Origin of the sequence: Acinetobacter sp., assembly GCF_045628685.1 — a bacterium.
Classification (GTDB): domain Bacteria; phylum Pseudomonadota; class Gammaproteobacteria; order Pseudomonadales; family Moraxellaceae; genus Acinetobacter.
The window spans coordinates 1-57,671 of the sequence record NZ_JAZQPV010000136.1; the positions used below are offsets into that span (position 1 = coordinate 1).

Annotated in this window: 52 protein-coding genes and 2 pseudogenes (1 of these 54 running past the window's edge); 24 read left to right on the forward strand and 30 right to left on the reverse strand. The window is 40.6% G+C overall.

The features are described from left to right. Positions 1-323 precede the first annotated feature (323 nt). The 11 genes and pseudogenes from ACKI4H_RS18005 (at position 324) to ACKI4H_RS18055 (ending at position 10,910) form a co-directional block, all read left to right on the forward strand. Positions 324-713, forward strand: coding sequence for an MCR_0457 family protein (locus ACKI4H_RS18005; protein WP_407308214.1), 390 nt, complete (start codon positions 324-326; stop codon positions 711-713). A gap of 115 nt (positions 714-828) precedes the next feature. After that, complete coding sequence (gene dacC / locus ACKI4H_RS18010; protein ID WP_407308216.1) at positions 829-1,977, forward strand: D-alanyl-D-alanine carboxypeptidase PBP5/6; 1,149 nt, start codon at positions 829-831, stop codon at positions 1,975-1,977. Between the two features lie 94 nt (positions 1,978-2,071). Continuing rightward, the gene (locus ACKI4H_RS18015) at positions 2,072-2,611 is read left to right on the forward strand and encodes a gamma carbonic anhydrase family protein (RefSeq protein ID WP_407308218.1); all 540 of its coding nucleotides are present in this window, start codon (positions 2,072-2,074) and stop codon (positions 2,609-2,611) included. Positions 2,612-2,880: 269 nt separating this feature from the next. Further along, positions 2,881-3,132: pseudogene (locus ACKI4H_RS18020) on the forward strand (transposase); the annotation flags it as partial. A gap of 251 nt (positions 3,133-3,383) precedes the next feature. Next, positions 3,384-4,589 carry an alpha/beta hydrolase family protein gene (locus ACKI4H_RS18025; RefSeq protein ID WP_407308221.1) on the forward strand — a complete coding sequence of 402 codons (1,206 nt, stop codon included), beginning with the start codon at positions 3,384-3,386 and terminating at the stop codon, positions 4,587-4,589. Positions 4,590-4,926: 337 nt separating this feature from the next. Beyond that, complete coding sequence (locus ACKI4H_RS18030; RefSeq protein WP_407308223.1) at positions 4,927-5,412, forward strand: NUDIX hydrolase; 486 nt, start codon at positions 4,927-4,929, stop codon at positions 5,410-5,412. Between the two features lie 4 nt (positions 5,413-5,416). Next, positions 5,417-6,550: a tRNA 2-thiouridine(34) synthase MnmA gene (gene mnmA / locus ACKI4H_RS18035; protein WP_407308225.1), complete on the forward strand. Its 1,134-nt coding sequence runs from the start codon at positions 5,417-5,419 to the stop codon at positions 6,548-6,550. 15 nt (positions 6,551-6,565) lie between these two features. Further along, on the forward strand, positions 6,566-7,297 hold the full coding sequence (gene hflD, locus ACKI4H_RS18040) for a high frequency lysogenization protein HflD (protein ID WP_407308227.1): 732 nt from the start codon (positions 6,566-6,568) through the stop codon (positions 7,295-7,297). A 317-nt stretch (positions 7,298-7,614) separates the two neighbouring features. Continuing rightward, complete coding sequence (gene purB / locus ACKI4H_RS18045; protein ID WP_407308229.1) at positions 7,615-9,003, forward strand: adenylosuccinate lyase; 1,389 nt, start codon at positions 7,615-7,617, stop codon at positions 9,001-9,003. 81 nt (positions 9,004-9,084) lie between these two features. Further along, positions 9,085-9,723, forward strand: coding sequence for a DUF2238 domain-containing protein (locus ACKI4H_RS18050; RefSeq protein WP_407308231.1), 639 nt, complete (start codon positions 9,085-9,087; stop codon positions 9,721-9,723). Positions 9,724-10,313: 590 nt separating this feature from the next. After that, a complete protein-coding gene (locus tag ACKI4H_RS18055) occupies positions 10,314-10,910 on the forward strand; it encodes a hypothetical protein (protein WP_407308234.1) in 597 nt (198 codons plus the stop codon). Positions 10,911-11,012: 102 nt separating this feature from the next. On the opposite strand, the gene sohB is transcribed toward ACKI4H_RS18055, so the two are convergent. The 5 genes from sohB to ACKI4H_RS18080 all read right to left on the reverse strand — a co-directional run bounded on the left by sohB (position 11,013) and on the right by ACKI4H_RS18080 (position 17,116). Next, the gene (sohB, locus tag ACKI4H_RS18060; protein WP_407308236.1) at positions 11,013-11,975 is read right to left on the reverse strand and encodes a protease SohB; all 963 of its coding nucleotides are present in this window, start codon (positions 11,973-11,975) and stop codon (positions 11,013-11,015) included. A 307-nt stretch (positions 11,976-12,282) separates the two neighbouring features. Next, complete coding sequence (pstB, locus tag ACKI4H_RS18065) at positions 12,283-13,209, reverse strand: phosphate ABC transporter ATP-binding protein PstB (protein WP_407308238.1); 927 nt, start codon at positions 13,207-13,209, stop codon at positions 12,283-12,285. 12 nt (positions 13,210-13,221) lie between these two features. After that, positions 13,222-14,613, reverse strand: a complete 1,392-nt coding sequence (gene pstA / locus ACKI4H_RS18070; RefSeq protein WP_407308240.1) for a phosphate ABC transporter permease PstA — start codon at positions 14,611-14,613, stop codon at positions 13,222-13,224. Then, on the reverse strand, positions 14,610-15,989 hold the full coding sequence (gene pstC, locus ACKI4H_RS18075) for a phosphate ABC transporter permease subunit PstC (RefSeq protein ID WP_407308242.1): 1,380 nt from the start codon (positions 15,987-15,989) through the stop codon (positions 14,610-14,612). Before pstC ends, pstA begins: the two co-directional genes overlap by 4 nt. A 101-nt stretch (positions 15,990-16,090) precedes the next feature. Then, complete coding sequence (locus ACKI4H_RS18080; RefSeq protein WP_407308244.1) at positions 16,091-17,116, reverse strand: substrate-binding domain-containing protein; 1,026 nt, start codon at positions 17,114-17,116, stop codon at positions 16,091-16,093. Positions 17,117-17,580: 464 nt separating this feature from the next. Between ACKI4H_RS18080 and ACKI4H_RS18085 the strand changes: the two genes are divergently transcribed. Beyond that, a complete protein-coding gene (locus ACKI4H_RS18085) occupies positions 17,581-18,633 on the forward strand; it encodes a Rieske 2Fe-2S domain-containing protein (protein WP_407308247.1) in 1,053 nt (350 codons plus the stop codon). A 455-nt stretch (positions 18,634-19,088) separates the two neighbouring features. Here the strand turns inward: ACKI4H_RS18085 and ACKI4H_RS18090 are convergent, their stop codons facing one another. After that, on the reverse strand, positions 19,089-20,621 hold the full coding sequence (locus tag ACKI4H_RS18090) for a pyridoxal phosphate-dependent decarboxylase family protein (RefSeq protein ID WP_407308249.1): 1,533 nt from the start codon (positions 20,619-20,621) through the stop codon (positions 19,089-19,091). Between the two features lie 3 nt (positions 20,622-20,624). After that, positions 20,625-21,998 (reverse strand): diaminobutyrate--2-oxoglutarate transaminase, encoded by a 1,374-nt coding sequence (locus ACKI4H_RS18095; RefSeq protein ID WP_407308251.1) that lies wholly within the window; start codon positions 21,996-21,998, stop codon positions 20,625-20,627. A 473-nt stretch (positions 21,999-22,471) separates the two neighbouring features. Between ACKI4H_RS18095 and ACKI4H_RS18100 the strand changes: the two genes are divergently transcribed. Further along, on the forward strand, positions 22,472-23,176 hold the full coding sequence (locus tag ACKI4H_RS18100) for an SIMPL domain-containing protein (RefSeq protein ID WP_407308253.1): 705 nt from the start codon (positions 22,472-22,474) through the stop codon (positions 23,174-23,176). 163 nt (positions 23,177-23,339) lie between these two features. Then, positions 23,340-23,936 (forward strand): phosphatase PAP2 family protein, encoded by a 597-nt coding sequence (locus ACKI4H_RS18105; RefSeq protein ID WP_407308255.1) that lies wholly within the window; start codon positions 23,340-23,342, stop codon positions 23,934-23,936. Between the two features lie 60 nt (positions 23,937-23,996). Here ACKI4H_RS18105 and proB read toward each other — a convergent pair whose 3' ends face one another. The 3 genes from proB to ACKI4H_RS18120 form a co-directional block, all read right to left on the reverse strand. After that, positions 23,997-25,130, reverse strand: coding sequence for a glutamate 5-kinase (proB, locus tag ACKI4H_RS18110; RefSeq protein ID WP_407308257.1), 1,134 nt, complete (start codon positions 25,128-25,130; stop codon positions 23,997-23,999). Between the two features lie 28 nt (positions 25,131-25,158). Beyond that, positions 25,159-26,379 (reverse strand): Obg family GTPase CgtA, encoded by a 1,221-nt coding sequence (gene cgtA, locus ACKI4H_RS18115; protein WP_131268885.1) that lies wholly within the window; start codon positions 26,377-26,379, stop codon positions 25,159-25,161. Positions 26,380-26,848: 469 nt separating this feature from the next. After that, complete coding sequence (locus ACKI4H_RS18120; RefSeq protein ID WP_407308259.1) at positions 26,849-27,223, reverse strand: winged helix-turn-helix transcriptional regulator; 375 nt, start codon at positions 27,221-27,223, stop codon at positions 26,849-26,851. Between the two features lie 102 nt (positions 27,224-27,325). Here ACKI4H_RS18120 and ACKI4H_RS18125 point away from each other — a divergent pair, with 102 nt between their 5' ends. After that, complete coding sequence (locus ACKI4H_RS18125; protein WP_407308262.1) at positions 27,326-28,186, forward strand: SDR family oxidoreductase; 861 nt, start codon at positions 27,326-27,328, stop codon at positions 28,184-28,186. Positions 28,187-28,239: 53 nt separating this feature from the next. On the opposite strand, the gene ACKI4H_RS18130 is transcribed toward ACKI4H_RS18125, so the two are convergent. The 4 genes from ACKI4H_RS18130 to uvrB all read right to left on the reverse strand — a co-directional run bounded on the left by ACKI4H_RS18130 (position 28,240) and on the right by uvrB (position 33,779). Then, positions 28,240-29,697 carry a glyceraldehyde-3-phosphate dehydrogenase gene (locus tag ACKI4H_RS18130; RefSeq protein WP_407308264.1) on the reverse strand — a complete coding sequence of 486 codons (1,458 nt, stop codon included), beginning with the start codon at positions 29,695-29,697 and terminating at the stop codon, positions 28,240-28,242. Between the two features lie 259 nt (positions 29,698-29,956). Then, complete coding sequence (rarD, locus tag ACKI4H_RS18135) at positions 29,957-30,886, reverse strand: EamA family transporter RarD (RefSeq protein WP_407308266.1); 930 nt, start codon at positions 30,884-30,886, stop codon at positions 29,957-29,959. Positions 30,887-31,020: 134 nt separating this feature from the next. Further along, a complete protein-coding gene (locus ACKI4H_RS18140) occupies positions 31,021-31,608 on the reverse strand; it encodes a lipocalin family protein (RefSeq protein ID WP_407308268.1) in 588 nt (195 codons plus the stop codon). Between the two features lie 146 nt (positions 31,609-31,754). Then, the gene (uvrB, locus tag ACKI4H_RS18145) at positions 31,755-33,779 is read right to left on the reverse strand and encodes an excinuclease ABC subunit UvrB (RefSeq protein ID WP_407308270.1); all 2,025 of its coding nucleotides are present in this window, start codon (positions 33,777-33,779) and stop codon (positions 31,755-31,757) included. Positions 33,780-34,106: 327 nt separating this feature from the next. On the opposite strand from uvrB, the gene ACKI4H_RS18150 reads away from it, so the two are divergent. Next, positions 34,107-34,895, forward strand: coding sequence for a hypothetical protein (locus ACKI4H_RS18150; protein WP_407308273.1), 789 nt, complete (start codon positions 34,107-34,109; stop codon positions 34,893-34,895). Between the two features lie 182 nt (positions 34,896-35,077). Beyond that, the gene (locus ACKI4H_RS18155; protein ID WP_407308275.1) at positions 35,078-36,535 is read left to right on the forward strand and encodes a diguanylate cyclase domain-containing protein; all 1,458 of its coding nucleotides are present in this window, start codon (positions 35,078-35,080) and stop codon (positions 36,533-36,535) included. Positions 36,536-36,608: 73 nt separating this feature from the next. Here ACKI4H_RS18155 and ACKI4H_RS18160 read toward each other — a convergent pair whose 3' ends face one another. After that, positions 36,609-36,788 carry a hypothetical protein gene (locus ACKI4H_RS18160; protein WP_131268877.1) on the reverse strand — a complete coding sequence of 60 codons (180 nt, stop codon included), beginning with the start codon at positions 36,786-36,788 and terminating at the stop codon, positions 36,609-36,611. Positions 36,789-37,195: 407 nt separating this feature from the next. Here ACKI4H_RS18160 and ACKI4H_RS18165 point away from each other — a divergent pair, with 407 nt between their 5' ends. The 5 genes and pseudogenes from ACKI4H_RS18165 to ACKI4H_RS18185 all read left to right on the forward strand — a co-directional run bounded on the left by ACKI4H_RS18165 (position 37,196) and on the right by ACKI4H_RS18185 (position 41,599). Beyond that, positions 37,196-38,278, forward strand: coding sequence for an OmpW/AlkL family protein (locus tag ACKI4H_RS18165; protein WP_407308277.1), 1,083 nt, complete (start codon positions 37,196-37,198; stop codon positions 38,276-38,278). Between the two features lie 159 nt (positions 38,279-38,437). After that, entirely contained in the window at positions 38,438-39,652 is a 1,215-nt protein-coding gene (locus ACKI4H_RS18170) for an MFS transporter (protein ID WP_407308279.1), read from the forward strand. After that, a complete protein-coding gene (locus tag ACKI4H_RS18175; RefSeq protein ID WP_407308282.1) occupies positions 39,645-39,779 on the forward strand; it encodes a hypothetical protein in 135 nt (44 codons plus the stop codon). Before ACKI4H_RS18170 ends, ACKI4H_RS18175 begins: the two co-directional genes overlap by 8 nt. Positions 39,780-39,963: 184 nt before the next feature. Next, positions 39,964-40,926, forward strand: a pseudogene (locus ACKI4H_RS18180) (TauD/TfdA dioxygenase family protein). 343 nt (positions 40,927-41,269) lie between these two features. Then, entirely contained in the window at positions 41,270-41,599 is a 330-nt protein-coding gene (locus ACKI4H_RS18185) for a four-helix bundle copper-binding protein (protein ID WP_407308285.1), read from the forward strand. A gap of 153 nt (positions 41,600-41,752) precedes the next feature. On the opposite strand, the gene sthA is transcribed toward ACKI4H_RS18185, so the two are convergent. After that, complete coding sequence (gene sthA, locus ACKI4H_RS18190) at positions 41,753-43,165, reverse strand: Si-specific NAD(P)(+) transhydrogenase (protein ID WP_407308287.1); 1,413 nt, start codon at positions 43,163-43,165, stop codon at positions 41,753-41,755. A 214-nt stretch (positions 43,166-43,379) separates the two neighbouring features. On the opposite strand from sthA, the gene lipA reads away from it, so the two are divergent. Beyond that, on the forward strand, positions 43,380-44,393 hold the full coding sequence (gene lipA / locus ACKI4H_RS18195; RefSeq protein ID WP_171537883.1) for a lipoyl synthase: 1,014 nt from the start codon (positions 43,380-43,382) through the stop codon (positions 44,391-44,393). 152 nt (positions 44,394-44,545) lie between these two features. On the opposite strand, the gene ACKI4H_RS18200 is transcribed toward lipA, so the two are convergent. The 11 genes from ACKI4H_RS18200 to ACKI4H_RS18250 form a co-directional block, all read right to left on the reverse strand. Further along, on the reverse strand, positions 44,546-45,199 hold the full coding sequence (locus ACKI4H_RS18200; protein ID WP_407308289.1) for a tRNA-(ms[2]io[6]A)-hydroxylase: 654 nt from the start codon (positions 45,197-45,199) through the stop codon (positions 44,546-44,548). 12 nt (positions 45,200-45,211) lie between these two features. Further along, positions 45,212-45,937 (reverse strand): pyridoxine 5'-phosphate synthase, encoded by a 726-nt coding sequence (gene pdxJ, locus ACKI4H_RS18205; protein WP_407308292.1) that lies wholly within the window; start codon positions 45,935-45,937, stop codon positions 45,212-45,214. 26 nt (positions 45,938-45,963) lie between these two features. Continuing rightward, positions 45,964-46,674: a DNA repair protein RecO gene (gene recO / locus ACKI4H_RS18210; RefSeq protein ID WP_407308294.1), complete on the reverse strand. Its 711-nt coding sequence runs from the start codon at positions 46,672-46,674 to the stop codon at positions 45,964-45,966. Positions 46,675-46,686: 12 nt separating this feature from the next. Continuing rightward, a complete protein-coding gene (locus tag ACKI4H_RS18215) occupies positions 46,687-46,875 on the reverse strand; it encodes an NF038104 family lipoprotein (protein WP_131382885.1) in 189 nt (62 codons plus the stop codon). A 37-nt stretch (positions 46,876-46,912) separates the two neighbouring features. Then, positions 46,913-47,941, reverse strand: coding sequence for a GTPase Era (era, locus tag ACKI4H_RS18220; RefSeq protein WP_131382886.1), 1,029 nt, complete (start codon positions 47,939-47,941; stop codon positions 46,913-46,915). Positions 47,942-47,946: 5 nt separating this feature from the next. Further along, entirely contained in the window at positions 47,947-48,639 is a 693-nt protein-coding gene (rnc, locus tag ACKI4H_RS18225) for a ribonuclease III (RefSeq protein ID WP_407308297.1), read from the reverse strand. Beyond that, positions 48,611-48,985 carry a DUF4845 domain-containing protein gene (locus ACKI4H_RS18230; protein WP_407308299.1) on the reverse strand — a complete coding sequence of 125 codons (375 nt, stop codon included), beginning with the start codon at positions 48,983-48,985 and terminating at the stop codon, positions 48,611-48,613. Before ACKI4H_RS18230 ends, rnc begins: the two co-directional genes overlap by 29 nt. Before the next feature lie 21 nt (positions 48,986-49,006). Beyond that, positions 49,007-49,834, reverse strand: coding sequence for a signal peptidase I (gene lepB / locus ACKI4H_RS18235; RefSeq protein WP_407308301.1), 828 nt, complete (start codon positions 49,832-49,834; stop codon positions 49,007-49,009). 21 nt (positions 49,835-49,855) lie between these two features. Next, positions 49,856-51,673, reverse strand: a complete 1,818-nt coding sequence (lepA, locus tag ACKI4H_RS18240) for a translation elongation factor 4 (protein WP_407308303.1) — start codon at positions 51,671-51,673, stop codon at positions 49,856-49,858. A gap of 243 nt (positions 51,674-51,916) precedes the next feature. Further along, a complete protein-coding gene (locus ACKI4H_RS18245; RefSeq protein ID WP_407308306.1) occupies positions 51,917-52,378 on the reverse strand; it encodes an acyl-CoA thioesterase in 462 nt (153 codons plus the stop codon). Between the two features lie 137 nt (positions 52,379-52,515). Further along, positions 52,516-53,898, reverse strand: a complete 1,383-nt coding sequence (locus ACKI4H_RS18250) for a Do family serine endopeptidase (protein WP_407308309.1) — start codon at positions 53,896-53,898, stop codon at positions 52,516-52,518. A gap of 228 nt (positions 53,899-54,126) precedes the next feature. Between ACKI4H_RS18250 and nadB the strand changes: the two genes are divergently transcribed. After that, positions 54,127-55,779: an L-aspartate oxidase gene (nadB, locus tag ACKI4H_RS18255; RefSeq protein ID WP_407308311.1), complete on the forward strand. Its 1,653-nt coding sequence runs from the start codon at positions 54,127-54,129 to the stop codon at positions 55,777-55,779. Between the two features lie 63 nt (positions 55,780-55,842). Here nadB and ACKI4H_RS18260 read toward each other — a convergent pair whose 3' ends face one another. The 3 genes from ACKI4H_RS18260 to mltG all read right to left on the reverse strand — a co-directional run. Continuing rightward, on the reverse strand, positions 55,843-56,259 hold the full coding sequence (locus tag ACKI4H_RS18260; protein ID WP_407308313.1) for a PaaI family thioesterase: 417 nt from the start codon (positions 56,257-56,259) through the stop codon (positions 55,843-55,845). Between the two features lie 82 nt (positions 56,260-56,341). Then, positions 56,342-56,938, reverse strand: a complete 597-nt coding sequence (gene tmk, locus ACKI4H_RS18265; RefSeq protein WP_407308316.1) for a dTMP kinase — start codon at positions 56,936-56,938, stop codon at positions 56,342-56,344. 3 nt (positions 56,939-56,941) lie between these two features. Continuing rightward, a protein-coding gene (gene mltG / locus ACKI4H_RS18270; RefSeq protein ID WP_407308318.1) for an endolytic transglycosylase MltG crosses the window boundary here: on the reverse strand, positions 56,942-57,671 show its 3' portion. Its footprint extends 320 nt past the window's final position; only the last 730 of its 1,050 coding nucleotides appear in the window; the start codon falls outside the window, past its right edge; its stop codon occupies positions 56,942-56,944.

Sequence of the window (57,671 nt, forward strand, 5' to 3'; positions counted from 1 at the left end):
GCGCGTCAGGCTGCAAAAGAAACCAGTAAAGATGAACAAAAATCAGTTTGTGATGACGTGATAAATTACGAAGCATAATTCACAACAGATCATACCTATAGAATGTTCAGCCTATTGAGTATTCAATAAATGGGCATGCAGATTATCCACCTGCCTGCCTATTTTTTCATAAAATACATATAACCCCCCAATGCCATTTTTAAACCTCCTTCATTTATTCTTCAATTTTCAACAGCTTCAATACATTTGAGTACTTACAATTACCCAAAATACGGTTAAGCTTATTTTCATTGTTATTTTTTAAATAATTCAGGTCTGCTTAAATGAAATTATCTATGTTTAAATCGCTATCTTTAGGTCTATTGACCACTGCTCTAATGACAGTTTCAGTAACTCACGCTGCAACACAACAAGAAGAAAATATTAATGTGACTCCCACTCAAAAAATTACTCAACAAGAACTAGCTGCCATTTATGTATTGTCAGAAGTCTGCCCAAGTCTGGTAAAAGATGATGCTCAATTTAAGAGAGGATATTCCAAACTTGCACAAGAATATTTACCTCAGGAAAAGGATGCAGCTTCAGCCTTATCCAAGCTCAGCAAAGAGAAAAAATTTAAATCAATTTTAGCAGAAGCACGTAGCGATGCGAAAAAAGCCGGAGATGCAAAAAACAAAGAAATTTGTCAAGAACTGACCACTTACAGCAATTAATACAAATTGGTTACAATACTTTTAAAATAAGCCGATTTCCCCATAGAAGTCGGTCTAGCTTTATCCTAGAATGCTAGGCTCTTTGTGCCTTATTCACGTATTGGAACCACCTAGAATGACCAGAAAAAGCGCCCTTGCTGCATTATTACTTTTACCGAGTTTCACATACGCAGCAACTGTCTTATCTGCACCACCAGAACTCAATAATAAATCTTATGTTTTGATGGACTATGAGACGGGGCAAATCCTCGCAGCAAAAAATGAAAATGAAAAATTAGCACCGGCTTCAATGACCAAGATGATGACCAGTTACATCATCGAACAGAAGTTATTGGGTGGTGATCTCACGGAAGATGAAAAAGTTCGTATGAACGAATCAGCTTGGTGTCGTGGCAGTAGTACAGAATCATGTATGTATGTACCGCTGAATGCTACCGCAACAGCACTGGAAATGCTTCGCGGAATTATCATCCAGTCAGGTAATGATGCTTCTAAAGCCATGGCAGAACATATTGCCGGGAATGAAGGCACTTTTGCTCACATGATGAATGAAGAAGCAAAACGTATCGGCATGACCAATACCAGCTTCATCAATTCAACTGGTATGCCTGCTGAAGGTCACTACTCGACTGCAAAAGATATGGCGATGCTTGCGCAACATATCATTCATGACAGTTCAAAGTATTACCCGATCTATTCAGAAAAAGAATTTTCGTTTAACGGCATTAAACAAGGCAACCGTAATGCCTTGCTTTATACCGACCCAAGTGTGGATGGCTTAAAAACCGGTCATACTGAAGAAGCAGGTTATTGCTTAACCACTTCTGCTAAACGCGGTCCATTGCGTTTAATTTCAGTGATTTTTGGTGCGCCAAGCATGAACGAGCGTGCATCTCAAACACGTGAAATGTTGGCTTGGGGTTATGCAAACTTTGAAACCGTCAAAGTTCAACCTGCCAATCAGGTTTTAGCGAAAGCGAAAGTTTGGTACGGTAAAGACAATGACGTAAAAATCGGCTTAGCCGAGAATTTCAATGTGACTATGCAAAAAGGTCAGGCAAATGCGATTAAAACTCAATTGGTGGTTCAACCTAAACTCACTGCACCTCTTAAAAAGGGTCAAGTGATTGGTAAATTTGTTGCAAGCATTGATGGTAAAGTAATTTCAGAAAAACCATTGGTTGCACTTCAAGATGTTGAAGAAGCAGGTTTCTTTGCAAGAATAATCGACCATATCAAACAATTCTTTAGTAACTTATTCTAAGTTTAATTTTTAACTTAGACCAAAGCATCCTTACTTCGTTTGGGGTGCTTTTTTATTTTATAATGACTCCATTCCCTTGCCCCGAACTCCCATCATGAAAAAGAATATTCGCTCTTATTTAGAATACCATCCTAAAATTGATGCCACTTGCTATATTGATGAAATGTCCGTGGTGATTGGTGACGTGACTTTGGCTGAAAATGTTTCAGTCTGGCCTTTTGCGGTGATTCGTGGTGATGTGAATCATATTCATATTGGTAAAAACTCTAATGTGCAAGATCATGCGATGCTGCACGTCAGCCACAAGAAAGCTGATAAACCCGAAGGCTCACCGTTAATTATTGGTGAAGATGTCACTATTGGTCATCATGTCAAATTACATGGCTGTAGCATTGGTAATCGTGTTTTAATTGGTATCAGCAGCATTGTTTTAGATGATGTCATTATTGAAGATGATGTGATGATTGGTGCAGGTTCTTTAGTTCCCCCACGCAAACGGCTTGAAAGTGGTTATTTATATGTTGGCAGCCCAGTACAAAAAGTCCGCCCTTTAACGGATAAAGAAAAAGAATTTTTACCTTATTCAGCGCGTCATTATGTGAAGGTGGCAAATAATTATTTAGGACAGGACTAATTTCGTATAAAAATACGATATGAAATTAAAGATGAGATATATTAAAAAACCTCCATAGGCAGTTTTTTAATATATTCCTCTTCTTTATGATAAATAAATTAAGTTGTTAATTAACCCGAATCGCGGATAAGGTTTTTTCTTTAAAATCATAAAATAACTATAATTTTATGATTAATTTTAATCAGTTTTTAGTGGTATCAAATCATAGACTTTTTTATGCTCAAACTGATGGATAAGTCTCAGGATAAATGATCTCACTTCCTTAAGCAGGATTCGGGTTAATTACCTATCATCGAAAGAACATGAAGTCTGTTCAACTTTCTGAATCAGATGAGTATCACTTAAAATAGCGTAATAAAATAGAAACGATATTCAGTCTATTGAAAGAACACTATAATTTAGTGACAAGTAAAGCACGGAGTATTTCAGGCTTTTTAAGTGTGATTTATGCTTCATTATGTGCGTATCAATTAACACATCGAAATAAGCCAACAATTCAAATTATGGAATCATTGGCTTAAACAGGATTGGGGTTATTTAAGAAATAATTATAAAAAATCAATCCTCTCTATTATAAAACTCACCCCTATGATTTAAAAATTTGATTTATATAAAAATAATTAAATCCTGAGATATTCAAATGAAAAAAATACAACTTACCAAAAGAAGTATCTATTATTTTGATTTATTGTAAATTAGTTAGGGCTTATCTTTAACTCAACAATTTTAAGATAAATATCTAATTTTAGATATAAGAGTGGAGAATATTTCCATGCTGAAAATAAAAAATCCTGTTTCAAAAATTATAGTCAGCTGCCTGTGCTTGGGTTCTGCATATGTGTTCGCTGCTCCTGTCCCTACCAATCAAGACAAAACCCAGTTATCTGATATTGCAGCAAAAACACCAGGTACGCTCCTGTCTATAAAAGAGCAAAATCCCGATCTATTTACCAATGCTTCACAACGGTTTTTAATTAATTATCGCAGTCGTGGAATATATTCCGAGCCTATCGTAACTTCTGGATTCATTTTACTGCCTAAGGGCAAGCCCCCCAAAGGTGGCTGGCCTGTCCTAGCCTGGGCTCATGGTACAACCGGTGTGGCAGATACCTGTGCACCCTCCGAGGATTATGTGGGCGGGCCGGTACATGTCTACCAGCAAATCGCAGCAAATGCTCTAAATGCCTGGCTTGCGCGAGGTTATGCAGTGGTTGCACCCGACTATCAAGGTTTGGGTACGCCCACCTTACATCCCTATATGAATGCCCAGAGCCAGTTGCACACTGTCGTCGATGCTGTAAGAGCAGCCCATTTTTTAAAACCTGATCAGTTTAGTAAAGACTGGTATGTCATGGGACATAGCCAAGGCGGTGCTGCCACTATTATGGTAGCAGCACATGGGCAAAAATATGCGCCAGAGTTCAAACTTCGGGGGGCAATTGCCCTTGCGCCGGGAGGTTATCAATATCAGGGAATTGCTGAATATGTAAAAACTTACTCTCAGATTTCACCTAGTGTTGCCTCGTTTTTTCCTATCGTTCTTCTGGGTGCTGAAGCAGCAGAGCCAAGTCTTAACCCTGCGAATCTCGTGACTCCCGAGATGAATAAAATTCTTACTTTTGCGCGTAGTCGTTGTCTTTCAGAATTGCAAGAGGACTTAAAACAAGCACCAAAAACAGTTTTCAAACCAGATGCCAATCTGACACCTCTGATTACTTATTTAAAAAAACAGTCGATTGAAAATATGATACCTACGGTACCTGTGATGCTGGTACAGGGGGATAAAGATCAGCTGGTCGATCCTCGTGGAACTTATGCTTATTTTCAGCAGATTTGCAAAATGAAAAAACCTATCGAATTCCATGAGGTTAAAGGTGGCGATCATCGTGATTCCCTGAGACAAAGTCCAACCCTGATTGGAAACTTTATCAGTTCGGTGGAACAAGGGAAATTTCCAAATAACTGTAATGTGAAATAGTGCAGAAAGTTTAGTAGTTCAGTCATGGCTAGGCGCTGAGAGCAATAAAATTTACTCATTTTTATATATTTTTTAATAGTACCAAAAGTATATTAAGGCTCCCTCTTTTTGAAGGGGGAGCTTTTTCCTCAAAAAAGCTTTTTTGTATTTTGCTAAGTTGATATCAGCCCAATACCTATTAATCGTAAAACTTTTAACATTCCTTCATTTATTTATATTCCCCTATCCTTGTTTCAAAGTCTCAATTACTGACAGAATCAAAGAAATCCCTCCCTCTACATAGCCACCGCCCCCTAAATTTTGTAGAATAGTGCTTTCTTTCCCATGGTGCTTTTCAATGACTGCTTGGACAGCTCACGTTACCGTAGCCACCGTTGTAGAAAAGAACGGTAAATTCCTCTTTGTTGAAGAACATACTGAAGGCGTAACCCATACCGTGTTCAATCAGCCTGCAGGTCATGTCGAAGCTGGAGAAACCGTTATTCAGGCGGCTATTCGCGAAACCATGGAAGAAACCGGGCATGATGTCGAAATCGAATCATTGCTTGGCATCTATACGTATACTCCTCCAATGTTCCCTGACCGCACTTACTATCGTTTTTGCTTCTTGGCACGTGATGTTCAATATCATCCGGATGCCAAGCTCGATACAGGTATTATTGGTGCAGTCTGGATGACGCTGGATGAGTTAAAAGAGTCTGCACGAGCACGTAGTCCCCTAGTGATTAAAGCCGTGGAAGATGCTTTATCTGGTCAAAAATATCCTTTATCGCTCATTTACGAGCACCAAAATTCTCCCTTAATTTCAACTTTGGATGCTTAATCCTATGCAACAACGTGTCATCGTCGGTATGTCTGGTGGTGTAGATTCTTCTGTTTCTGCCGCACTTCTTCTTCAACAAGGATATCAAGTTGAAGGACTTTTCATGAAAAACTGGGAAGAAGATGACGGCACGGAATATTGTACGGCCATGGAAGACCTGGCCGATGCGCAAGCCGTCTGTGACAAGATTGGCATCAAATTGCATACTGCCAATTTTGCCATGGAATACTGGGATCGTGTCTTTGAGCACTTCCTGGCGGAATATGCGGCTGGCCGCACTCCAAACCCGGACATTTTATGTAATAAAGAAATCAAGTTCCGTGCCTTCTTAGACCATGCCGTGAACCTGGGCGCAGACTTTATTGCGACAGGTCATTACTGCCGTCGCGGTGAAACCCTGATCAACTCGCGTGGTGAACAATACGCGCCTTTATTACGCGGCTTTGACCAAAACAAAGATCAAACTTATTTCTTGCATGCAGTACATGGGCGTGAAATTAACAAAACTTTGTTCCCTGTAGGTGAAATTGAAAAACCGGAAGTTCGTCGTATTGCTGAAGAATTAGGTTTGGCTACAGCGAAGAAAAAAGACTCAACCGGGATTTGCTTTATTGGCGAACGTCGTTTTAATGACTTCTTGAAACAGTATTTGCCTGCGCAAGCTGGAAAAATTCTATTAGATACAGGTAAAGAGGTTGGTGAACATCACGGCTTAATGTACTATACGCTCGGTCAGCGTGGCGGCATCGGATTAGGCGGTCTTAAAGGCGAATCTGAAGGTGCATGGTTTGTTCTTTATAAAGATATTGAAAACAACCGTCTTGTTATTGGTCAGGGTCATGAACATCCACTCATGCAAAGTACTATACTTTGGAGTGAAGCGATTGACTGGGTAGCCGGTGAGCAAGAAATTCCAGAAACAGGTTTCCGCTGCACTGCGAAAACCCGTTATCGCCAACCCGATCAAGACTGTGTGATTTATAAAGACAGCAATACGCCAAACGGTGTACGTGTTGAATTTGACCAACCGCAACGTGCGGTGACTCCAGGACAAAGTGTAGTGTTCTACGCAGATGAAGTTTGTTTAGGTGGCGGTGTGATTCATCATACCAATGCGCCAAGACCTGATTTTATTTAAAAGGAAGCGATAGGCATGGCTGAGTTACCCTTTCAACAGCCTCAAACTTTGAATATACGCCAAAACCGTGCTTTGGCGTTGGCAGCTGTGTTCCAATCGACACAGCTAACCCATATGACCGCCATGTCGGGACAGCAGAGTATTGGTGAAAGTGGTAGCTTCTATTTAGAACAACTCATCAAAGCCAGTCTGAATATCCGTCCAACTGCCAACGAATCCTGCCAGACCTTAGATTTTTTTAATCAGCTTGCCGATATTTCCCTCGGTTTAAAAACTTTAGAAAACAGTATTAACCAACCGTTTAATACTTCTCCCAAATCTCGTTTACCCAAACTCTCTAGCGCCAAGTTGCCAATGAGCTATGCCATGGCTCTGTTACAGTTAGAGAAAAAAGTTTATAGCAATCCAAAATTTGTCGAAATCATTGAAAAATCACAACAAAAAATCCTGAAACAACTATCGTTTTTTGATAATAATTATCTTCATCCCAGCATTATTGCCAATCTTGCCCAAGCCTATATTGAAACCGCGGGACAAATTAATCCACGCATTATGGTCAAAGGCAATGCACAGGCATTTAAAGATACTTCCCATACCAATCGTATTCGCGCTTCCCTGTTTACTGGCCTGCAACTGGCGCACTTATGGCGTCAGATTGGCGGCAGTTCATGGGGTATGATTTTCAGTAAGCGTAAGCTGCTTCAAGATATTCAAGATCTTGCCCGTTTACAGTATCAGGTGGTTTAACTGATGCTGTGCGGGCTTTGTTTTACATCGGGACCGTATATGCTGCAAAAATAATGATGATGATGCGTATTTTTTAATGATGCGAAGGCATGGTTTGTAAAACTTAGTTGTTTTAAGTGAGCAAATCATGAGGGAGCAGGATAAAAAACACTCAAGTCTCCAGGGTTGAAATTAGAACAGTCTCAGACTGGGTGATGAAATTTAAAAATAGTCTCGCTATTCTTTGCATTTCTGCCTTGTTTGCTCAGTTTTAATTTTCAAAGCAACATATTTTTGAACCGTATCGGTCCCTCAATTCCAAAGTTTAAGGAATCGCTATGAACGCTTTAACCGCACTTTCTCCATTAGATGGACGCTACGCGAGCAAATGTGATGCTCTACGTCCTTTCCTCTCTGAGTTTGGTTTAATCCATGCTCGTGTGACTGTTGAAGTGCGCTGGTTACAAGCGCTTGCAAACCGTCCTGAAATCACTGAAGTTCCAGCTTTTTCAGCAGCAACCAATGCTGCTTTAGATGCAATTGTGGCTGATTTCTCTGAAGATGATGCAAACCGCATTAAAGAAATTGAACGCACTACCAATCACGATGTAAAAGCGGTTGAATACTTTCTTAAAGAAAAGATTGCCCATATTGATGAATTGAAAGATGCCGGTGAATTCATTCATTTTGCATGTACTTCTGAAGACATCAACAACCTGTCTCACGCCTTGATGTTAAAAAATGGTCGTGATGTTCTGGTTGCTTCAATGCAAAGCATCATCGATGCAATTGCAACTTTGGCTGAAACTCATGCTGAACAACCAATGTTGTCTCGTACGCATGGTCAAACTGCAAGCCCAACCACTCTGGGTAAAGAAATGGCAAACGTGGCTTACCGCCTTGCACGCCAAATCAAACAATTTAACAATGTTGAATTGCTGGGTAAAATCAATGGTGCGGTAGGTAACTACAATGCACATTATTCAGCGTATCCTGACATTAACTGGCCTGCTCATTCACAAGCTTTTGTTGAATCTTTAGGTTTAGCTTTCAACCCATACACCACTCAAATTGAACCGCATGATTACATGGCGGAACTTTTTGATGCATTACGTCGTTTCAATACCATCTTGATCGACTTTAACCGTGACGTTTGGGGTTATATCTCTTTAGGTTTCTTCAAACAACGTTTGAAAGAAGGCGAAGTGGGTTCTTCAACCATGCCGCACAAAGTTAACCCAATCGACTTCGAAAACTCTGAAGGCAACTTAGGCTTGGCCAATGCTGTATTGGCTCACTTGGGCGAAAAACTTCCGATTTCTCGCTGGCAGCGTGACCTAACTGACTCTACTGTACTTCGTAACATGGGTGTTGGTTTTGCACAAAGCCTAATTGCTTTTGATGCATGCTTAAAAGGGATTGGCAAATTAGAGCTTAATGCTGCACGTATTGCTGAAGATTTAGACCATGCTCAAGAAGTATTGGCTGAACCAATTCAAACGGTTATGCGTCGTTACAATGTAGAAAAACCATACGAAAAATTAAAAGCCCTGACTCGTGGTCAAGCAATGACTCGCGAAATGATGGTGAACTTCGTAAATGGCAATGAACTTGAGGCTGTTCCTGCTGCGGATCGTGCACGTCTTGCAACAATGACACCTGCAACTTATACAGGTAATGCAGCTGAGCAAGCCAAACAAATTAAAGATTTAATTGCTAAAATCTAATTAAATTTCAGTCAGAAAAAGCGAAGCTTCGGCTTCGCTTTTTTATTATAATTCCAACACTTTATAGTCGAAAATAACAAGATGATTGAATACCAGCTTACCTTCAAACACTGGCTTAGTTTAGGTTTTTTAACCCTTGCCATGGTGATTGCAAGTATTCATCCTTTAGAAGTTGAAGCATATTTAATGCATCAGGCAGGTACCCTATTTATGCTCGCTGCCTTGTTATTTACCCAGAAGAAAATTGGCCTGAGTTTTTGCAGTTTTACGCTCTATCTTATTTTTTTACTCATCCATATTGTGGGTGCGCATTATCTGTATTCTTATATGCCTTATAACGAATGGCTCATGCAGCTGTTCAGTTTCGACCTCAACCAAGCGATGGGCTGGTCACGTAATATGTATGATCGTTTAGTGCATCTTGCCTGTGGTTTGCTGCTCTATCCTGCGCTACTACGTGTATTTCATATATGGTTGCCTGAGGCTAAACCTTTTACGCTGTTTTTATTGGTGGTGCAGTTCATTATGGCAGCCAGCTTAATTTATGAATGGATTGAGTGGTGGATTGCCCTCATTTTATCACCCGAGGAAGCTGAAAATTATAATGGTCAGCAAGGGGATATCTGGGATGCGCATATGGATATGTTACTGGCGACTATTGGTGCTCTGTTTACAGGTGGTTTAATGCTAATTCAGAGCGGTAAAACCTCACCAAAATAAGCTTGGGAATGAATGAAGTGTGAATTCATTTTAATATTTTAGACTCACCCAAACCTTTATTTTAAAATTTATCATAAAACTCAAAACAGACTCGATGACTCTTTTGCTTAAGCGCTAAATTTTCTTCAAGCCTCAAATACCTATTATATTTTGATTAATCAAACTGAATTGCGACTCGTTCAAAATAATTTCTTTTACCGCATAGGTTTTTTAAAATTGAACTATTCCACAAGCCTGGAATTAGGCTATAAAATGGAAAAGTAGTCTGATGATTTTTATTCTTAAGATTTGGAAGAACAAAAATATAAGTCAGAAATGACAATAGAATAATGGTCAAAAAACCCAAAAATAATAAAAATGTTAACATCCTTCACATAGTTTTAATCGTCTTCATAAAGTATCTAAAATAGCATAAGTCATTTTTTTATAAATAAAAAAATAACGAAGTAAGCTTTAGCTATTCTAAAAATTGAATAATCAATATCACTCAGATATGGCTAAATACCCAAAGTATCAACAAAAATTAACCAAGTTTGTAAATTTTAAAATGTATAAATATCATACAACACAACCAATGTAGGTCAAAGAAAATGGCACACAATATAGTTCTGATCACATGGCCTGAATCATCCCATGCATTTGAAAATTTTAGTAAATTAAAAAATTCACCAATTCAGAATATTAATGAAATCACACTCCTTAAACGTCAAGAAAATGGACAATTTAAAATTGAAGAACAAATGAACCCGGATCAGGATACTGGCATTTTGAGCGGCAGTCTGGTGGGGGCACTTATCGGAATATTAGGTGGCCCATTCGGCATTATTTTAGGTTTTACAGCGGGCGCATTAATTGGTGGAGCTTATGATATTAATAATGAAAAAAATGATTTAGCTGTATTGGGTAAAATTAGTCAGGCTTTACCTCTAGGTACTGCAGGATTACTCATTGATATTTATGAAGATTCTGAAGAGTTTCTTGATGCCTTGTTTGAAAAAACCGGAGCGACGATTTATCGTTGGAGTTTTGACGATGTACAATCGGAAGTTGAAGCAAGTGTTGAAGCGTGGCATGAAACGCAGCGTATTGCGAATCAGACCTTAAAAGAACAAAAAAAGGCTGAGCATAAAGCAAAACGCCAAGCCAAATGGGAAGCGCTTAAAGCTCATTTCCATCATGCAGAATGAGCAGCCTACACAATGCGCTATTATGTTTTCTGCTTCAGGACTTTTGATGCCTAACTAAAAAAGCTCACTAATGTGAGCTTTTTTATAATAGAGCGATTTAAATTACAGTTTAGGATCACGCATTTGTACCAAGTTTGCATTGGCTTTACTTAAACTTTCCATCACTTTATTCATGATTGCAGGAACCAAGCCATCTGCCATTTGTGCTGCTTGCAAGCCCAGCTTTTCACCCAAAGTCGGTTTACGGCGCATATCAAGTACATAGACATCATGCTGCGCCAATAAATTCAACAGATATTCATCTGAAGTTTGCAGTTTGTCGATCAAGTTTAATTCAAGTGCATCTTTACCATACCAATGCTCGCCTGTTGCGACTTTTTCAACATTTAGTTGGGGACGGTATTTTTCAACAAAGTGCTTGAACAACTCATGGGTTTGTTGTAACTCTTCTTCAAATTTGGCTTTACCTTCAGTAGTATTTTCGCCAAACATGGTCACAGTACGTTTAAACTCGCCTGCGGTATAAAGCTCGAAATCGATATGCTTTTCTTTTAGCAGACGGTTAAAGTTAGGCACTTGAGCAACCACACCAATAGATCCCAGCACTGCAAATGGCGCAGAAACAATTTCATTGGCAATACAGGCCATCATATAACCGCCACTTGCCGCCACTTTATCGACACAAATCGTCAGGTTAAAGCCTGCATCACGCAGACGTACCAGTTGTGCAGCAGCCAAGCCATAACCATGCACCATACCACCCGGACTTTCCAATCGAACTATTACACGGTCACGCCCTACTTTTGCCGTCGCTAAAATCAGGGTGATTTCTTCACGTAAACTTTCTACCGCAGATGCAGCGGTGTCTCCCTTAAAATCAAGTACATAAATTTTTTGATTATTCTTTTTACGTAAACGCGCTTCCTTGGAAAGCTGTTGAGTCAGTTGCAACAGTTCAAATTTAGACGCCGTAGCTTGCGCAATTTTTTTACGTTGTTCATTAACGCGCGCATTTAAATGACTAATTCGAATTTCAGCCGGCAATTTGGGGGTATGGAATAACATATAAAATGATTTCTCTAATTGTATGTGCAGTTGTCTTTAACATGAGGTCAAAACCTTGAAAATTCAATATGAATTTTATTAATCATCCTATTATAAGGATATTTCTCCTTTAAGCAGTTTCGGCATTGAATCATTTCCTCAGCATAAAAACATATGTCTACAGATCATCATTGAAATAAAAAATAAAGCTTAAATAATTGCCAGCTGAACCCATCAAATTTCGTATTGAGACAAAAATATGTGATAAAAAATGGATAATTAAATAAAAAAGAGCTTCTCAGCCCTTTTTTTCAATACCTTCATTTTACTAACCAAAACGACCGGTAATATAAGCTTCCGTCAATTGATGATCGGGCTGGGTAAATACTTTTTCAGTGGCATTCACTTCAATCAGGTCACCTAAATGGAAGTAGGCAGTACGATCTGATACACGTGCTGCCTGTTGCATTGAGTGCGTCACAATGGCAATGGTGTATTGCGTCGAAAGCTCTGAAATCAGTTCTTCAATTTTCGCCGTAGCAATTGGATCAAGCGCTGAACAGGGCTCGTCCATTAGAATTACTTCCGGGCTAACTGCAATGGTGCGCGCGATACATAAACGCTGTTGCTGACCACCGGAGAGACCTGTACCCGGCTGGCTTAAACGGTCTTTCACTTCATCCCAAAGTCCGGCTTTATGCAGGCTATTTTCAACAATTTCTTCAAGGTCGTATTTGTCACGCGCCAAACCATGCAGTTTTGGACCATAAGCGACGTTATCGAAAATTGATTTCGGGAAAGGATTCGGTTTCTGGAATACCATGCCGACTTGTGCACGCAGCAATACCACGTCCAGATTAGGATCATAGATATCCTGATTATCCAGCATCACTTTACCCGTCACCCAGCACGAATCGATGGTGTCATTCATACGGTTTAAAGTACGCAGAAAAGTTGATTTACCACAACCAGACGGACCAATAAAAGCAATCACTTCATTTTCGTAGATATTGATATCAATACCTTTAATGGCTTCTGCTTGACCGTAGTAAACATGGACATCTGAGGTGCTTATTTTCACATTGACTATTTCATTGTCTTTTTTAGCCGAAGGACTGGTATCAAATTGAGAAACATATGAAGTCCCTTGACGCTTTTTATCTACTTCAGGTGAGGTAAATTGCTTCTGATCTTGATTCACGGTTTGATCCTGTTCTAAGGAATTTGTTTTTGACATCGCTGTTACAGTATTCATATATTGCCCCTCTTACCAGCGCACTTCAAACTTCTTGCGTAACCAGATTGCCAGGCTATTTAAACCCAGCATCAATGCAAGTAAGACGATAATGGCTGCAGCGGTACGTCCTTCAAAAAAGTTACGTAATTCATTGCCCTGCCATAAGAAAATTTGTACCGGTAAGGCCGTAGATTGATCCAGTGGCGAAGCCGGAACACTTGCAACAAAGGCACTCATCCCAATCAAGAGCAGCGGTGCTGTTTCACCTAAGGCTTGTGCTACGCCAATAATTGCACCCGTCAAGATACCTGGTATCGCCAGTGGTAATACATGGTGGAATACCGTTTGCACACGAGAAGCACCTAGGCCCAATGCCGCCTGACGAATCGATGGTGGTACAGCTTTAAGCGATGCACGGGTGGTAATAATCACGGTTGGGAGGGTCATCAGGCTTAAAACCAGACCACCCACCAATGGTGCAGAAATCGGTAAATGCATCCAGCCAATAAAAATGGCAGCCCCCAGCAAACCAAAGACAATCGAGGGTACCGCTGCAAGGTTATTGATATTCACTTCCACGACATCGGTAATGAAATTTTTTGGTGCAAACTCTTCCAGATAAATGGCAGATGCCACGCCAATGGGAATCGAAATAAAAATCACGATCAGCATCATGAACAATGAGCCCATGATTGCGCCGGCTAAACCAGAAGTTGCTGGAGAGCTACGCGAGTCTGGATTGGTAAAAATATGGGTATTAAAGGTATTTTTAATCACCCCCTTGGCTTTTAAATCATCGGCAAGCTGACGCACTTCCGGACTTAATTGCTGCTGATCATCCGGCAATGAGCGATCAATATTTCCTGCCAGCCATACATCTACATTGGCATCGGCCAAAATATTTAAATCTTTCTTCTGACCAATCAAGGCTGGATCTGCCAGTACCAGATCACGTAAGCGGTAAGCTTCTGAACTGGTATACAGGCTTCCGATCTCATCACCTTTAGAGGCAATACTCGGATCTTTTACAATTAATCCATTTACGATTAAAGCATCCCAGTCGACCATCCCCATTTCAGTTTGCCAGGCAATATAGCGTTCCTGAAAATGGGCCGGAGATTCGCCCTCTTTTTTCGCAGGCTTCGCACCTACATGAATGATAGTGGGATCAAAATAGACCGGAATCGTCATACTGCTTTGCCAAAATGCCGGCAAACCTTTTGCCAGAATACTTCCGAATAGCAATACCACAAAAAACAGGCCGGTAATGACTGCTGAAAAGCCGAACATGCGAAACATTTTTTCTGTGCGATGACGCTTGGCCAGCGAATTACTGATTCTTTGTTTGCGTTTTTCGCGTAATTCAGCGGCAACGCGTGGATTACGCGCCTGATCCACGGAAGATGTATTCGAGGTAGTCATTCATATTGCTCGCGATATTTACGCACGATATACAGTGCAACAATGTTCAGACCTAAAGTAATTACAAATAAGGTTAAACCCAATGCAAATGCCACCAATGCCTGCGGGCTGGCAAAGTCGGTATCACCGGTAAGCTGATTGACAATGGTAATGGTTACGGTTGAAATGGCTTCCAGCGGATTAGCATGGAGTAATGGACTATTCCCTGCTGCCAGAACCACGATCATGGTTTCACCAATGGCACGCGATGCCGCGAGTAAAAATGCCCCGATAATACCCGGAAGTGCTGCAGGTAATACCACTTGTCGAATGGTTTCAGACTTGGTTGCACCGAGTCCCAAAGAGCCATCACGCAGTGCGCGGGGCACCTGGGTAATAATGTCATCAGAGAGTGAAGAGACAAACGGGATAATCATAATGCCCATGACGAAACCTGCGGTTAAGGCACTGGTAGCATTAATTTCTAGCCCCACGCTTGCGCCAAGCATTTTAAAAAATGGCCCAATAATCATCAGTGCAAATACACCGTACACAATTGTTGGGATTCCGGCTAACACTTCAATTGCGGGTTTTGCCCAAGCGCGAAAGCCAGAGGATGCGTATTCAGCCAAATAGATCGCGATCATCAAACCCACTGGAATTGCCACCAAAAGTGCAATACCACTGACCATCAGTGTGCCCCAGAGCAGTGGCAGTAAACCATAACTTCCTTCAGCATTTCCTGATGTACTAAAACCCGGATTCCATTCTGTACCAAAGAAGAAATCGAGTGGACTGACGAAGTGAAAGAAACGCATGGCTTCACTAAACATCGACATCACAATACCGATGGTGGTTAAAATTGCTACACCAGAACATAAGGCTAAAGCGACATTAATGGTTTTTTCGACCTGATTACGGGCACGAAATTGTTGGGCGATACGTTTTTTTGCCAACACCAGACCCACTAAAGCGGCACAGATCACCACTGCCAATTTAGCAAAGGAACTAATGCTTTCAATTCTGGCTAACTGATGTGCTGCTGCAATTTCATAGGCAGCGGCTTGGTTACTCACGCCAAAACCAGAGGCAATCGCCTGAACACGATCAATCACCACTTCCATGCCGGATTGATCTAATGTGGCTGCAATATTTGCAGGCACATTATCCAAAATCACATGTCGTAAAATACTCGGTTCGACAATATTCCAAACCAGTAAAATTAAAAAAGCAGGGATACCACACCATAGAGCCACCAATGCACCGTAATATCCGGGACGAGAATGCAACTTCGCAGAGTTACTCCCCTTACCTGCTAGGCTACGGCTTTTCGACAATCCGATTTGATAGGCTACGGCAATTAATGCCAATAACACACCGATGAGTAGCAGATTCATGTATTCTCCGGCATTTTTTTAATTTTCATGCTTTGAAAAAACCTTGTCTTTGCAAACCAGCTGATGCTAGAAATAACCTACCATCAGCTCGTTCATTCTAATTAATTCACCGCTTTACCGACTTTTAAATCTGCCAGTACTTTTTCCCTTTCATTATCGGACAATGAAATCAGACCGGCTTTTTCCAGCTTGGAACCTTTACCTGAAACTTTTTTATTCAGGAAGTATTCAGAATATTGTTGTAAGCCTTTGATTGATTTAAGGTGCTCACCTTTCACGTAGAAGTACAATGGACGTGAGACCGGATAAGAACCATTCAGGATAGTTTTCTCGGATGGCACTACATTGTTCACTGTGGCTACACGTAATTTGTCACGGTTTTGATCATAAAAACCTAGACCAAATACACCCACTGCACTTGGCGAAGTTTTTAAACGTGCCAGCGTTTCAGTATAGTCGCCTGCAATTTCAATTACTTTGCCATCTTTACGGAAACTAGAACATGCTTTTTTCTGTGCATCTTTATCTAAATTTTTGAAATATGCGTAAGATTCACAACCTGCTTCAACCATTTTTTCCTGAAACACTTCACGTGTCCCGTGGTTAGATGCAGGAATGACTAAAGTAATCGGTTCATTTGGAAGTGATTTGTCAATTTGGTTCCAGCGTGTATACGGGTTGGCAACCAGTTTGCCATTTGAAGGTAACTCTGCTGCCAGTGCGGCAAATACATGTTGTGGACGTAGTTTATAAGATGCTTTCTTGGAGTTAGAGGCAAATACAATGCCGTCATAACCCACTTTAATTTCAATGACTTGATTTACGCCTGCTTTTTTACATGCAGCCAATTCAGAATCTTTAATTTTACGAGATGCATTGGCGATGTCGATGGTGTTATCACCCACGCCTTGACAGAATTGCTTCAAACCACCCGATGTCCCCCCCGAACCCACAACCGGTGTTTTAAACTGCGGAAAAGTGTTACCAAATTCTTCTGCCACAATACTTGCATAAGGTAGAACTGTTGAAGAACCAGCGATTTGGATGGTGTCACGAGCTGCATTTGCTGTTGTTGCTACAGCTGCCCCAGAAACTGCTAAAGCAAGTGCGATGTGATTTAAGCGCATTCTTTTCTCTCTTCATTAGATGCAATATTGAAGTACGCTACTTTTTATAAAGTTTTGTACTTTTTCGATCATTGCATTTTGATTTTATAATATGACAAAGAAGTTACAGCTATGTGACGTTTTAATGATAATTGAAATAGCGGTTTTTATATAAAAATAAAATTATAAAAATCAATAAATAGCATCACATTTAATCTCACAAGTTTTTATTTTTTGATGACTATCATTGTAATTATTCATTTACGATTATTAAAAATAATTGATTATTATTTAATCTAAATATATGGATGGTTGATCATTTCAGTTAATTTAACACTGATTTAGCCTTTTTCATTTGATTTATTTTATTTTCAACATCACCTCACTGTTCTAATTTTTGCAATCCCAAATCCAGTTAATTGAAATTTCATAGAACGGGCTGCTGTTTTATATTCGACTTCAAGATAAAGAAAAAAGATTCAGTTATGAACAGTAAAAATATTGCCACTTTTAATCCTGATCTACCCGTACATATGACATTTGAACAACACGACTGGCATTTATTAGCGCAACATTGGTATCCGATTGCCCTTACCCGTGATATTACAGATCAGCCAACAGGCACCATGCTGCTGGATATGCCTTTGGTCATTTACAAGATGGAGAATGAGCTTATTGTTGCCAAAGATGCCTGTCCTCATCGGGGCATTCCCTTAAGCTTAGGGAAAAATGATGGGCAAGGCGTGGTTTGTCGTTATCATGGATTACGATTTGGCAGTCAGGGCAAATGCAACCGTATTCCTGCACACCCAGAGCATAAAATATCGGAACGTTTTAATCTAAAAACGTATGCTGCTGTAGAAAGGTATGGCCTGATTTGGTGTTCACTGACTGCAGCAAAGGATGTTGAACCCAATATTCCAGTCATGCCATTTTGGGAGGATGCTGAATACCAACAATTGGTCTGTCCAAAAGTAGATATACAATGTTTCGCTGGTCGACAGTTGGAAGGTTTTATCGATGTAGCGCATTTTGCCTGGGTGCATTCAGATACTTTTGGTGATCCAGATGATGTAGAGGTATCTGACTATACAACCACTGAAACCGATTATGGCTTTTCTGCCGACTATTTCAGTAGTGTTGGACGTTATCCGATTGGATTAGATCAACGCGGTCAGCAGGATTTTAAATGGCTGCGTCATTTTGAAATTAGCCTACCCTTTACTGCTACACTGACCATTCATTTCCCGAATGAAGCTAGACAAGTCATTATGAATGCGGCTTCTCCGATGACAGCGCGTCAAACTCGGCTTTTTGCCCCGATTTGCCGGAATTATGACAAAGATTTACCAGTTGAAGATGCCTATGACTTCAACTTAAAAATTTTCGAGGAAGATCGTTTAATTGTAGAAAATCAAAAACCTGAATATCTGCCTTTAGATTTGTCAATGGAAGCACATTTTCCTGCAGATCGAAGTTCGAGCATGTACCGAAAACTGCTGAGAAAAATGGGATTTAGTCCGTTATTTGCAGCGTGAAATAGAAAAGATTTTCGGTTAAAAAATCAATCAATTATTCATCAAAGCTTGCATAATACCTCGCTATTTACAATCACCTCTCCCTAGCCCTCTCCTTCAAGGAGGGGGAACCTACATTGCCAATTTTATAGTCTTTTAAATTTTTGCTATTTAATCTATGAAATTATAAGCCGTACACTACTATCGTGACTGGCGACACGGATGTCATCGTTAGGCAAAGGTCACATGGATGTACCTTTTGCCTAACCCAGGATTTTTGTTACCTTGCGGAATATATTCCTCATCCCCGAAAAGTAAGGCATCGTCTACGCAACTCAATTTAAACTTTTTACTGAAATATGAGACTGTGCCGTCGCATGAATTGATTAAATATAAATAGAGTTAAAAATCACCTCCACAATAAAAAGGAGATCAATTGATCTCCTTTTCTGCAATACAATAAACAACGATATCGATTAGTCAATTGCAGGTGTATATGTACCGGCTTGAATTGGACCTTTAATACGATCAGCTTCAGCTAACACCAGATCAAGTAAGTTTTTCACGTTTTCTAGAGTTACTACTGGGCTTAAAGTAGTCATCTTCAATGATTGAACATTACCCACTTTAGTGACACCAATATTCGCTTCACCACGTGCAAACAATTCATCTGCAACGTTTTGGTTTAGCGTATCAAGCAATTCTGTCGGATAGCTTTCAGGAATCACACGGAACAATACAGAAGCAAATTGTGGATCCACCAGCATCTCTAAACCATCCGTGGCATTGATGTAATCCGCCACTTCACGGGTTAACTTCACTCCATGGTCAATCATCGAACCATAAAGCTCTTCACCGAGTGCTTCAACTGTCATCCACAATTTCAACGCATCAAAACGACGGGTGGTTTGTAATGACTTAGACACCAGGTTTGGAACGCCATGCTCTTCATCATAAGCAGAGTTTAAGTACTCAGCTTCATAATGCATGAAACGGTAGTTCGCTTCATCTTTCAACAAGAACGCGCCACAAGAAATGGTTTGGAAGTAATGCTTATGGAAATCGAGTGTAATCGAATCAGAAAGCTCAATACCATCTAGCATAGAACGATAGTCATTAGACAAAATAAGTGCACCACCCCAAGCCGCATCGATATGCATCCACGCGCCATACGTGTTGGTGATGTCACGAATCGCTTTTAATGGATCGATCGCACCGGCATCGGTTGTACCTGCAGTCGCAACCACACATGCAACAATTTTACCTTCCGCATTAAGCTGTGCCATAGTTTGCTCAAGAGCAACAATATCCATCTGTGCATTTTTGTTCACTGGCACAGTCACCACAGACTGGAAACCCATGCCCATCATTGCCATGTTCTTTTGCACAGAGAAATGTGCATTTTCGGAACAGATGACTTTGACATTACGCATCGCATCCGCAGGGATACCGTCATGCTGAACAGACCACGGATTACCGTTTTCGTCTTTCCAGTTTTTCGAAATGCACGCATCACGAGCCAGCAATACACCCATCAAGTTGGATTGCGTACCGCCAGAGGTGAATACACCCGCCTGACCTGTACCATAACCCACTTTTTGACGTAGCCAATCAATCAACTGAACTTCCATCAATGAACCGGCTGGGCTTTGATCCCATGAATCCATTGACTGGTTAGTTGCATTAATTAAAACTTCAGCAATTTGGCTAGCGACCATGGTCGGACAATGCAAATGCGCAAGTGAATGCGGATGATGTACTTTTAAGCTTTTGTTTAAGAAAAGCTCAACCATACGCTCAAGAGATTTGTGTAACCCCATCCCTTCTTTAGTGGCATTAAAAGAAATCGCACTGCGCAAATCTTTAATGCTGCCACCGGTGTACATTTTATCGTTATGCAACCATGCTGCTACAGCTTTTGTAGCCTCACCCATTGCTGACTCATAGTCAGCAATAGATTGAGCATCATTGCAGAGTAACGCTTTACGATGTTCTGCAAAATCTACCATGTATTATGCGCCTCGAGTAGCAATAAGCGCTTCAGCAATCGCTTTCTTAAAGCGAGCAATCGCTTCAACACACTCATCATGCGTGATGATAAGCGGGCAAAGCAAACGAATCACTGTACCGTTACGGCCACCTTTCTCTAACAATAGTTTATTGTCGAAGCATGCAGCTTGAATTGCAGCAGCCAATTGAGAATCACCTGGTAATGAGCCCATGTGATCTGCTTGCTGGCGTTCATCTACAATCTCAACCCCAATCATCAAACCACGGCCACGTACGTTACCGATACAAGGGAATTCAACAGCAAGCTTTTTCAATTCAGCTTGCAGGAAATCACCACGCTCTTGCGCATTTTGAGCCAAGTTTTGTTCTTTAATGGTTTTGATTGTTGCAAGACCTGTACCCATTGCCAATTGGTTACCACGGAATGTACCCGTGTGACCAGCAGGTTGCCAAGCATCAAACTTACGTTTAATCCCGAGCACTGCAAGCGGCAAACTACCTCCAACGGCTTTAGACATCACAATCACGTCAGGTTCAATTCCAGCATGTTCAAAGGCAAACATTTTGCCAGAACGGGCAAAACCGGCTTGAACTTCATCAAGAATTAAAACGATGTTGTGTTTTTCAGTCACTTCACGGATTTTTTTCAACCATTTGGTCGGCGCAGTAACTACACCACCTTCACCTTGAATTGCTTCAAGAATCACGGCTGCCGGTTTTGTTACACCGCTTTCTACATCTTCAATAAAGTTTTCGAAGTAGTAAGTTAAGGCATCTACACCGGCTTCACCGCCAAGACCCAATGGGCAACGGTATTCATGCGGATACGGCATAAACTGTACGCCCGGCATTAAGCCGTTCACAGAATTTTTAGCCGACAGATTACCTGTCATGGCCAAAGCACCATGCGTCATCCCGTGATAGCCACCGGAGAAGCTGATCACAGTACTACGACCTGTATAGGTTTTTGCTAATTTAATTGCTGCTTCTGTACCATCTGCACCAGACGGACCACAGAACTGTAGACAATACTCTTCCTTACCACCCGGTAATTGCTCAAGTAATGCTTCAGTAAAAGCATCTTTTAAAGGTGTTGTTAAATCTAAAGTATGTAATGGCAAGCCACTTGCTAAAGTGTCTTGAATACTTTGGATGACCGCAGGGTGATTATGGCCTAAAGCCAATGTTCCTGCCCCAGCTAAACAATCGAGGTACTCTGTACCTTCAACATCAGTAACCCAGCAGCCTAAGGCTTTTGCTATCGCTAACGGTAATTTACGTGGATAGCTACGAACATTGGATTCCATCTGGCTTTGGCGAGTCAAATAGTATTCGTTAGTAGACTTAGTGGCAGGATTTACAGAAGAAACGCTCATATCGAATTACCATCTCTGATATGGGTTGAAAGAAATAAGTCGGGTGACTTGCGGTCCTTTGACTCGGTGCTTTATCGTTCTAGCCAGACTTGAATTTATTTGTCATAACTAGAGGGCGGATGATACCGAATTTTTCTAAAAAATAAACAACTTTCGGTACTTTATTTGCTCTATTTTATCGAAAAAAATATCAAGCTAATCTATAACTTGAATAATCATCTTACATTGTGACAGCGTAAAGAAAACCTCATTTTCTTATACTTTTATTGATAATGTCGTGTAATAAAGTAAAACTGCTTGCAAATTAATTTATAAGTGTATAATTTTTCTTTAATTTTATCATTAAAAATGGACAGGTTTTTTATAAGCTTATTTTACAATCCCACCACAAACTCTACTAAAATTCACCATAAACACCCTTTAATATCACTTATATAGATTCAAATTTTACTTACAAAAATAGGCTAAAAAAAATGCGTTACTTCACTCTATCCACTCTAGTTTTAGCTTCTGCTTTCAGTACATCTACCTTTGCCCAACAAAATGAACAACTTAATTATAATGTCATCACTATACAAGCAGAAGCAGCACGCCAAGTGTCTAATGATGAAATGCATGCTGTTTTATACATTGAAAAAAGCAACAAACAACCCGCTGAACTTGCATCACAAATCACGCAATTAATAAATCAAGCCATGGCTTTGGCACAGAAATATCCTCAAGTGAAAGTCGAAACAGGCTCTCAAACCACGTATCCCATTTATGACAATGATAGCCGCAAGTTAAAAGAATGGCGGGGTCGTGCAGAAATCCAGATTGAAAGTACCGACTTTAAAGCAGCCAGCCAATTGATTGGCGAACTGCAACAAAACTTCCAGACTGAATCGATTAACTTTAGCATTTCAGATGCGCAACGTAAAAAAGTTGAAAATGAGCTGATGGTAGAAGCATCCAAAAACTTCCAGCAACGTGCACAAATGCTAAGCCAGTCATGGAATAAATCGGGTTATAACTTGGTGAATCTTAATTTGAATACCAGCAGTCAGTATCCACAACCCATTATGATGCGTGCCAATATGGCAAAATTTTCAGGTGCTGAAGCTGCTGATGCTCAAGTCGTAGCAGCGGGTGAATCTAAAATTACCGTGAATGCCAATGGTACGATTCAGTTTAAATAAGTGTTTTTATTCTATAGCACAATAAAAAACTACCGTAACGGTGGTTTTTTATACATTCATTTTTAGGTAGAAACATCACTGCTACAAATTCCTGCAATCCACTGTATTAATTCAGTTTATATGTGATTAAAGTAAGCCGTCTTTTATACGCTTAACCTCCTCCATGTCCATCGAGCATCTTAATTTACAACTGTTTCAAACGTTGAATGTCCCTGAACACGCCTCTACCATCATGACGAATTATGCAATCTGTATTGCACATGATTTGCTTTATCTGATGTTATTTGTTTTTGCATTTGCGTGGTTTAAAGGAAATCGAGAGACCAAAACTGGGATTATTAAAGCCTTTATTTTTACTGCGATTACGCTTTCGATTAGTGAAGTATTATCAGTGTTGTTACATACCCCGCGACCATTCGTGATACATGTCGGTCAGACCTTAATTGAGCACAGCCCAACAGGTTCTTTTCCAAGTAATCACATGAGTATTTTTAGCGGGATTGCCTTTGCTTATTACTTCTCACTTAAACGTGATTTAGGTCGAATTTTAATATGGGTGGCTTGGTTGGTTGCATGGTCACGAGTGTATGTCGGTGTGCACTTCCCGGTTGATATGCTCGGTGCGTTCTTGATGGCCTTGATTGTGAATTTAGCTGGTTTACCGTTATGGTGGAAATATTCTGAAAAGTTGATGGATGGGATTTTATGGATTCATCACTTTATATTTAAGCCGCTGATTAACAAAAATATTATTAAATAATTCCAAAAAACATAAAAAATCCCGCTCTAAAGCGGAATTTTTTAAATCTGTATATGCGAATCAGTAAATAGCCATATGATTGCGGTGAATCATCTCCAGTGAGCGAGCTTCACCTAACACCTGATGTACTTTATCTGAAGATAAACCCTTCACAATTTCAGCTGAACGCGAACTAAAGTTGACCCGACCAACAGCAACACGACCACCCTGTGTATCCACACATTCAACCACATCACCGCGTTCAAAGTGCCCTTCCACCGCTTTCACCCCTACAGGCAATAAGCTACGGTGGTTTTCTTTAATCGCTTTCACAGCACCATCATCCAAGACTAAACGACCAGCCGTTTGTAGATGCGCAGCCAACCATTGTTGATGCGCAGTTATACGGTCATTGTCGGTAATAAACAATGTTCCGAGCAATTCACCAGACATCAGACGGGCAAGCACATTGTCACTTTCACCACTGGCAATCAGGGTTGGACAGCCAGATTTCGCTGCCAATCGTGCCGCACGAACTTTGGTCAGCATACCACCGCGACCAAATTTTCCGCCACCACCGGCCATATCAAACAAGCTTTCATCCAACGCACGAACCGTATGGAACAGTTTTGCATTTGGATTAGAACGCGGGTCAGAATCAAACATGCCTTGCTGATCGGTCAAGATAATCAATAAATCCGCATGAACCTGACCTGCGACCATCGCGGCCAAGGTATCGTTATCGCCAAAGCGAATCTCGTCAGTGGACACCGTGTCATTTTCATTAATGACCGGAACCACATGCCAATCAATCAAGTGCTGCAAAGCATCACAAGAGTTTAAATAACGACGACGATCTGCCAGATCATCGTGGGTCAATAAAACTTGAGCCGTTTGAATGGAATGCTTTTCCAATACGCTCGACCAAGTTTGAATGAGGCCCATTTGGCCAATCGCAGCACACGCCTGAAGACTCGGTAAATCAGTGGGTCGATTCGACAATTTCATCCGAACCATACCTTCAGCCACAGCACCTGATGACACCAGAATAATCTCGTGTCCTGCATTGTATAGATCTGCAATTTGTTTCGCCCAATGCGAAATTGCATCCAAATCTAAACCTTGCCCATTTGCTGTGAGTAAAGATGATCCGATTTTAACAACGATTCGTTTACAACCCTTGAGCTGACGTTGCCCATCTACCACTTCTATCATCTTGTCCTCAGTACTCTATCCTAAGAGCTTAACGTACGTAAAACACTTCCACATCGTTATCGTCGTCTTCATCATCTTCATCGTCTTCTTCTTCAGCCAATAGACCTGCAAGACGCTGTTGACGACGCATTTCACGATAAGCTTCTTTCGCTGCAATGGTCTGTTCACGTGTTTCAGCTTCAAGCTGATCACGGAATGCTTTCATTTCTGCTGCGTATTCAGGATCTTCAACTTCGCGTTCACGTTGTTGTTCAATTTGATCCATCAGGTAATAAACAACCTCTTTCGTCCCTTCTGACATCAAGCCAGAAGTTTGGAATACCGGACCTTCCCATTTCATTTCTTCCAGAAGATGGTTACACCATTCTTCTTTGGTATCCGGGTCAAGCTGGTCAACTTTATTCAACACAAGCACAACTGGCAATTTTGCCAAAGTTGGAGAGAAGTTCTTCAACTCTTGTAAAATTGCATTGGCATTATGAACAGGATCTGAGCCATCGATCGGTTGAACATCTACAATGTGCAACAAAATCCGGGTACGTGCCAAATGTTTAAGGAAACGAATACCTAGTCCTGCACCTTCCGACGCACCTTCGATTAATCCTGGAATATCTGCCATGACGAATGAACGATGGCTATCTGCATCCACAACACCCAGGTTTGGAACCATTGTGGTAAATGGATAATCTGCAACTTTTGGTTTTGCTGCTGATACTGCACGAATAAATGTAGATTTACCTGCATTGGGCATACCCAGCAAACCAACATCCGCCAGAACCTTAAGCTCTAAACGAATTTCACGGTATTCACCTTTGGTACCCGTTGTGCACTTACGTGGCGAGCGATTTGTAGATGATTTGAAGTGAGTATTACCCAAACCACCTTCACCGCCTGCTGCCACCAATACACGCTGGCCATCAGTAACCAAGTCGCCGATGATATCGCCTGATTCTGTATCAACAATTGTGGTTCCTACTGGAACCTTTAATACGGTGTCTTCACCGCCACGGCCTGCGCAGTTCGCACCACGACCGTTTTTAGCACGTTCTGCACGGAATCGACGTGTATAACGATAATCTACAAGAGTGGTGGTGTCGTTACCGGCTTCAACATAAATGTTACCGCCACGACCACCATCACCACCATCTGGGCCACCAAATGGTACAAATTTTTCACGGCGAAAACTGGCTACGCCATTGCCACCGTCGCCAGCCTCTACGGTAATGACTGCTTCATCAACAAAGCGCATATTGCCAATCCTCTAAATACTTTAAAACCGCATATTCTGCCATATTTTACAAAATTTCTCGAATAGTATTATTCAGCATTACATGATTTTTAGTATTGTTCAGATGAATTTAGCTTGAACTGGACCGATATTAGCTAGCCGAGTTCGATTATCCAATTAGAAAATCAAAAGAAACCATTTACTTAGCTATGCAACTTATTTTTAGAATAAATTTCACAAACTTAATTTTTTAATCATTCAAGTAAATTTTAATTCAAAATTTGCAATCATAAATTTAAAAATAGCTAAAAATAAGAGCGAGATATTTTCATTTAAATTATTCTCTTAAATCTATCCCTTCCATTTCTAAGCTTCCGTTCCTAGATTTTGTAAAAATTCATTTATTGAACTTGTCTCAATAAATCACCCCTTTTAAATAAACGTCTCACGCTTTAAATACCTCATCAATTATTTAAATGATTCACTACTATTATTGAGCAACAGGTTGTTTATTTTCTAAAATTTCTGGCAGACTTTTCTCAATCCAGCCGATCAAATACATAATTTTTTCAGCCGCTTGTGAACCGGTTATCGTTAACTGATATTCCACTTTAGGAGGCACAACGGGATAAACCGTACGAATCAGGAAACCATCTTTTTCCAATACCTTTAAGGTTTGCGCCAACATTTTCTCACTCACCCCTTCAATTCGCTGTTTCAGCTCGCTAAAACGATGCACACCCTCACTCAGGCAACGCAAAACTAAAACAGACCACTTATTGGCGATATGTTCTAATATTTCTCGAGAAGGACAATCAGTAGATAAAACTTGCCCCAATAATTTACTGGTTTCATAAGCAGACATAAAAATCTTCCCTTCTAGTAATAAGCTTACTTTTTAGTATGGGCTTAAATTGAGTAAGTTATCAGATTAATATTTATTCATCAAAAAAAGCGAGATTAAAAAATGAAAATCGCAATTACTGGTGCAACTGGTCATCTCGGTCACTTGGTTATTCAACATCTACTTAGTCAAACACCTGCAAACAATATTGTTGCCTTGGTGCGTAATGTAAAAAAAGCTGAATCATTTCAAAAACAAGGTATTGAAGTTCGCCATTTTGATTATGATCAGATCGAGTCTCTTCAGCCTGCACTTCAAGGGATCGATAAATTACTTTTAATTTCTGCCAATGAAATTGGTCGGCGGACACCGCAACACAAAGCGGTAATTGATGCTGCTGTTGCAGCTCAAGTTCCCTATATTGCCTATACCAGTTTATTGCGTGCAGATACCTCCCAGCTCAGTCTTGCACAGGAACATCGTGAAACAGAACAATTGATCCATAACAGTGGCTTAAGTTATACCTTATTAAGAAACAACTGGTATATCGAGAACTATCTAGCTGACATTCAACACACTATTGAATCAGGTATTTTATATGGTGCTGCTCAGGATGCGCTTATCAGCGCTGCTCCACGTCAGGACTATGCAGAAGCTGCAGCGAACGTGCTTCTTGGCTCAGTTCATGACAATAAAACATATGAATTGGCGAGTTCTACAGCATTCAATCTGGACGCTTTGGCTAAAACAATTTCTGAAATCAGCTCAAAACCTGTCGTTTATAAGAACTTAAGTGCTGAAGATTACAAACAAATGCTTCTACAGGCCGGATTACCTGAAAGCTTAGCTGGCACAATGGTTGAGGCAGATATTGAAGCAACTCGTGGAGCATTTTTCAGTGAGAGTAAAGATTTGGAAAATTTACTGAAACACCCGACAACCTCAATTGAAGCAACCGTTAAATCATTACTTGCATCATTTTGATTTAACATAAAAAAGAGCCTCAAATGAGGCTCTTTTTTATACTACTTTACAAATTATGCATTTGTTTCAGCAGGAACTTTTGGATAGCTTACGCCACACATTTGTTCAGCGATACGCAATACCTGGCAGCTATAACCTACTTCGTTATCGTACCAAACATAAGCAGTTAAACGATTGCCGGAAGTGATTGTTGCTTGCGCATCAAATACACCTGCAGTACGTGAACCGATAAAGTCACTCGACACAACTTCAGTCGAATTTGTATAACCGATTTGACCTTGAAGGCTAGAGTTGATCGAGATTTGACGGATATATTCGTTCACTTCTTCACGATCAACTTCTTTATCAAGAGTTAAGTTCAGAATAGCCAATGATACGTTAGGCGTTGGAACACGTACAGAGTTACCAGTCAACTTGCCTTTAAGCGCAGGAAGGGCTTTAGCAACCGCTTTCGCAGCACCCGTTTCAGTAATCACCATGTTCAAAGTCGCAGCACGACCACGGCGATCTGCCTTGTGGTAGTTGTCGATCAAGTTTTGGTCGTTAGTGAAAGAGTGAACCGTTTCAACGTGGCCATTAAGCACTTTGTATTTGTCATCTAACACTTTTAATACTGGTGTAATTGCATTTGTGGTGCAGCTTGCGGCAGAAATGATTTTGTCTTCATCTAAAATGTCAGTATGGTTTACGCCATACACTACATTTTTCATTTCGCCTTTACTTGGAGCCGTCAATACCACACGAGCAACGCCTGGGCATTTCAGGTGTTCAGCAAGACCTTCAGCATCACGCCATTTACCTGTGTTATCAATCACTAGAGCGTTATTGATACCAAAAGCAGTGTAATCCACTTCGCTTGGGCTTGAAGCATAAATCACTTTAATGAAGTTACCGTTGGCAATAATGGCTTCGTTTTCTTCATCTACAGAAATGGTACCTGCAAATGGTCCGTGAATTGAGTCACGACGAAGTAAAGAGGCACGTTTTTCCAAATCACCATCAGATGATTTACGAACAACGATTGCTTTAAGGCTTAAACCACGACCCAGACCTGATTGACCAATGATCAAACGAGCAAGGATACGACCGATACGACCAAAACCATAAAGAACAACATCTTTAGGTTCAACAGTTGCAGGATTACCTTTTAAAGATTTAACGGCATCCGCAACAAATGCATCAATGTCGCCACCTTTTTCTTTAAATTCAACAGCTAGTTTACCTAGATCGATTTCAGCAGAACCAATTTCCTCAACTTTAGCCAATGCTTCTAAGATTGGAAAAGTGTTAACCACAGAAAGTTCAACATCCATCACACGGGTACGACGGTGTGCTTTTAAAATCTGGATGACTGAACGGTTAACTAAAGAACGACCAAATACAGAAGTCACGATATTTTTTTCACGATACAACTGACCAATTAAGGCAATCATATGTTCCGCGATTTCTTCACGGTTTTTCCAGCGACCTTGGTGATCTGCATGTAGGGCGATGATAGTCTCTTTGCTCACAGATACGTCCTCTAATTAATTGTATATCTAGGCATAAATTTCAAAACCCGACAATTGTAAAGGAATTCTCGGGAAGTTTGAATCAAAAGCTCATTCTGACCGGCACATTTTGCTATATATTCATTATAAATTGACAAAATAGTTGTAATTATTTTTATGATTTTCTTACCTAAAGCCATCAACCACCGTATTTCATCTTCAACCTATATATTCAGTTTAAATGTTGCTTTATCAAACAAAACGCAAAAGTAGAGACCGCTTACTTTAAGCGATCTTCATAATTTTCCAGATTTTGCACTAAAACCTTTTGCTTCTGCCGTTGCTTGACCAGATGAATTGAACCTTCGATTACCAGAAGTAACACTGCAAACCAAATTGGAATATAGGTAAACCATTCTGCCGCTTCTACCCTTTCCCCTAAAGCAATGGAGGCAAAAGCCAGCAATACCGGTTCCAGATAGCTTAGCAATCCAAATATAACAAAAGGTAAATAACGGCTTGCCAGAATATAACTTCCCAGTCCCAAGGCACTTAAAAGGCCTAATCCCAAAACCGCCCAGATTAAACAGGGAAATTGACCAATTAGTACAAAGGAGTCGCTATATACCGCCGCCAAATAAATGGCGACGGGAACAATTAACAATAAATCCCACCAAAATCCGCCCAAATGGTCAGTTTTGAAAGCACGTCTCAAAAAGAAATAAACAGGATAGGCAACGGAAACATATACCGTTTCCCAGGCAATACTGCCGATGCGCCATAATTCATGTCCTACCCCCATACTGGCAAAAACTACCGCAGCAATTTGCCATTTGGACAGTTTTTCCTTGTAAAGTACACAACCAATCAGCACCATCACCAAGGGTAACAAGAAATACCCTAAAGAGACTTCCAGACCACGTCCGTTAATTGGTCCCCATAAGAACAACCAAAGCTGGGTCGTGCATAAAAGTGAACTGATGATCAGCCAGATTAGAAAAGTCGGTTGCTTAAAAATACGTTTAAAAATTTCTGCGATATGTTTTAAATCACCGGTCCACCACATAAATAAAGTTAAAAATGGCAGTGTGGCCAACATACGCCAGGCAAAAGTCTGCTCGCTATCTAAAGGTTTTAAGAATTGGGTGTAGAAATACAAAACCCCAAAAGTGACCGATGCCAATACAGACAAGGCTACGCCTTTATACATTTTGTATCTCTGGATTTATCTCGCCTGCATTATAAACATGACCTTTCAAGAAAACTTGATAATTCCCCTTTAAAATTGACCCTTCAATAAAAAAACCATGCCGAAGCATGGTTTGATCACTTAATCATTCAAGATTATTTTTGAGTCTGTTTGGTATAAATTACATCACCAATGTCGTAACCTAGCGATTGGGCATAATCCAGATATTCCTTGACTACTGCTTGATCCGGGTGGGCTGAACGGGACAACACCCATAAATATCTGCGACGTGGCTCACCCACCAATACAGTTTGATAAGCATCGTCAATTTTTAGCACCCAGTAATCACCACGCCCGACTGGTAACCAGCGAATAGATTCTGGCAAGAAACTGACCTTCAGCTTGGTGTTAAATGGCGCATTTTGAATAAATGCCTCACCGACAGAATGGGTTGATTTTCCATCTTTAGTATAGCAACGATTATCTACCCCAACATTGCCATTTTCATTGAGCGTGTAGGTCGCAGATACATCACGATCACACTTATTTTGAAAGTACATCGGCTTGCGCGCAACTTCATACCAAACCCCGAGATATCTATCCAATTCAACTTTTTCAACGGTAGGTAATGATTTGGTTTGTGCATAAGCCATGGTTGCCATACCCAAACCAATGAGCACGGCGCCTCCAACTGCAATTTTAGCTAGCTTAAAGCCTGCTTTAGGAAGATCATTTTTTGTCATAAAGCTACCTTTCCAGTCAACATTTAAAAGTTATTTCAAAGTTATAAAATAAATATCAATTTAAAAATAACCCATTCCAGCTGACTGATACTGTAGCGTTATGTAATGATTTTGCAGTAAAAATTAAGTTTCTACTTCATTCATCCTTAACTTAGCAGCTGTGCTTTTAAACGAACAATCTCATCACGCAGTCGTGCTGCCTGTTCAAACTGCAACTCTTTTGATGCTTTCAACATCTCTTTTTCCAGTTTAGACATGTGTTTCGCCAGCAACTTAGGATCAGCCAGAATATGGCGTTCATCCGCACTTAAAGCACGTGCCTGATCCGAGATGTTTTCATCAATCTGATCATCTGTCAGCACTTCACCGGTATCAATATCCTTATTGTTTTGACGCTTGGTGCTGCGCGGCGTAATCCCATGCAAGGTATTAAACTCGATCTGCTTGGCACGGCGTCGGTCAGTTTCATCAATCGCTTTTCGCATGGAATCGGTGATGCGGTCAGCATATAAAATTGCTTTACCCTTCACATTACGCGCGGCACGACCAATAGTCTGAATCAGTGAACGTTCAGAACGCAAGAAGCCTTCCTTGTCGGCATCCAGAATTGCCACCAAAGATACTTCCGGCATATCCAGACCTTCACGTAACAAGTTAATGCCCACCAGCACATCATGCACACCCGAACGTAAGTCATGAATAATCTTTACCCGTTCTACAGTGTCGATATCCGAATGCAGGTAAGCGACTTTAACGCCATATTCTTTTAAATAAGAAGTTAAATCCTCTGCCATACGTTTGGTTAAGGTGGTGACCAATACACGTTCATCCAGATCTTTACGCAAATTGATTTCTGAAAGCACATCATCGACTTGGGTCAGTACCGGACGAATTTCAATTTCAGGATCGACCAGACCGGTTGGACGAACTACCTGCTCCGCAATTTGCTCAGATCTTTCCAGCTCATATTTTGCCGGTGTGGCACTGACATAAATGGTGGTTGGAACTATACGCTGCCATTCTTCAAATTGCATTGGACGATTATCCAAAGCACTCGGCAAACGAAAACCATAATTCACCAGATTTTCTTTACGTGAACGGTCACCTTTATACATTGCACCAATTTGCGGAACCGTGACATGTGATTCATCAATAATCAGTAAAGCATCGTCAGGAATATAATCAAACAAGGTCGGCGGTGCTTCCCCCGACGGACGACCAGACAAATGACGTGAATAGTTTTCGATCCCGTTGGTATAACCCAACTGCTGCATCATTTCCAGATCATAACGGGTACGCTGTTCAATACGTTGCGCTTCAAGTAATTTGTCATGCTCACGAAAGAAAACCAAACGCTCTTTCAGTTCTTCACGAATAGTGCCAATAGCACGCTGCAAGTTATCTTTCGGTGTCACATAATGACTTTTTGGATAAATCGTCACACGCGGTACTTTACGTACCATTTTCCCAGTTAATGGATCAAACCAGCGAATTGAATCAACTTCATCATCAAACAGTTCAATACGAATTGCATCCTGATCCGATTCGGCTGGAAAAATATCCATGATTTCCCCGCGAATACGATAAGTGCCACGTAAAAATTCAAGTTCATTGCGGGTATATTGCATCTCAACCAGACGGCGAATAATGTCATCACGACTGATTCGATCACCCTGCACAATATGCAGCAGCATGCTCATATAGGCATTGGGATCACCCAAACCATAAATTGCAGAAACGGAAGCCACAATAATGGCATCGCGACGTTCTAATAATGCCCGCGTTGCTGAAAGGCGCATCTGATCAATATGATCATTAATGGCAGAATCTTTTTCGATAAAGGTATCGGAAGACGGAACATAGGCTTCTGGCTGATAGTAATCATAATAACTGACAAAATATTCAACTGCATTATTCGGGAAAAATGACTTAAATTCGCCATATAACTGTGCAGCCAAGGTTTTATTGTGTGCCATGACAATGGTGGGGCGTTGGGTCCGAGCAATGACGTTGGCCATGGTATAGGTTTTCCCCGAACCTGTTACCCCTAATAGCAACTGGTCGTGATAGCCTTTTTCAATACCACTGACCAGTTTCTCAATGGCCTGCGGCTGATCACCCGCAGGTTGATAGCTGGTCACTAATTCAAAAGGTTGTTGACTATCCGACATATTTTTCAGCTTCTATACAATAATACAATTCCAATAATATGAGGGCTAAAGCTCAACATGCAATATCGGGATATTTATATTTGTGTATTTCACAGCTTTAAATTTTTTTTACATTCCCCTCTTTATTTTTATGTCTTGGCAGGCTTAAATCACGACAATGAAGCGTGGTTCCTCAATGAGCTTTTCTTAACTAATATGCTTGAAATAGGTTAAAAATTTAATCTTCATTATAATCTGTAGACTAAATTTAAAAATACTGATCTTTCGCTTGACCATCGGCTCTTTCAATTGCAACATGAAGAAAGACCATCACGATTGTATACACCTATGTCATATCACTATCACGATGAAAATATTATAAAAAGCTTACCTGAAGATACTGTGTTTGTTTTTGGCAGCAATATGGCAGGACTGCATGGAGGTGGAGCTGCACGTACTGCGCTTGAGCACTTTGGTGCGGTGACAGGTGTCGGTCGCGGTTGGTCAGGCCAAAGCTACGCCATTCCGACCATGAATGAGCATCTGCAACAAATGCCCTTGTCACAAATTCAACACTATATTGATGATTTCAAGATTTACGCCAAAAACCATCCCAAGATGACCTATTTTATTACCGCGGTGGGTTGTGGGATTGCAGGTTATAAAACTGAAGAGATTGCGCCAATGTTTAAGGGCATTTCACATAATGTGATTTTCCCAAGTTCATTTCGCCCCTTTGTAGAAAGAACCTTACCAAAGCTGACCCGTCATTTCTTAAGAACGGTTTTTAACGATGATGTGATTTTTTCAACACATGATGATGAGGTAATTACCCACCTAGATTTATCTGAAAATGAAAAAAGTGCCGCAAGAATTATTTTAAATACGCAAATCTACCCAACAGATAGCAATGGCCGTGATCGTAGTTTTGAAATTTCAGATATCTTACATGGGTTAAATGGCAAAATATTCGAATGGCACAGTAACTCTGAAGGCCCAATGATTTTTGGCGGCGTAATTTTAGCTTTACTTGAACTTTATAACATTAATGAAAAAGATTTTATTGATGTGTGGCTAGGCGAACGGGAAATTCCTGCCCCAAGACCTGAAAATAAAGCCCGTCGAAAAAATCGCTAACTTTCTAATCTGACTTAAAAAAGCCAATTCTTGAATTGGCTTTTTTAATGATGCAATTGAATATTTTTTTAAACCAATCATCATAAATATAAAAAATTTTTTACTTATCACTTTATTTTAAAATCATTTTTTTATCTTTATACTGCCCTCTTAAATTTAAATAAAAATGCCGAGCTCGTGTAATGGAAATGTTGGATTCCCCTTTTTTCGAATTATCACCCATTGCCATGTGGCTTGAAGACTATAGCGAAGTTAAAAAACAATTTGATCTCTGGCGTGAACAGGGTGTGTACGATCTATTAAGTTTTCTACAGGAAGATGAATTCCACATTCTTGAATGCGCAAGAAAAATTAAATTATTAAAAGTAAATTCCAAAACTCTGGAGCTATATGAGGCCAAGGACTTTGATCATTTACATCAAAATCTTGAGTTGGTTTTTAAAGAAGATATGCGCAAAACCCATGTCCAGGAACTGCTCGCTTTATGGAATGGCGAAACCCAGTTTTCCAATTCCGCAGTAAACTACACACTGACGGGCCAACGTCTGGATATCCAGCTCAAAGGCATTGTACTGCCAGAACATGAACATGATTTATCGCTGCTGTTAATTACCACTGAAGATATTACTTCTTATACCGAGGCCTGCCGTCTTGAAGAAAAAAGTCGACATCTCGCGGAAGCCCGCTTTATTTATTCACCCACTTCACTTTGGGTAGAAGATTTCAGCCGGATCAAATTTAAATTAGACAAATTACGGGATTTGGGTATTGAAGACTTTCCAACTTTTTTAGACGTGCATAATGACTTTGTCTATGAATGCATCAAAGACATTCTGCTCATTGATGTCAATCAGGCAACACTGGAGTTATTTGGTGCACCCAATAAAGACACATTATTTAAAAATATGCATAAAGTTTTTGCCCAGGAAATGACCCAAACTTTTCGAGAGCAATTGATTGAGCTTTGGAATGGCAATATTCATCATCAGCGTGAAGCTGTAAATTATGCACTTGATGGCAGCATCCGCCATGTATTGCTGCAATTTACCGTATTCCCCGATTATCTGGATAATTGGGGAATGGTTCAGGTTGCGCTCACAGATATCACTGCGCGAAAAAAAGCTGAAAAATATCTGGAATATTTAGGCAAGCATGACGTGCTGACCAAACTGTATAACCGTTCTTTTTATACAACTGAATTAAATCGATTACAACGCAATATGCAGCGTCCGGTATCATGTATTTTTATTGATATCAATGGATTAAAAGAACTGAATGACAGTTTAGGTCACGATGCGGGTGATGGTTTATTACAACGTATGGGCAACGTATTGAATCAGGTGATTCAGCAAACCCTGTATTCTGCCTGTCGGATTGGAGGTGACGAGTTTGTCATCCTGCTACCAGGTGCTGATGAAGCGGCACTACAAAACTGTTTGCAAAGCCTGCAAGAACTTTTATTTGTAGATAACCAGTTTTATTCTACTCAACCCATCAGCCTGTCCATAGGTTATGCGACCAATTATGCGGATGAACGTATGGAAGATATGCTAAAACGTGCTGACATGGCGATGTATCAGGACAAAAGAAATTATTATCTAAACCACAATAGAAGAAAACCAACACTTAATGATATTTGATCAAACGTCCTGTATCACCTGACTCAAATAAAAAAAGCCATGGCAAAAACCATGGCTTTTTTTATTTGAAAACTTAACGCTTTCCCATCGAACGGCGTGTACCGCGAGGTGGCATCCAGGTACGATCAGCATAACGCTGTGGACGCGGGCGCAGTTCTTCTAACACTTCATCCGCATTTTGCTCATTCTCTTTTTTAATCGGGAAAGGCAAATTGATCAATGGTTTTTTCTTGGGAGTATTTTGGGTGCTCATGTGATTCACTCAAGGATTTCTGAGACATATTGTACGGAAAAATGCCTCCAAGTGCGAGATACGATTTTAGATCCTGCATATTGCGCCCTTTTATTTCATACATCACCCACACCTGAATAGCATTTTATATTGTCCATCAGTTTTAAAATCGTGCTTAAAATGCGTTAAAAATATCTAAATATTCGCGTCATTATCCTTCACTTAAACCTTTAATAATTTTACTAATAAGCAAAAAAAATTAAGTTACAAAAAATTATTCTTTCCTATGTTATTGATAACAAATAAGCAAAAATATTACAGGAACACAACCAGAATTATATTTTTAAATAACATTTAGGTGATTTTTCAACCATATAATAAAAATTAGAAAAAAACTTAAAAATGTAAAATGGACATGGAGTCCCTGAATGAAAAAGTCGCTACTTTGTATTATGTCGTCTCTTGTTGCTTTACCTGCAATCAGTTATGCCGATTCACCCTATTTTAGTTTAAAAGATGGCGATGGATTTAAACGTTTTTCTGTTTCTGTCGGTGCACTACATGTCATGCCTCAAGGTAAAGCTCAGCCCTTCCAAGTCAATACTGCTGTTAAAAATAGTGAAATTTCCCAAAATGGCGATATTCAAGTCAATACCGTATTGAACAACCTGAATTCTAGTATTGACCAAGATGGCCTTGCTGCAGCATTAAAATTTTTAGGTTTTTTTACTGGCGGTGAATTAGGTAGTGAACTCAGTGGCAGTTCAAAAATTCAAGGTTTAGAGGAATGGAATAACCCCGGGACAGGCTTAGAGGCAGATGATGTCACGACTCTTGGCATTTTGACCAATTATTTCTTTACCGATCATGTTTCCTTTGAAATGAAAGCCGGTATTCCTCCTAAAGTTGACTTGCAAGGTAAAGGCAAAATTTACGCACCCTTTTCTGCCATTGCTACACCCCAAATTGGCAATTTACCTCTAGAATTTTTAAATATTGATCTACAAAATGATATTTTTATCACTGATTTAGAAGGCAATGGTTCCGCTGCTACAGCACGAGCCTGGACGCCTGCCTTTGAATTCCAATACCATTTTGGTAAAACTGGGATCAATAAATTCCGCCCTTATGTAGGCTTAGGCGTCATGTATGCTTATTTCAATGAGCTGGAAATCAACCCACGCACCGAACAGGACTTAATTGCGTCAGGCCATATGATTGCCAATATTAAAGAAGGTAATGCCGGCGCTGCTCTAGAGGGTAAACTGAGCAAAGCCAATCCTCAGGTTGACCTAGAGGCCACCGATGCGATTGTGCCTATCGCAACGCTTGGCTTTACTTATGACTTTAATGACAAGTGGTTTGCAGTTGGTTCAGTTTCCTATGCGCATATGAAAAATGAAACCACCATTACCGTGACTGATGCCACTCACGGTGAATTAATCCGTTCTAAGGCCGATATCGAAATTAACCCAATATTGGCTTACGCAGGTGTAGGAATTCGCTTCTAAGTTTTTTATTAAGAAAAAATGACGGCTTTATGTCGTCTTTTTTTGATTTCATAAAACTTTATATAACTTAATTTTATCATTTGTTTAAATTTTATTTAATCGCTTCGCTATTCAGAATCTAATAACCTATCAATTTCACAATTGCAACATGGATGAATTATGTCAGACACACGTTTTTCCAAGCCTCTTATTTACATGTTAATTGGAAGTGCATTGATTCTGGCATTATCCCTCGGGGTACGTCATGCTTTTGGTTTGTATCTGGTCCCTATGAGCCATGAGTTTGGCTGGGGACATAATGTCTTTAGTCTTGCTATTGCAATGCAAAACTTAATCTGGGGTGCTGTACAACCCATTACCGGTGCTTTTGCAGATAAGTATGGCAGTAAAATTGTGGTGGCCGTAGGCGGAGCCTTATACAGCATTGGTTTATTGCTTATGGCAGTCAGCTCCACCGGCTTAATGCTAAATTTAAGCGTGGGTTTAATCTTAGGTTTAGCCCTCTCTGCAACATCTTTCCCCATCCTACTTTCTGCTGTAGGACGTGCCGCACATCCTGAAAAGCGTAGCCTTGCAATGGGAATTGCCAGTGCCGCAGGTTCTTTTGGGCAATTCATCATGTTGCCATCAACCCTGCTGCTTTTACAAAATATGGGTTGGTCAGCAGCATTGGTGGTCAGCGCCATTTTTATTGCCCTGATTATTCCTTTGGCATCAATGTTAAAAGCGCCGATGTATGTTGCTTCTAACCCATCTGCTCTCGCAAACACACCCGCTTTAAGTTTTAAACAAATTTTGGTGATTGCCAAAAACTATCCACCATTCTGGTTTTTAGCTCTGGGCTTTCTTGTTTGTGGTTTCCAAGTTGTATTTATTGGCATTCATTTACCCGGTTATCTGATTGATCACGGATTTAATGCAACCACCGGCACCATTTTCCTGGCTTTAGTCGGTTTATTTAATATTGTCGGAACATATAGCGCAGGCTGGCTGGGCGGAAAATACTCCAAGCCTAAGTTACTGATGGGTTTATATGGCTTACGTGGAATTACAATTATTGGCTTTTTGGCACTGCCTTTAACCACATGGACAATTTATGCCTTTGGCGTCATTATGGGATTACTCTGGCTCTCTACCGTGCCCCTCACCAATGGCATTGTGGCGAATATGTTTGGGGTTAAATACCTCTCCATGCTCAGTGGCATCGTATTTTTTACCCATCAAGTCGGTTCATTTTTTGGCGGATGGCTCGGTGGTGTCAATCACGACATGACTGGCAACTACAATATGGTGTGGATGTTTTCGATCTTGCTGAGTCTCTTGGGTATCGTGGTGCATTTTTTCGTCAATGAGGAGGCTGTGATTCATGACTGATTCTCTATTTGGATTAAAAGCCATGATTGCCGTGGTTGTGATTGGATTAATCAGTTTAGCCATTCTATTGTGGTTTAAAACCCCGCAACTGTTTGAATATTTCAATCAAGCATTTTGCCCCCATTAATGCTTAAAAATCAGCACTTAAACAGCAAAAAAACTGCTTTATTTTGCTGTTTATATTAAAAGTTTAATAATCATAAATTTAATTATTTTTCGTTGTTATTTCATAAGTTTAGCACTTCTTTTGATTTGGTATCTGGATCATTTTTGATTAGATTTTTTTCACAGCAAAATAATTTGAGAAAAAGATGACCAGCCTCACCCAACTATCCCAAGCCATTCATGATGCACCACGTTGGCATCAGAAAGAACAATTTCAAAACCCAGAAGAAATCAGCATTATTCCCTTACAAGGTGAAGCATTAGGTGCCGTTGTTTTTGGTTTGGATGCCCGTAAAGCACAAGCCGGTGAAACGATTCACCGGCTGAAACAAGCCCTGGCTGAGCACTTGATTTTAATTTTCAAAAAACAGACATTAGATGATTTGTAGTACTTGGCTTTCACCAGTTATTTTGGCTCTATATTCCGCCCCAGTGCAGACAATCCAGTACTTGCCACTCAATCAGATACGGGCACGCCACCCGATGTGATTCCGGTGTCGAATGCCGTGGGTCAAGGCGATTACACCGGTCATGGCGAACTTTCACCGCATGCCGATCATCAATGGACGCCACAACCCTCTTTCGGTTCCTTACTCTATGCGATTGAACTTCCAGAAGATGGCGGTCAAACCTCATGGTTCAACACCATTAAGGCTTATGAGGCTTTAGACCGTGACACTCAAAAACATATTGATGAGTTGCAATTAATTACCTACAACCCGTTTGTCCGTCGACAACAGCTTCAAGACCATGATAGCAATGGTTATGGCACAAGTCCTTTATATCGTTTTAAAGATCAACCGATTATTGGCCACGCTTATCCACATCCTCTGGTACGCACCCATCCTGAAAGTGGTCGCAAAGCGCTTTGGTTAAATACACGAAGTGAAGTGGAATTGGTGAATTATGACGATCAAGCAGGTAGTGAATTAATCGCTTCATTGCACGAGCATATCTTAAAGCCTGAATTCCGTTATGAACATCAATGGGAAATTGGCGATATCGTGTTTTGGGATAATCAGGTGACTTTACACTCGCGTCGTCCTTTTCCTTCCGATCAACGCCGATTACTAAAACGGATCAGTCTGGCAGGGAGCCGTCCTTTTTAATAAGAAATAAAGATAAAAAAAAATTTAATCAAATTATCTAAAATGATTTAACTCATGACCTCTAATCTTTGATCTTTGATCTTTGATCTTTGATCTTTATATTTCACCATTGAGAATGACCAGCTCAATGGTGATTTTTTGAAATAAATTTTGAAATAAATCATGCTCTGCTCACACCCCTTATCTGCAAAATTAAAATGATTGAGAAAATCCATTTTTATAAAATAATAGTTTAACAAAATCCCTGCTTTATTTACTTTTCCTCACCCAATCGATCTGGTGTATTTTTCTTTTTCTGATTAACGTATTCAATGATTAAAATGCATCACTTCAAGGAGAAAATATGAATAATAGCCATTTTTCAGATTGTGCTCAAGCCTGTATGCACTGCTCTCTGGCCTGTACCACCTGTGCCAGTGCCTGCCTAAAAGAAGAACATTTGGAGATGATGCGCGAGTGTATTCAGCGTTGTCTGGATTGTGCCGACATCTGTCAGCTCTGTGCCCGTATGGAGCAGAAACAGTCGCCTTTTAGGCAAGAGATTTGCGCCTTATGTGCCAAAATGTGTGAATACTGCATGGAAGAATGTAGCAAGCATCAGGATGAACATTGTCAGCGCTGTGCCGAAGCCTGCCATCAATGTGCGGAAGAATGCCGAAAAATGGCAGCCTGATTGCTCTCTTATTAGTCTTAGTTGAAAGAGAAATTTTCAATATATCCCGCTGATAGTGATTTTCTTTGATTAAACTGATTTGATTTCACTGACCTGAATCAAAAAACCCGCAAATCTTCACTTGCGGGTTTTTATCTAAACCAAAGCTTGAACTTAGAATAAACGGTTCATACCATTTAATGTTGCTACACGATACGCTTCCGCCATAGTCGGATAGTTAAAAGTGGTTTCAACAAAATATTTAATCGTGTTGTTACCACTCTTCATCACTGCTTGACCAATGTGAATAATTTCAGAAGCATTGTTACCAAAACAATGTACGCCCAAAATTTCCAGCGTGTCACGATGGAACAGAATCTTCAACTCACCCACAGTGTCACCGGTAATTTGTGCCCGAGCCAGATGACGGAAAGACGCTTGACCGACTTCATAAGGAATTTTTTCTTCAGTTAACTGCTGTTCCGTCTTACCAATCGATGAAATTTCCGGAATGGTATAAATACCTGTCGGAATATCCTTAACCGGTGCCACATGTTCACCGCTCATGTTTGAACCTGCACAACGACCTTGGTCATAAGCAGCAGAAGCAAGCGATGGCCAGCCAATTACATCACCGGCAGCGTAAATATTTTCCACTTCCGTCTGATATTGATCATTTACAGTTAACTGACCGCGGCTGTTTGGTTGAATGCCGACATTTTCAAGGCCTAAACCATCGGTATTACCCGAACGACCGTTACACCACAAAATGGCATCCGCTTTAATTTTCTTGCCACTTTGTAAATGCATCACCACGTGATCATCAAAGGTTTCAAGATGATCCAGTTGTTCATTATGGCGAATCAATACGCCCTGTTCACGCAAACGGTAAGACAAGGCATCAGAAATTTCGTCATCGAGGTAGCTGAGTAATTTGTGCTGGGTATTAATCAAATCAACTTTATGGTCCAGACCAATGAAGATCGACGCATATTCACAACCAATAACACCGGCCCCGTAAATGATAATTTTTTGAATCGAGAAATCCAGCTCCAGAATTTTGTCTGAATCAAATACACGTGGATGATTAAAATCAAGCGCCGCTGGACGGTATGGACGCGAACCTGTCGCGATCACCAACTGCTGAAAAATAATAGTTTCTTTAATACCATCCTCACTGAAAATCAGTGCGGTATTTTTATCTTGAATGTAGGCACGACCATGATAAATATCAATTTTATTACGGTCATAAAAACGAGAATGGGTTTCAACCTGCTGTTGAATCACTTTATGAGCATTACGTAATACTTGTTTCATAGTGAACTGTTTCCAGTCGCCCACTTTCTGGAACATTGGATCACGTTGGTAACGTAAAATGCTCGATACGGTTTGACGTAATGCTTTACTTGGAATGGTTCCTACATGCGTACAGTTACCACCCAACTGCTCACGAATATCAACAATTGCAACACGCTTGCCTGATTTAGCAAGTTTCATTGCTGCGCCTTCACCAGCAGGGCCTGAACCGAGAACTACCGCATCATATTTGACGAAAGTTCCACTAACGACCTCTTTTTTACGTGGCATTCAACGCTCCTTTAATCAAAATCTATCTTTAATCAATCTAAGCTATATTATGACGTAATTCCCGTGCATTGGGTGTATTTAGCTGACATATATTGAGTGATAACAACATTTTTTAAATGAATATCGTTTTTGCCCTATTTGAGCCCAAGTTCGCTATAATAACAGGGCTATTATGTCTCGCATCTCCCCCGTCAAAAACAGTGGAAAGTTGAATATGTCTGAAAACCGTAAACCAGAACAGGGTGTCAAACTTCGTGGCGCAGAGAAAGTCGCTCGTATTCCTGTAAAAGTTATTCCTACGGTTGAAACGCCACGCAAACCGGATTGGATTCGCGTCAAAATGGCGGCTCCTGATGAAGTTCAACGCATTAAAACTACGTTACGCGCACAAAAATTACATACAGTGTGTGAAGAGGCGGCGTGTCCTAACCTACCAGAATGTTTTGGCGGTGGTACAGCAACCTTTATGATTATGGGTGATATCTGTACCCGTCGCTGTCCTTTCTGTGATGTGGCACATGGTCGTCCAAATGCACTTGATCCTGATGAACCACGTCATATGGCAGAAACGATTTCCAATCTTGGTCTGAAATATGCAGTGATCACCTCTGTTGACCGTGATGACCTTCGCGATGGTGGTGCTCAGCACTTTGTAGACTGCATTAAAGAAGCACGTGATTTAAGCCCGAAAACGCTACTTGAAATTCTAGTTCCAGATTTCCGTGGTCGTATGGATGTGGCTTTACGCATTATGACGGAATGCCCACCAGACGTATTTAACCACAACATTGAAACTGTGCCACGTTTGTATAAAGCGATGCGTCCAGGTTCTGATTATCAGCACTCATTAGACCTGCTTAAAATGTTTAAAGAGTACTGCCCTGACGTTCCAACCAAATGTGGTTTGATGGTAGGTCTAGGTGAAACTGAAGAAGAAGTGCTGGCTCTACTTGATGATCTTCGTGCACATGATGTGGACTACATCACCATCGGTCAGTATTTACAGCCTTCTAAGCAACACGCACCCATCGACCGCTTCGTTACTCCAGAAGAATTTGAACGCTATACCGCACACGGCCAAAAGCTCGGTTTCAGAAATATCTGGGCTGCACCGATGGTTCGTTCAAGTTACTTTGCTGACCGTCAATATTATGGCGAACCTGTTCCAGCAGTACGTCGTAAAGCCGATCCTGCCAAGAAAATTGCCGTTCAAACCATTGAAGCTTAATTCAGCCTAAATAAAAATTAGCCTGATTTAATGATGCCAATCTAATCTACTTAGGTTGGCATTTTTATTTTCAAGATTCTAAAATGACCAGATATAAAAAATCCCCTATTCAAATAGAGGATTTTTAAAGAACTATAAATAAAAACTATAGATTAAGCCGCTTTACTCGGCACACCACTATGAAAGCGGAATAAATTATCTGGAGTTAAAATCAGGTTTTTTTCCACTTCACGAAAGTGCGCAATACGCTGCTGAATATCTTCTTTAGGGTTTTTTAACTTTGACGTTTGAGCGACATCCAGTGCCAATGCCAAATAATCTTCAAAGTGACGAGATTCAGACTTGAGAAGATAACGGTAGTATTTACCCAAGTCTTCATCTACCAGCGGTGCAAGCGCATAGAAACGCTCACATGAACGCGCTTCTACAAAAGCCCCAATCACCATAATGTCGATTAAAGCTTCAGGCTCATAAGTACGTACTTCTTTACGCAATCCACCAGCATAACGGCCCGCACTAATCGATTGCCATTCCTGTCCGCGTTTGGTCATCAGTTCAAGCACTTGTTCATAGTGCAGCATTTCTTCACGCACTAACTGTGCCAGCTTAACCTGTAAATCTGTAAAGAAGGTATAGCGAAACATCAGGTTCATGGCAGTACCTGCTGCTTTCTTTTCACAATTGGCATGATCTTGCATGAGCAACTCTAAGTTATTCATTGCCTCATCTAACCATGCTTTAGGCGTTTCACATCCCAAGAAGCCAAGAACCGGCTTCATAAGATCATCATAATTTATTAACGACATAATTCTAAAAACTTATCTTGCTGATTTAATAACAGCTTTCATTTGTTGAACAGCTTGAGCCAAACCGATAAATACAGCATCGGCAATAATGGAATGACCAATATTGAGTTCATGAATTTGTGGAATTTGCGCAATTGGCGTGACATTTTCAAGGTTTAAGCCATGTCCTGCATTCACCAGCAAGCCTTTAGAGGCTGCATATTCTGCACCTTGAACTATACGCTCAAGTTCGTGCTGTTGTGCTTCTGCTGTTTTTGCATCGGCATAAGCACCGGTATGGATTTCAATGGTCGGTGCACCACAGGCAATTGCGGCATCAATTTGTGCAATATCGGCATCAATAAACAAAGACACTTCACAACCAATCGCAGTCAAGGCTTGGGTTGCTGCTTTGACATCTTCAAAATGACCTACAACATCCAGACCACCTTCAGTGGTCACTTCCTGACGTTTTTCTGGAACAAAGCAAACATGATGCGGCTTGATTTCTTTGGCGAATTCAACCATTTCAGGAGTCACTGCCATTTCCAGATTCATATGCGTTTTCAATAACGGACGCATACGACGCACATCATCATCTTGAATATGACGACGGTCTTCACGCAGATGCAAAGTAATCCCTTCTGCGCCGGCTTGTTCACAAATCAATGCAGCATTGACTGGATCTGGATAAGTAGTTCCACGCGCCTGTCGCAATGTCGCCACATGGTCAATATTTACACCAAGCAAAGCAGCCATAACAATTTCCTAACCATGATTAAAAATTAAGATTTAGATTGAGTATTTTGAACCCACAATTGCCGGCTTTTAAGCGGTCGGTCTCCCAAAAGAGAGGTGATCATCTGCCGATACAGTTGCGCCAACAATTGTAACTGCTCCGGATTAAAATCCCTACCCTTTTCATAATCACGCATCGACAGAATTTGCTGTCCTGCTAAAGTTGAGCGTGACTGTTGTGCGGTTGGGATAAAACCCTCATTGAGCTGAAATATATAGTGCTGTGTTTCTTGAATCTCATGCTGCTGAGCATCGGTGCTAAAGTCGAGTGCATAGCCGAGCTCTTCTAACAGGGCATGCTCGAACTGACGCAAAATTTGTCTGAGAAAAACATGAGGATTTTCGTGCTGCGCCAATTGCTGCAGTTGTTGCAAGGTCAGATGATATTGCACAAAGGTCTGTGGCATTTCGACTTCAACTGGACATAAACGAAGAATAAGTTCATTCAAATAAAAGCCAGAAAAGAAGGCATCACCAAAGAAAAAAACCGGCTGATTGACAATTTCAAGTTTGGTGAAATTTTTAAGATCGGATTTTCCTGAAGCCTGCAAGCAAATCGGTTGATATTGCGGAGGTGGAGTTTGTCTTAATATTCCATCAACGCGACCATGCTCCTGTGTAAACAAATGCACGATATGACTGCGCTCACGGTATTTACGGTGATGGATTAAATAGCCATGCAACTCTTCATTTCGCATGAATAATTAAATCTAGTCTTTTTTCTTTTTAGAATCTTCTTCATCATCCCCATCAGGAATGACCGCCCCCACGACAGCAGCAGTTCCTTTAACTACGCCCTTCGTGGTTTTATAAGCCACTTTTACAGGGACAGTGACAAGTTTATGAACACAGCCTTGCAGAAATAAAACACATACTACCACTGCCAATACTTTGATCATCACTATTCCCTATAAAAGCGTTACTTATCTAAACCGTTTAGATATCGCTATAACCTAAACTTTTCAATGCACGTTCGTCATCAGACCAGCCACCTTTCACTTTAACCCAAAGTGTCAGCATGATCTTTTGTTCGAACATTTTTTCCATATCCGCGCGCGCATCCATACCGATTTTTTTTAGCTTCGCGCCCTTCTCACCAATCACAATGGCTTTTTGGCCTTGGCGATCAACAAAAATCGTCGCATCGATATAGGTACAGGCAGGTTTTGGACGACCTGTTTTTTCGTTAATCGTTGCTTCTTCAGTCTTAAACGACTCAATCTGCACGGTTAAATCATACGGAAGTTCCTCACCTAACTGACGCATGATCTTTTCACGAATCACTTCAGAGGCAAGAAAGCGCTCTGAACGATCGGTAATTTGATCCAATGCATATAAAGGTGGCTGAAACGGCAAATAGGTTTCAATCGTGTCACGTAAATGATCAAGATTTGATGCACGCAAAGCTGAAACAGGAACAATTTCTGCAAAATTCATCAACTTCGCGCGTTCTTGAATCAATGGCAAGGCACTGTTTTTATTTTCAAAAGTATCGATTTTGTTAATCACTAAAATCACTGGCATTTCAGCATTTTTCAGTTTTTCCAAAACCAACTCATCATTTTGAGTCCACTTTTGGGCATCAACAACGAACAGCACCAGATTTACATCACGCAGTGCCGAACTTGCTGCACGGTTCATCATTTTATTGATGGCACGAACTTCTTTCTTGTGCATCCCTGGCGTATCAACAAAGACTGCCTGAGATTTTTCACGCGTATCAATACCGACAATCTTATGGCGAGTAGTTTGTGGTTTACGTGAGGTAATCGAAAGTTTTTGACCTAAAATATGATTCATTAACGTAGATTTACCCACGTTCGGACGTCCAACAATGGCTACAAATCCACTTTTGAAATCTTTAGGAATGGTTGTGCCTTGTGAACTGAAAAAATCATTAATCAGGTCATTGCCGTTGCTTTGCGGCTCGTGATCAGCATCGATGTGATCAGAATGTGTGGTCATGCAGATTACTGCTCCAATTGTTTTAAGATATCTGCCGCTACTGCTTGCTCAGCAAAGCGACGACTGGATCCTTCACCGTACAATACAGGCAAGCCCTCGATAATACATTCCACTTTGAAATGCTGATTCGGGGCATCGCCTTGAATATCCACAACATCGTAAATAGGGAGAGGCTTTTTACGAGCTTGTAAATATTCCTGTAATCGCGATTTGGGATCTTTGAGTTGGTCTGTAGGCTCAATATGATCTAAATATGGTATGTACCATTTGAGTACAATCTCCTGCAAGACTTTTAAATCATTGCAGTCGACATAAATTGCACCAATAATCGCTTCTACAGTATCAGCAAGAATAGATTCTCGATGATGTCCACCCGATTTCAACTCACCTGTGCTTAAGATTAAGCACGGACCAAGTTTTAAATCGTTTGCAATTTTGCCTAATGCTTCTTGACGAACCAATGTGGCACGCATACGCGTTAAACGCCCTTCATTTTCATGAGGGTAGGCTTGATACAAATAATGGGCAATGATCATCCCTAATAACGAATCGCCTAAAAACTCCAGACGCTCATAATTAGATTTATGACTCACCGATCGGTGTGTCAGTGCAAGCTGCAATAATTCAGGCTGTTTGAACTGATAACCGATACGGTTGACTAAGTGCATATCACTTAGTTTGGACTGACCTTTGATCAAAACTTTTCTCGAACTTTAACACTAAATCTATATTGAGTAAGAATGGCTTTCTTATCTCATAATCTTTTTTCACTTGTAGCCCATCAGTATTGACGACTTTTGCAACATCTTTAAAATTGATATCACGTATACCATTCATATCGAAACGCTGTCCCATCTTTGTCTCAAACTCAGAAGGAGCAATGTTTTTTGGACTACTTTGCATTAATTCCGTAATCTGATTATCGATCATTCGATCATCTACATACGGTCCCCAAACCGCAATTGCAATTTTTACTAAAAATGCAAAACCAATAATTGCAATCAAAATTGCAATATAAGATGCACCTTGTTGATTTTTACGCATTTGTTATTTTTCCATTCATGCTTAATCAATTTTACCGTTACGGTTAAATGACGGCAATTTTAAACCAGGCTCTTTATGCATCCAAATATAGAATGCACGACCCGTTAAGTTTTCTTCTGGTACAAAGCCCCAAAAACGACTGTCAGCACTTTGATCACGATTATCCCCCATCGCGAAGTAATGGCCTTGTGGAACTTTGACTTCCCAATATAAACCATTTTCAGCCGAGTATTTACCATTTTCAACATAATTAATAAATGGTGCTTGTCGTGCGACATTTACATCTTCAAGCTCACGCATTTTAAAGCTATGTTTACCCAATGTTTCTTGATGGTAAATCGACGCAGGTGTATCTAAAATATCTTTTTCACGGCTAAATTCAACCGGAACTTTAGCAACCTTATTCCCGTTAATTGAAAGCTGTCCATGATCATAAACTATATGATCACCGGGCAAACCAACTACACGTTTAATATAGCTAATGGTCGGTTGCGGTGGATAGCGGAATACAATCACATCACCGCGTTCTGGTTCACCCACATCAATCACTTTTGTATTGACGATAGGTAATCGTATTCCATAATTAAATTTATTGACCAGAATAAAGTCGCCAGTTTCTAAGGTTGGGACCATAGAATCTGATGGAATATTAAAAGGTTCGTATAAAAATGAGCGCAGAATCAGGACAACGGCCAACACCGGCCAAAAGTCATACGCCCATGTGATAATGAAATTTTCATTATCCTTGCCTAGAGTCTGTCTTTGTTTAAAAACAAACTTATCCAATAACCACACCAAAAAGAAAATCAATGTGGCTGGTACAAGGATTAAATTAAAATCAAAATCCATGGGCTTATATCCTCAATCTTATTATCTTTCTACTTTCAATACAGCCAGGAACGCTTCTTGCGGGATTTCAACACTACCCACTTGCTTCATACGTTTCTTACCTTCTTTTTGCTTAGACAACAGTTTCTTCTTACGTGAAACGTCACCACCATAACATTTAGCCAATACGTTTTTACGCATCGCTTTTACAGTAGAGCGCGCAATGATTTGTGCGCCAATGGCTGCCTGAATCGCGACATCAAACATTTGACGTGGAATCAGCTCTTTCATTTTCTCGACCAGCGCAATACCACGGTGACGTGCATCATTACGATGAACAATCATCGCCAAGGCATCCACTTTGTCACCATTAATCAAGACATCCACTTTTACCAGTGATGAGCTTTCAAAACGAACAAAGTTGTAATCGAGTGATGCAAAACCACGTGAACATGATTTCAAACGGTCAAAGAAGTCCATTACCACTTCAGCCAGTGGAATTTCAAAGGTCAAAGATACTTGTTTACCCAAGAATTTCATTTCTTTTTGAACACCACGGCGCTCAACACATAAAGTCATGACGTTACCCAAGTATTCTTGAGGAACCAAAATATGACATTCAGCAATCGGTTCGCGTAAATCTTCAACCATTGAACCATCAGGCATTTTTGATGGACTGTCGATGTAAATGGTTTCGCCATTTTTCATTAAAGATTCATAAATGACTGTTGGTGCAGAGCTGATCAGATCTAAATCATATTCACGCTCTAAACGCTCTTGCACAATTTCCATGTGCAGCATGCCCAAGAAGCCACAACGGAAACCAAAACCTAATGCATCTGAACTTTCCGGTTCAAAAAACAATGCAGAGTCATTAATCTGTAATTTATGCAGCGCTTCACGGAACGGTTCGAAATCACTCGCATCAATGGGGAACAAACCAGCATATACCTGTGGCTTAACCTTTTTAAAACCAGGTAAAACAGCAACGTCCGGGGTGGTAGACAAAGTAATGGTATCGCCCACTGGCGCACCAAAAATATCTTTAATCCCTGCAATCACAAAGCCTACTTCACCCGCTTCCAGCTCGCCTGTTTCAGTGTGCTTGGGGTTAAAAATACCGACTGAAGTTACAATATGGGTTTGACCGGTCGATTTGACCAGCATTTTATCACCCTTACGGATACGACCTTCTTTTACGCGTACCAGCGAAACCACGCCTAAATAGTTATCGAACCAGGAATCGACAATCAAAGCTTGTAAAGCAGCATCCCGATCACCCACTGGCGGTGGAATCACATTGACCAATGTTTCTAAAACACCCTCAACCCCTAAACCGGTCTTTGCAGAACAGGTTGGTGCTTCTGTCGCCTCAATTCCGATAATATCTTCAATTTCTTGAATGACACGCTCAGGTTCAGCTTGAGGTAAATCAATCTTGTTTAAAACAGGAAGAACTTCTAGACCCTGCTCAATGGCGGTATAACAGTTCGCGACTGATTGCGCTTCTACACCTTGTGCAGCATCGACAACCAGTAATGCACCTTCACAGGCTGCTAATGAGCGTGACACTTCATAAGAAAAGTCAACGTGTCCCGGAGTATCAATAAAGTTAAGTTGATACTCTTGACCATTGGGATGGGTGTAATACAAGGTTACGGATGCAGCTTTAATGGTAATTCCGCGTTCACGCTCAATGTCCATAGAGTCAAGGACTTGCGCTTGCATTTCACGCGCTTGCAGACCACCACAGGTTTGAATAAACCGATCTGCAAGCGTCGATTTACCATGATCGATATGTGCAATAATCGAAAAATTTCGTATATTATTGATATTAACTGACTTTTTAGCAACTGCCATAAACTACTCTAAATCAAAACACACAATCACATACTTGAATGAACAAAGCATTTATGACGTGCAAAAAAGGATATTCCGAAGATGTTGCACAGTATAAGCAGTAGATAGTTAAAAATACAGTGAGCTTTTAAAAATAGTCAGTTTCTTCTGCAAAACTTTGTAATCAATCCAAATATTGATATTTAAATGTAATACCTGTAATTGAATTAGGTTTTTAGGTCTTCATCGACTGGAAGGAAGCTATTAATTTTCACCTTTCAAATGAATATAGGTGAAATCCAGCGGATTAATATTAGCGGCTATCGGTTGATAAGCCTGGGTAAACGTCGGTGACATGCGTTTTGGTCGACCGGTTGCGATTTCGATACAAGCCCATTTGGTACTTCCCGTGAATAAAATACTTTGGTCTTGAGGGCGATAGAAAACGTATTGACGGAAAGAATAAAGTGCATTGAGATCATTCAACCAGGTGCGCAAAATAATTTTTTCGCCTTTAAACGCTGCCTTACGATATTGTACCTGATGTTCAATTGCCACCATTGCATGCTTTAGTTCAAGATATTCTTTCAGTCCCAAACCCAACGCTTCAATATGAGCAGTCGCCACTTCCTGTATCCACTGCATATATACTACATTATTAACATGTCCCAAACTGTCAATATGCTCGGCTTGAACGGTCATTTCTAAATCAAAAACTGTGCTCATATATTCTGTAAACCCGTACGCTGTACAAAAAAATCGTTCAAGGAAATACAGTCTACGTAATTTCAGGATCGAGTAAAATTGCAAAATATAAAAAAACCACTCATTTTCAGAGTGGTTTTGCTGTTGATTGATTGGGACTATTCAATCCGCATCCCCAAAATTGCACGTTGGTCTTGACGAATAATCGAAACTCGAGCAATTGAACCTTTTTTCAACTCCGATACAGCTTTAATAAAATCATTACTGTTCAGAATGGTTTTATTGTTGATTTGGGTAATGATATCGCCTGCAACCATACGCGATTGTGAAGCAATACCTCCTCTCTTCACTTCCTCGAGCAGAATGCCACCTTTAATATTCAACTGAGTTTGTTCAGCGGCAGTTAAATTGCGAATGCTAACCCCAATAACCGGGCCTTTTTGCTCAGCATTTTGTTCCACTTTTGCTGGGGTGTCATCTGGAGCCGTGGTCACAGTCGCCGAGATATTACGGGTTTTGTCATCGCGTAAAACTTGCAATTGAATGTTTTGATTCGGTGTAGTTCGGTTTAAGTAATTAAGCAAATCCGAAGTTCTTGAAATGGGTAAGTCATTATATTTCAAGATCACATCGCCAGATTTAAAGCCGGCTCTGGCTGCGGGTGAATTTGGTGCCACCTGTGTGACCAGTGCTCCTTCAGGTTTGGACAGGTTATAAGATTCTGCAAGGGTACGATCAATATCTTGCAGCATAATTCCCAAGTATGAACGCGTCACCTTACCATTCTTTTTCAGCTGCTCAGCCACATCCATCGCCACATCAATTGGAATGGAGAATGACAAGCCCATATATCCGCCAGTTCCACTAAAAATTCGTGAATTCACCCCCACCACTTCACCATTTTGATTAAACAATGGACCACCCGAATTACCGGGATTCAAAGCTACATCGGTTTGAATAAACGGAACGGAAGTTTCTCCCATCATGTTGCGCATTTTTGCGCTGACAATGCCGGCTGATGCGGAATAATCAAAGCCGAAGGGGGAACCAATGGCCAGTACCGGCTCTCCCACTCTCAGGCCATCAACATTGCCGGTACGTAATTCAGGAAAATTCGAACCATTAACTTTAAGAAGTGCAACATCAGTACGCTCATCACTTCCCACCACAGTCGCATCAATTTCTCGGCGATCATTCAGCATGATCGTGACTTTAGAAGCATCTTCCACTACATGGTGATTGGTCAGCAAATAACCATCCTTACTAATAAAGAATGCGCTGCCATAACCCGTTTTTTCCTGAGGTGTCTGTTGCTGAGGAATAATCACGCGATTACCGAAGAAACGTTTTAATATTTCAGGAACTTGCTGCTGTAGCAATTCTTGCTCTGTCATTTTTTTAACGACATTTACACTAACAACTGCAGGACTAACCTGTGCTACCAGATTAGAAAAATCCACCGGAGTAGCTGCCTGTGTTTGTAGTGCCGCCATGTTAAATAACGCAGCATAAATTCCTTTTTGTACATAGCGATTTTTCATATTAAAGCATTCACTCCACTTTGTTTTGAGTATAAGTAGATAGTTTCTAGCATAAACACAATCTATCTTGGGTAACAATATGTTCGATTATATTTGTATAAACAATAGCTTAAGGTTTTCTTAAAAGTTGGCTGGCTTATTACTTTTTCTCATCATACATTAGCATATTCGCTCTTGTCTTTTGATCAAAAAAACGTTGTTATTAGCAAACTTTTTTCGAATTAGCTGATGAGCATGTCTAATTTAAACACAACACATCATTTTGATGTGGTCATTGTGGGAAGTGGCGGTGCAGGTTTAAGTCTGGCTTTATCGCTACCCGATCATTTCAACATTGCAGTTTTGGCAAAATCAACGTTAACAGATGCCAGTACTTTTTATGCACAAGGCGGTGTTGCGGCTGTTCTGGATGAAACTGATTCAATTGAACAGCATATTGATGACACCATGATTGCAGGTGCACAGTTATGTGAAATTGATGCGGTCAAACAGACGGTAGAAGGAGGAAAACCCTCAGTGGATTTCCTTTTAAAACAGGGTGTGCAATTCACGCTAAATGAACAGGAACAACTCCATTTAACCCGTGAAGGCGGGCACTCCCAGCGCCGTATTATTCATGCCGCAGATGCAACCGGCCGTGCCATTTCAACCACTTTAGTTAAACGTGCCCAAGAAAAAAAGAACATCACGATTTTTGAAAATTATATTGCAATTGATTTAATTACCTCACAAAAATTAGGACTGAAAGCACAGGACAATCGCGCTTTAGGTTTATATGCTTTAGAGGAAAAAACTGAAAAAGTGCATACCTTTTTAGCGCCCTCTACCGCTTTGGCGTGTGGTGGGGCGATGAAAGCCTATCTGTATACCTCCAACCCTGATATTGCTACAGGGGATGGTATTGCCATGGCTTATCGTGCCGGTTGCCGTGTAGCCAATATGGAATTTAACCAGTTCCATCCGACCTGTCTTTACCATCCTCAAGCACGGTCCTTTTTGATTACTGAAGCCATGCGTGGTGAAGGGGCTTATTTACGTCTGCCCGATGGTGAACGCTTCATGTTGCGTTTTGACGAACGTGCTGAACTTGCACCCCGTGATATTGTGGCACGTGCGATTGACTATGAAATTAAGCGTTTAGGGATTCGTCATGTCTGGCTGGATATCACCCATAAACCGGCCGAGTTTGTGAAAGAACACTTCCCTACGCTCTATGCACGTTTATTGGAACTGGGCATCGACATCACCACGGAAATGATTCCGGTGGTTCCTGCCGCTCACTATACCTGTGGCGGAGTAATGGTCGATGAAAATAGTCAGACCGACCTTGAAGGACTGTATGCCATTGGTGAAACCTCTTATACCGGTTTACACGGCGCTAACCGAATGGCCAGCAACTCACTTTTAGAGTGTTTTGTGTATGGAATGAATGCTGCAGAACATATCAAAAGTCAGTTTAATTCAGCTTATGTCTCTCCAGATGTACCCGCCTGGGATGATTCACAGGTAATGAATCCGGATGAAGATGTGGTGATTTTACAAAACTGGGATGAACTGCGCCAGACCATGTGGAATTATGTCGGGATCGTACGAACCACCAAACGTTTAGAACGTGCGCTACATCGTATTGAAATGCTGAAACGGGAAATTACCGAATATTATCAAGATTATCAGGTGAGTAAAAATCTGATTGAACTGCGGAATTTAGTCTTAGTGTCTGAGATGATTGTACGCTGTGCCATGGAACGTAAAGAATCACGCGGCCTGCACTTTACTTTGGACTATCCTGAATTGTCGGATGAACTGCGTAAAACCGTACTGGCTCCACCCAACTTTAAAGTGGAAACACCGTTGGTGAATATAAAAACTTTCGTGAATTAATCTATAAATGGAAGATATCATTTTCGAATGCTATCTTCTTCATTACTCTTTTTTATAAAAACTTTATTTTTGAGCGGGTATAGAATAGGTCGCCGTGACATGCGCCACCGGATCATCCGAATCAATCGAGTAAATCCAGACTTCCCCCACAATTAGTGCCTTACCCACTTTGATTAATTTACTCACACCCCGCAGATTAACCCAGCCTGAAGGTTTACGTAAAAAATTGATATTCAAATTGGTGGTGACGGCCAAACCGACCAAACCGATCTCCCCCAATATGGCTACATATAGAGCAAAATCTGCCAGTGTCATCATTGTCGGACCTGAAACTGTACCGCCGGGACGTAATTCTTGATCACTGACATCACACAACAACGTTGCCCCTTTTAAAACAACAGCCTCAATCCGACATTTTTCTAAACTTTGGGGAAATTCTCGTTGCAAAAACTCAATAATTTCGGCTTTATTACTTTTCATTGCTTATAAAAAATCTTCCATCATGTTGCCCACTATAGAAGATTTCTCATTTAAACCCAATTGCTGAAAGTAACTACTCCGATCACAAATACTCAAGTGCCTGGCTAAATACCTGTTCGGGAATTTGTGTGGCATCTAGGCGTTTAATCCGTTCACCCTGCTGTTCCCACAATTCCTGATATCCGGAACGTACTTTCTCAAAGAAAGTGGCTTTCTCCTGTTCAAAACGATCCAGTGCGCCACGTTCACGCGCACGCGACATGCCCAGTGCTGTCGGTGCATCTAGCCAGAAGGTGATATTCGGCATATGCGACACGAAATTAGAATTCAATAACTGCAATTTTTCTTTGCTTAAGCCACGTCCTGCACACTGATAGGCAAAACTTGCATCGATAAATCGGTCACACAGTACCGTCTTACCCGCAGTTAATGCCGGTACAATCACTTGCTGTAAATGTTGCGCACGTGCTGCATACATTAAAAGCAGTTCAGTATCATTGGCCATGTTTTCTTCATGATTAACCGACAACAGTAATGAACGAATCTGTTCTGCCATGGGTGTGCCACCCGGCTCACGCGTCAGCACCACTTGCTGGCCTTGTTGTTCCAAATAGTCAAAAATTTTACGAATGAGTGTGGTTTTCCCGACACCTTCAGTGCCTTCAAAACTAATAAACATCTCTCACTCCTGCTTTGATTTTAAAACTGACAAGTAATTCTGTACTGCACGATTATGTTCATCCAAACTTGCGCTAAATTGATGCCCACCATTTCCGGTTGCCACAAAGTAAATATTATTTGAAGCATCGGGATGCATGGCTGCATCAATGGCTTTTTTACTTGGCAAAGCAATCGGTGTTGGCGGCAAGCCATTATTAGTATAAGTGTTATAGGCGGTAGGCGTACGTAAATCGGTACGAGTGATATTGCCATTATAATTAATGCCCATACCATAAATCACGGTCGGGTCTGTTTGCAGACGCATGCCCATTTTTAAACGGCGCACAAACACCCCTGAAACTTGTTCCAGTTCACGATCGAGACTGGTTTCTTTTTCAACAATTGACGCCATAATCAGAGCCTCATATTTATCTTTATAAGGGAGGTCAGAGGCGCGATTTTCCCATGCAGCATCTAAAGCTTTCATTTGACGTTTATATAAATCAGTCAGAATCTTTTTATCTGTTTCGCCTTTGGCATAGAAATAGGTATCCGGTGCAAATAAACCTTCCGGATGATTAAACGGAATATTCAGCACTTTCAGCATCTGATCTTGCGGAAGGTTCAGCACTTCTTTGGTGACTAAATCGTCTTTCTTTAAAATTTCAATTAACTGCTTAAAGGTCGTACCTTCAATCACCAGAATCCGGTTCATTTGTGCATTTTCAGAATTCGCGACCATATCCATCACT

Bases quoted from the DNA above. Each gene is read 5' to 3' on its own strand.
- ACKI4H_RS18125 (WP_407308262.1), top strand. From the start codon at position 27,326: ATGAAAATCGCAATTACTGGTGCAACTGGTCATCTCGGTCACTTGGTT.
- ACKI4H_RS18165 (WP_407308277.1), top strand. From the start codon at position 37,196: ATGAAAAAGTCGCTACTTTGTATTATGTCGTCTCTTGTTGCTTTACCT.
- ACKI4H_RS18100 (WP_407308253.1), top strand. From the start codon at position 22,472: ATGCGTTACTTCACTCTATCCACTCTAGTTTTAGCTTCTGCTTTCAGT.
- ACKI4H_RS18185 (WP_407308285.1), top strand. From the start codon at position 41,270: ATGAATAATAGCCATTTTTCAGATTGTGCTCAAGCCTGTATGCACTGC.
- recO (WP_407308294.1), bottom strand. From the start codon at position 46,674: ATGCGAAATGAAGAGTTGCATGGCTATTTAATCCATCACCGTAAATAC.
- pstA (WP_407308240.1), bottom strand. From the start codon at position 14,613: ATGACTACCTCGAATACATCTTCCGTGGATCAGGCGCGTAATCCACGC.
- ACKI4H_RS18025 (WP_407308221.1), top strand. From the start codon at position 3,384: ATGCTGAAAATAAAAAATCCTGTTTCAAAAATTATAGTCAGCTGCCTG.
- era (WP_131382886.1), bottom strand. From the start codon at position 47,941: ATGACCACACATTCTGATCACATCGATGCTGATCACGAGCCGCAAAGC.
- cgtA (WP_131268885.1), bottom strand. From the start codon at position 26,379: ATGCGCTTTGTTGATGAAGCAGTCATTACCGTAGAGGCTGGCGACGGT.
- ACKI4H_RS18050 (WP_407308231.1), top strand. From the start codon at position 9,085: ATGATTGAATACCAGCTTACCTTCAAACACTGGCTTAGTTTAGGTTTT.
- lepB (WP_407308301.1), bottom strand. From the start codon at position 49,834: ATGGATTTTGATTTTAATTTAATCCTTGTACCAGCCACATTGATTTTC.
- ACKI4H_RS18015 (WP_407308218.1), top strand. From the start codon at position 2,072: ATGAAAAAGAATATTCGCTCTTATTTAGAATACCATCCTAAAATTGAT.
- lepA (WP_407308303.1), bottom strand. From the start codon at position 51,673: ATGGCAGTTGCTAAAAAGTCAGTTAATATCAATAATATACGAAATTTT.
- ACKI4H_RS18140 (WP_407308268.1), bottom strand. From the start codon at position 31,608: ATGACAAAAAATGATCTTCCTAAAGCAGGCTTTAAGCTAGCTAAAATT.
- ACKI4H_RS18030 (WP_407308223.1), top strand. From the start codon at position 4,927: ATGACTGCTTGGACAGCTCACGTTACCGTAGCCACCGTTGTAGAAAAG.
- ACKI4H_RS18170 (WP_407308279.1), top strand. From the start codon at position 38,438: ATGTCAGACACACGTTTTTCCAAGCCTCTTATTTACATGTTAATTGGA.
- uvrB (WP_407308270.1), bottom strand. From the start codon at position 33,779: ATGTCGGATAGTCAACAACCTTTTGAATTAGTGACCAGCTATCAACCT.
- rarD (WP_407308266.1), bottom strand. From the start codon at position 30,886: ATGTATAAAGGCGTAGCCTTGTCTGTATTGGCATCGGTCACTTTTGGG.
- pdxJ (WP_407308292.1), bottom strand. From the start codon at position 45,937: ATGGCTGCTTTGCTTGGTGTAAATATTGACCATGTGGCGACATTGCGA.
- ACKI4H_RS18090 (WP_407308249.1), bottom strand. From the start codon at position 20,621: ATGGTAGATTTTGCAGAACATCGTAAAGCGTTACTCTGCAATGATGCT.
- lipA (WP_171537883.1), top strand. From the start codon at position 43,380: ATGTCTGAAAACCGTAAACCAGAACAGGGTGTCAAACTTCGTGGCGCA.
- mnmA (WP_407308225.1), top strand. From the start codon at position 5,417: ATGCAACAACGTGTCATCGTCGGTATGTCTGGTGGTGTAGATTCTTCT.
- ACKI4H_RS18250 (WP_407308309.1), bottom strand. From the start codon at position 53,898: ATGAAAAATCGCTATGTACAAAAAGGAATTTATGCTGCGTTATTTAAC.
- purB (WP_407308229.1), top strand. From the start codon at position 7,615: ATGAACGCTTTAACCGCACTTTCTCCATTAGATGGACGCTACGCGAGC.
- ACKI4H_RS18120 (WP_407308259.1), bottom strand. From the start codon at position 27,223: ATGTCTGCTTATGAAACCAGTAAATTATTGGGGCAAGTTTTATCTACT.
- pstB (WP_407308238.1), bottom strand. From the start codon at position 13,209: ATGAATACTGTAACAGCGATGTCAAAAACAAATTCCTTAGAACAGGAT.
- ACKI4H_RS18200 (WP_407308289.1), bottom strand. From the start codon at position 45,199: ATGTCGTTAATAAATTATGATGATCTTATGAAGCCGGTTCTTGGCTTC.
- hflD (WP_407308227.1), top strand. From the start codon at position 6,566: ATGGCTGAGTTACCCTTTCAACAGCCTCAAACTTTGAATATACGCCAA.
- ACKI4H_RS18095 (WP_407308251.1), bottom strand. From the start codon at position 21,998: ATGAGCGTTTCTTCTGTAAATCCTGCCACTAAGTCTACTAACGAATAC.
- ACKI4H_RS18150 (WP_407308273.1), top strand. From the start codon at position 34,107: ATGTCATATCACTATCACGATGAAAATATTATAAAAAGCTTACCTGAA.
- ACKI4H_RS18105 (WP_407308255.1), top strand. From the start codon at position 23,340: ATGTCCATCGAGCATCTTAATTTACAACTGTTTCAAACGTTGAATGTC.
- pstC (WP_407308242.1), bottom strand. From the start codon at position 15,989: ATGAATCTGCTACTCATCGGTGTGTTATTGGCATTAATTGCCGTAGCC.
- sthA (WP_407308287.1), bottom strand. From the start codon at position 43,165: ATGCCACGTAAAAAAGAGGTCGTTAGTGGAACTTTCGTCAAATATGAT.
- proB (WP_407308257.1), bottom strand. From the start codon at position 25,130: ATGATAGAAGTGGTAGATGGGCAACGTCAGCTCAAGGGTTGTAAACGA.
- tmk (WP_407308316.1), bottom strand. From the start codon at position 56,938: ATGTTTATTAGTTTTGAAGGCACTGAAGGTGTCGGGAAAACCACACTC.
- ACKI4H_RS18080 (WP_407308244.1), bottom strand. From the start codon at position 17,116: ATGCGCTTAAATCACATCGCACTTGCTTTAGCAGTTTCTGGGGCAGCT.
- nadB (WP_407308311.1), top strand. From the start codon at position 54,127: ATGAGCATGTCTAATTTAAACACAACACATCATTTTGATGTGGTCATT.
- ACKI4H_RS18245 (WP_407308306.1), bottom strand. From the start codon at position 52,378: ATGAGCACAGTTTTTGATTTAGAAATGACCGTTCAAGCCGAGCATATT.
- ACKI4H_RS18055 (WP_407308234.1), top strand. From the start codon at position 10,314: ATGGCACACAATATAGTTCTGATCACATGGCCTGAATCATCCCATGCA.
- ACKI4H_RS18260 (WP_407308313.1), bottom strand. From the start codon at position 56,259: ATGAAAAGTAATAAAGCCGAAATTATTGAGTTTTTGCAACGAGAATTT.
- ACKI4H_RS18160 (WP_131268877.1), bottom strand. From the start codon at position 36,788: ATGAGCACCCAAAATACTCCCAAGAAAAAACCATTGATCAATTTGCCT.
- ACKI4H_RS18085 (WP_407308247.1), top strand. From the start codon at position 17,581: ATGAACAGTAAAAATATTGCCACTTTTAATCCTGATCTACCCGTACAT.
- ACKI4H_RS18230 (WP_407308299.1), bottom strand. From the start codon at position 48,985: ATGCGTAAAAATCAACAAGGTGCATCTTATATTGCAATTTTGATTGCA.
- ACKI4H_RS18215 (WP_131382885.1), bottom strand. From the start codon at position 46,875: ATGATCAAAGTATTGGCAGTGGTAGTATGTGTTTTATTTCTGCAAGGC.
- dacC (WP_407308216.1), top strand. From the start codon at position 829: ATGACCAGAAAAAGCGCCCTTGCTGCATTATTACTTTTACCGAGTTTC.
- ACKI4H_RS18155 (WP_407308275.1), top strand. From the start codon at position 35,078: ATGGAAATGTTGGATTCCCCTTTTTTCGAATTATCACCCATTGCCATG.
- sohB (WP_407308236.1), bottom strand. From the start codon at position 11,975: ATGTTATTCCATACCCCCAAATTGCCGGCTGAAATTCGAATTAGTCAT.
- ACKI4H_RS18005 (WP_407308214.1), top strand. From the start codon at position 324: ATGAAATTATCTATGTTTAAATCGCTATCTTTAGGTCTATTGACCACT.
- ACKI4H_RS18175 (WP_407308282.1), top strand. From the start codon at position 39,645: ATGACTGATTCTCTATTTGGATTAAAAGCCATGATTGCCGTGGTTGTG.